Below are 57,671 nucleotides of genomic sequence, written 5' to 3'. Positions count from 1 at the left end.
CAACGTGCCGGATCTGGCATGGTCGGATGTGCTCGGTTTCGAAGTCACCCGGCTCGGCAACCGCCACCGGTCCGAGCCGTGCGTGCCGCAGCGCGATCCGCGCGGCCGCACCGTGTACTGGATCGGCCCGGCCGGTCCCGAGCAGGACGCTGGCGCCGGTACCGATTTCCACGCCGTGCGTACCGGGCATATCTCGATCACGCCGATCCACGTCGATCTCACCCGCTACCAGGCACTGGACACCGTTGCCGGCTGGGTGGGTGGGTTGACCGCAGCGCTGGACGGCCCGGCATGACGCCGAGGCTGCGCCTGCAACCGGAGTCGGTCGGGATCGGCATGACCTCGCAACGCGTGCGCGACCGCCTGGTCGAGCGCTTGCGCGAGGCGGGCATCCAGGACGAGGCCACGCTCAACGCGATGCGCACCGTGCCGCGGCATCTGTTCATCGATGAAGCGCTGGCCTCGCGCGCCTACGAAGACACTGCGCTGCCGATCGGCCATGGCCAGACCATCTCCCAGCCCTGGGTGGTGGCGCGCATGACCGAAGCGGTGCTGCAGGTGACCCCGGCCAAGGTACTCGAAGTGGGCACCGGCTCCGGCTACCAGGGCGCGATCCTGGCGGCGCTGGGGCTGGAGGTCTACACCGTCGAGCGCATCGGCGACCTGCTGCGGCAGGCGCGCAAGCGCTTCCGGCACCTGGGCATGAATGTGCGCAGCAAGCACGACGACGGCCGCATCGGCTGGCCCGAACACGGGCCGTACGACGCCATCGTGGTGACCGCTGCCGCACCGGCGTTGGTCGATGCATTGGTCGACCAGCTGGCGGTCGGCGGGCGCCTGGTCGCGCCGGTCGGAGGGCCTTCCTCGCAATCGTTGGTGCAACTCACCCGCGGGGCCGATGGCGCCATCGAACAACAGGTTCTGGCGCCGGTCACGTTCGTCCCGCTGTTGTCGGGCATGCTGGATTGAATCCATGAGAGTTCTTCGATGAAGATTTTTGGGCCGTTGTACGACGTGGCCATCCGTTGGTCGCGCCATCGCCGCGCACCCGCGCTGCTGACCGGTCTCAGCTTCGTTGAGGGCTTCATTTTCCCGGTGCCGCCGGAAGTGATGTTGGCACCGATGTCGCTGGCCGAGCCCAAGCGCTCGCTCTGGTTTGCGACCCTGAGCCTGATCGGCTCGATCTGCGGCGCCCTGGTCGGTTATCTGCTTGGCCATTTCGCCTTCGCCGCGCTGCAGCCGCTGATCGAATGGCTGGGCTGGAGCGCGAAGATCCAGCAGCAGATCGAAACCCTGCGCACGCTGGTGGCCGATTCGCCGTGGAAGGCGTTCTGGGCGCTGGTCCTGGTCGGGTTTACCCCGATCCCGCTGAAGATCTTTACCTGGGCCTCGGGCGTGGTCGGCGTGCCGATCCTGCCATTCATCGCCAGCATGTTGGTCGGGCGCGGCAAGCGCGTGTATCTGGTGGCCGGCGCGATCCGCCTGGGCGGTGCGCGGGCCGAAGCGGCGCTGCATCGCTGGATCGAGCCGCTGGGCTGGGTTGCAATGGCGGTGCTGGCGGTCGGTGCGGGCTGGTTGGTGTGGAAGACAACGAACGGATGAGCAAGACGCAGATGAATTCGGCACGCAAGACAGCAGTCATGCTCGCAATGGCCATCGGACTGACCGCCTGCAGCAGCGCAACGGTGGTGCGTTCGCCCGGAGCGAGCGGTGGCGGGTCGTCGTCGCGCCCCAGCGCCGCGCCGCGTCCTTCGGTGCCGCGTCCGGGTGCCACGGTCACCGTGCAGCGCGGCGACACCCTGTACGCGATCTCGCGCCGGACCAATATCACCGCTGCGGATCTGGCCGCCTGGAATGGCCTGTCTTCCCCAAACACCATCTATCCCGGCCAGACGCTCAAGTTGTATCCGCCCGGTACCAGCAAGCCGGGTGGCAGCGCGCCGGTGGCTGGCGGCACCGTGGCCCCGCCGCGCCCCGTCGCGCCGATCGCCGCACCGGTCAGTAGCGGATTTTCGTGGCGTTGGCCGGCCGATGGCGTCGTGGTGGGCACCTTCGTCACTGGCGAAACCACCAAGCAGGGCGTGGACATCGCCGGCACCAGCGGTCAGGCCGTGCGTGCCGCCGCCGATGGCGTGGTGGTGTATTCCGGCGCCGGCCTGGTCGGTTACGGCGAGCTGATCATCATCAAGCACAACGACCAGTGGCTATCCGCGTACGGCCACAACCGCAAGCGCCTGCTCAACGAGGGCCAGAGCGTCAAGGCGGGGCAGCAAATTGCCGAAATGGGCCGCAGCGGCGCCTCCCGCGACATGTTGCACTTCGAGATCCGCTACAACGGCAAGCCGGTCGATCCGCTGCTGTATTTGCCGAAGAAATGAGATTGGGGAGTTGGGATTCGGGATTCGCAACGGCCCTGGGCTGTTCGTATCCGGAAAGAGAGTGGGTTCTTCGGACTCACCACTTGGACCAATTGACGCTCTAGCCTGGTTTGGCTATTGAAGGCGCAGCTTGCGGAAGCCCGCTCTTACGAATCCCCAATCCCGATTCCCGAATCCCGTACCAAGCCAATCAGCCCGGCAACACCATCGCCAAGGCCACCCGCCGGCCTTCGCTGGCCAGCACGTTGTAGGTGCGTGCGGCGGCGGCATTGGTCATCGCCTCCAGGCCGATGCCGCGGGTCAGGCAGGCCGCCAGCACGTCGGTCCTGGGAAACAACTGGCGTTCGCCGGTGCCGAGCAGGATCACGGCCGGGTTGAGCGCCAGCACCGCCTCCATGTGACTGGCCTGGAGTTGCTCCAGCGTCTGGACCGGCCAGTGCTCTACCAGCTCATCCGGCATCAGGATGAAGCTCTGCTGCAGGATCTGCTCGTTCACCTTGGCATGGCGGCCGTCGGCCGCGCGCAGCGCGTAGGCGTAATCGGGGTGTTCCTGACTTAAAGGCATGACGAACTCGCTGGCTCAGCCGCGCGGCAGCACGATCTGGCGCTTTTCCTTGCTGGGGCGGTACAGAATGGCGACGTGGCCGATGCGCTGTACCAACGCACTGCCGGTTTGTTCGATCAGCTCGGCAATCAGCGCATCACGTGTCTCGCGATCCTCCGATGCCACCTTCACCTTGACCAGTTCGTGGCGCTCGAGCACTTCCTCGAGTTCAGCCAGAAATGCCGGCGTGACCCCTTTGCCGCCGGTCTGCAGCAAGGCTTTGAGGTCGTGGGCCTGGCCGCGCAGGAAACGGTTCTGGGCGGAGGTGAGAACAATGGACATGCAGGATCGAAGGGAAGCAAAGGGTGTTCAGGGTATCATGGCGACCCGTTCGGACCCCTTTGCCAATGCCTTCCCGCAGTAAAAGCAGCCAGCGCTGGCTCAAGGAACACTTCGCCGACCCTTACGTGAAGAAGGCCCAGGCCGAGGGCATGCGCTCGCGCGCGGCCTACAAGCTGGAAGAGTTGCTGCAGCGCGACCGCCTGCTCAAGCCGGGCATGGTGGTGGTCGATCTGGGCGCGGCCCCGGGCGGGTGGTCGCAACAGGTGCGCAAATCCATGGGCGACAGCGGCCGGGTGGTGGCGCTGGATATCCTGGACATGCCGGCCCTGGCGGGCGTGGAGTTCCTTCACGGCGACTTCAGGGAGCAGGCCGTCCTATCCCAATTCGAAGCGATGCTGGGCGATGTGCCGGTGGACCTTGTGCTGTCGGATATGGCCCCCAATAAGAGTGGCATGGATGCGGTCGACCAACCGCGGATGATGCACCTGGCGGAACTGGCCATGGAATTTGCCGACACCCACCTCAAGCCGGGCGGGGCATTTCTGATCAAGCTGTTCCAGGGTGTCGGGTCTGACGACTACATTCGCGAGCTTCGCCGCCGCTATGAGAAGGTGACGATTCGCAAGCCGGCGGCCTCGCGCAAGCGCTCCCCGGAAGTTTATGCGCTCGGTCAGGGCAAGCGTGTCCAGATCAAGTAAGCTGCCAATGACCATCGTATTTCAAGCATCGAAGAGTAGAGGGCACCGGAGCCAATGAGGATGAACGACTTGACCAAGAATCTGCTGCTGTGGGTGGTCGTCGCAGTTGTGCTGATGGTTGTCTTCCAGAGCTTCTCGCCGCGGATGGCGGGCGGCGTCGGTGCCGACTCGATCACCTACACCCAGTTCCTGAAGGAAGTGGACTCCGGGCGCGTCAAATCGGTGGATTACACCGATGAAACCAACCTGGCCGTCAACGCGATCCGCTTCAAGCGCACCGACGGCAGCGAAGCCACTGTCTACGGTCCGCGCGACGACAAGCTGGTCGACGTGCTGTACAGCAAGAACATCGAAATGACCCGCCAGAAGCCCTCGACCGGGCCTGGTTTCTGGTCGTTGGTACTCAATTTCCTCCCGGTCATCCTGATCATCGGCTTCTGGCTGTTCATCATGCGCCAGATGCAGGGCGGTGGCGGCGGTGCCAAAGGGGCGATGAGCTTCGGCAAGTCGCGCGCCAAACTGCAGGGCGAAGACCAGATCAAGATCACCTTTGCCGACGTTGCCGGTTGCGACGAGGCCAAGGAAGAAGTCGGCGAACTGGTGGACTTCCTGCGCGACCCGACCAAGTTCACCAAGCTGGGCGGCAAGATTCCGCGCGGCGTGCTGATGGTCGGCCCGCCGGGTACCGGTAAGACCCTGCTCGCCAAGGCGATCGCCGGCGAGGCCAAGGTGCCGTTCTTCAGCATCTCCGGTTCGGACTTCGTGGAAATGTTCGTCGGCGTGGGTGCCAGCCGCGTGCGCGACATGTTCGAGCAGGCCAAGAAGCACGCGCCGTGCATCATCTTCATCGACGAAATCGATGCGGTGGGCCGTCATCGCGGTGCCGGTCTCGGCGGCGGGCATGATGAGCGCGAGCAGACCCTGAACCAGTTGCTGGTCGAAATGGACGGTTTCGAAGGGGGCGAAGGCGTGATCGTGATCGCGGCGACCAACCGGCCGGACGTGCTGGATCCGGCGCTGCTGCGTCCTGGCCGTTTCGACCGCCAGGTCGTGGTCGGCCTGCCGGACGTCAAGGGCCGCGAACAGATCCTGCGCGTGCACATGCGCAAGCTGCCGCTGGCCGAGGATGTCGTGCCGATGGTCATCGCCCGCGGTACCCCGGGTTTCTCTGGCGCCGACTTGGCCAACCTGTGCAACGAAGCAGCGTTGTTCGCGGCGCGTGGCAGCGAGAAGGAAGTCCGCATGGACCACTTCGACCGTGCCCGCGACAAGATTCTGATGGGTGCCGAGCGCCGCTCGATGGCCATGAGCGAGGACGAGAAGACCCTCACCGCGTATCACGAGGCAGGCCACGCCATCGTCGGCCGCCTGGTGCCGGAGCACGACCCGGTCTACAAGGTAACCATCATTCCGCGCGGCCGCGCCCTCGGCGTGACGATGTATCTGCCGGAAGGCGACCGCTATTCGATGAACCGCGTGGCGATCGAATCGCAGCTGTGCTCGCTGTACGGTGGTCGCGTTGCCGAAGAGCTGATCTTCGGTGGCGACAAGGTCACCACCGGTGCGTCCAACGACATCGAGCGGGCCACCAAGATGGCGCGCAACATGGTGACCAAGTGGGGGCTGTCCGACGAGCTTGGCCCGGTGGCCTATGGCGAGGAAGAGGATGAGGTGTTCCTGGGCCGTTCGGTGACCCAGCACAAGAACGTCTCCGACGAAACCGCGCGCAAGATCGACGAAGTCGTGCGCTCGATCCTGGACAAGGCCTACAGCAAGACCAAGACCATCCTCACCGAGAATCTGGACAAGCTGCACGCGATGTCGCAGTTGTTGCTGCAGTACGAGACCATCGACGTGCCTCAGATCGACGCCATCATGGAAGGCCGCGAGCCGCCGCCGCCGGCGGGTTGGGGCAAGTCCGACAAGGACGGTGGCAACAACAACGACAAGGGTAGCCCGCGTCCATTGCCGCCCATCGCCGGACCCGCCGAGCAACTCTAAGCCGGCCATGCACTGATCTGCGAGGCATCCATCAAGGCCGGGGAGCAATTCCCGGCCTTGATGCGTTATCGGGCCGCATCGATGCCCACGTATGGGCGACCATCACCAACCCAGGAGACACTGCCGATGTTCGATACCACCCTCACACTGGATTGCGCCGGCCGCAGCCTGCGACTGGATGCACCGCAGGTGATGGGTATCGTCAATGTCACACCCGATTCGTTCTCCGACGGCGGCCAGCATGCGACCTGCGAAGCGGCGATCGCGCATGGGCTGGCGTTGGTGGAGCAGGGCGCCGCGGTGCTGGATGTCGGTGGTGAATCCACCCGCCCGGGCGCTGCGGCGGTCTCGGTTGAAGAAGAATTGCAGCGGGTCATTCCGGTGATCGAGGCGCTGGCCCAGCGCACGAGCGTGCCGATCAGCGTGGATACGTTCAAACCGGAGGTCATGCGCGCGGCGGTCGCGGCCGGCGCCGGCATGGTCAACGACGTCTATGCTCTGCGTTCGCCCGGTGCGCTGGAAGCGGCGTCGGACCTGTGCGTGCCTGTGGTCTTGATGCATGCGCGCAGCGCGCCACACGCCATGCAGGATGCGCCGCACTACGACGATATCGTGGGTGAAGTGCACCGGTTTCTGGCCGAACGCATCTTCGCTGCCGAGATGGCCGGCATCGACAAGCGCCGGCTGGTCCTGGACCCGGGCTTTGGCTTCGATAAGGCCACCCCGCACAACCTCACCCTGCTTGCGCAGCTGCAGCGGCTGCAGGAATTCGGTTTGCCGGTGCTGGCCGGGCTGTCGCGCAAACGCAGCATCGGCGAACTGACCGGGCGCCAGATCGCCGCCGAACGTGTGCACGGCTCGGTGGCCGCGCATCTGATCGCCGCACAACATGGCGCGCTGCTGCTGCGCGTGCACGATGTGGCGGCAACCGTGGATGCGTTGAAGGTATGGACGGCGATGGCGGCGATTCCGGTACCGCGTGTCAGCGCGCCCGCCGCGCCCACGATCCGTTGGCCGGATGAGGACTGATGCCTGTCGACCAACGCCCGCTGGCGATCGCTGTGATGGGCCCCACCGCCAGCGGCAAGACGGCGCTGGCGCTGGAAGCTGCAGAGCGCTGGAACGGGGAAATCGTCAGCGTCGATTCTGCGCTGGTGTATCGCGGCCTGGAGATCGGTGCGGCCAAGCCGGACGCGCCAATGCGCGCGGCGGTGCCGCATCATCTGCTCGACCTGCGCGATCCCTGGCAGGTGTATTCGGCAGCGGAGTTCGCCACCGATGCACGCCTGGCGATCGCGCAGATCGTGGCGCGCGGCAAATTGCCGATTCTGGCCGGCGGCACCGGGCTGTATTTTCGTGCACTGCTGGAAGGTTTGTCGCACCTGCCCGAGGCCGACCAAACGGTGCGCGCATCCATCGCGGCCGAAGCTCAGCAGATCGGTTGGGCCGGCTTGCACGCACAACTGGCACGTGTGGACCCGGTTGCGGCAGCGCGCATTCATGCGACCGACCCGCAGCGGATCCAGCGTGCGCTGGAGGTCTACCGCATCAGCGGGCGGCCGATCAGCGCGTGGCAGGCGCTACCGCCAGGGCCGCGCCTGCCGGTACGCGTGTTGAAGGTGGTCTTGGCCCCACGCGAGCGCGCGGTGCTGCATGCACGGATCGCACACCGGCTGGATGCGATGTTGGCCCAGGATTTTCTGGGGGAAGTGCAGCGTCTGCGGGCGCTGCCGCAGATGCAGGCGGTGGCAGCGCCGCTGGATTTGCCGGCCGTGCGCGCGGTCGGCTACCGCCAGGCCTGGCAGTACCTGGACGGGGCTGGCGGCCTGGCCGAGTTCCGCGACAAGGCGATCCAGGCGACCCGGCAACTGGCCAAGCGGCAGCTCACCTGGCTGCGCGGCGAGCTGGACGCGCGCTGGTTCGACCCGGAGCGTGACCGCCATCAATTGGAGGACGCAATTGTCGGCTTCCTCGCTGATCGTCCCGCTGTACGGCAGGCTTCAGGCGTGTAACATCCCGTTTCCGGGACCGGCTGGGGATAGCAGGTGTCGACCGGAACAATAAGAACAATAATGAAGAGGATTTTTCGATGGCTAAGGGGCAATCTTTACAGGACCCATTCCTCAATGCGCTGCGGCGCGAGCGGGTGCCCGTGTCGGTGTATCTGGTCAATGGCATCAAGCTGCAGGGCACGATCGAGTCGTTCGACCAATTCGTGGTCCTGCTGCGCAATACCGTGAGTCAGATGGTGTACAAGCACGCCATTTCCACGGTGGTGCCGGCGCGCAATGTGCGCGTGGGGCCTGGTGGTGGGTATGTGCAATCCAATGAAGGCAATCAGGCGGAAGATGACGACGTCGAGCAGTAACGGAGCAGTGCGTGTTTGATCGGTCCCGCAAGGGTGAACACGCGTTATTGATACAGACCCACTCCGGCGGGCCTGCCGAAGACGATGTGATGGAGGAGTTCGCCGACCTTGCAAAGTCGGCGGGCGCCACGGTGGCCGCCACGCTCACCGCGCGCATCGATAAGCCCAGCCCGTCGACCTTGATCGGTAGCGGCAAGCTGGAAGAGGTCAAGGCCGCAGCCGAGGCCACCGGTGCCGATCTGGTGTTGGTCAACCACACCTTGTCGCCCGGCCAGGAGCGCAACCTGGAGCGGTATCTGGAGCGGCGTGTGATCGACCGCACTGGGTTGATCCTGGACATCTTCGCGCAACGTGCGCGCAGCCACGAAGGCAAGCTGCAGGTGGAGCTGGCGCAGTTGCGTCACATGGCCACGCGGCTGGTGCGTGGCTGGACGCACTTGGAGCGTCAGCGCGGTGGCTCCATCGGCCTGCGCGGCCCCGGCGAAACCCAGCTGGAAACCGACCGCCGCCTGCTGCAAAAACGCGTCGAACAGTTGCAGCAGCGGCTGGAAAAGGTCGAGGTGCAGCGCACCCAGATGCGTCGTGCACGGATGCGCAGCGAATTGCCACGGATTGCACTGGTCGGCTACACCAATGCCGGCAAGTCGACATTGTTCAATGTGTTGACCGGTGCAGAGGCTTACGTGGCAGATCAATTGTTCGCCACGCTCGACCCCACCGTGCGACGCATTGCGTTGCCGGGTGGCAGCGCGATTCTTGCCGACACGGTCGGCTTCGTGCGCGATCTTCCGCACGAGCTGGTCGCCGCATTCCGCTCCACGCTGTCGGAGGCGCGCGATGCCGATCTGTTGCTGCACGTCGTCGATGCAGCAGACCCGTTGCGCGAAGAACGCATCCTGCAGGTCGATGAAGTGTTGCAGGCCGTCGGTGCGGGCGATCTGCCGCAGCTGCTGGTATTCAACAAGATCGACAAGATCGAGGGCGCCGAAGTGCGCCACGACGCGCAGGACGGCATTCCTGACCCGGCACGCCGCGAGCGTGTCTGGGTGTCGGCGCGCGACGGACGTGGGCTGGAAGAATTGCAGCACGCGCTCGGCCAGCGGCTGGATCTGCGTCACCTGACCGGCCAGCTACGGTTACCACCGTCTGCCGGTCGCCTGCGTTCCAGGCTGCATCAGCTGGAAGTGGTGCGCAATGAGCAATCCGACGAAGAGGGTTGGTTGCTCGAGGTCGATCTGCCGATGGTCGAGGCCGAGCGATTGGCCGCCGGGCAGGACGGTGCGCCGCTGCGCGCGATGCTGCCGGATCGTCGCGAAGACTGGGAAGCGTGATAGGCGCGGCACGGTCGGTCGCACACGACCGTGCTGCTGCTTCAAGGCGCATGGGGAAGGGTGGAGCGCGTCGCTGTGCGGCAGTTGCCAGGCCTCGTCCCGGCCAGCCGGAACTCACAGAAAATCAATATGAGCAGTGGGTGCTGCGCAAGAGTGCAGTGGTGCGCTCATGTGGCGCATCACACCTGTGATCAGGAATGACGCCCTGGGTGCGATGGTTCGGTGCTTGGAGGCGGCGCTGCACGTTGACCACGTGCGGCCGGCACCTCGGCGCACATGCAAGCCCGTCCAGACCCGCCGTACCGCATATTGGCCGCACATCGCCACTGAACCTTGGCCACCTCGCGCCCAGCCGGAATCGGCGCCAGCGGCAGACAGGCGCGACGAATTGGGCTAAAACGTCCGCTGCCCCCTCCTTGCCGTGCCCATGTCTTTTTCCGCCGATTCCGAACTGCAGCAGCTGGCCGAAGCCCTCGGGCAGCAATTGCTTGCCGCGCGCGAGCGCCTGGTCACTGCCGAGAGTTGTACGGGTGGCTGGATCGCCAAGGCGGTGACCGATGTCGCCGGCTCCTCGCACTGGTTCGATTGCGGCATGGCCGCCTATAGCTACGAGGCCAAGCAGGCGCTACTCGGTGTCCGCCCACAGACCTTGGAAGTGCACGGGGCGGTCAGTCGCGAAACGGTGATCGAAATGGTCTCTGGCGCCCTGGTGAATTCCGGCGCAAGCATCGCGGTGGCGGTGACCGGCATCGCCGGGCCCGGCGGCGGCAGTGAGGACAAGCCGGTCGGCACGGTCTGGATCGGCTGGAAACGCCGTGGCGGTTATGCCACCGCACAACTGTTCCAGTTCAATGGCGACCGCGATGCGGTGCGTCGTCAGACCGTCGTTGCAGCATTGCGCGGGTTGAGCGCGCTGCTTTAGCGGTCGTCGGGTCCGCTGATGGCGTTCGGCAGCAGATCCGCGGCGCCCCATTTCCGGCGCAATCTCGCACAGCCTGGAAACCCAAGGCCGTAACCGAGCGCCGTCCCAAGAACTGGCTTGGCCTCGTTGTCGACACGCCGCTGCAGCACGCTGAGCGGACGCGTTACTTGGCACATGCGGCAACGAGGCTGCGAAGCGACAATGGCGCAACCCGGGTGCAGGCAGCTCATCAGCGAACGCTGCCTGTTGCGCATGTACCGCGCGCCTTGCAACCTGCGCTGAGCTTGGACGAGGCGAGAGCGCGACAGCGGAGGGCAGATCGGCTACAAACAAGGTCTGCTCACCGCCCAGCGTGCCAATGCATTCGTTTCTTGCTTCTGTCCCATCGATCGCCGCGTTGCAGGCTGCTATCTACTGCAGTGTCACGCAGCGCCTGAGCGCAACGCGCTCGCAGGCGGTGCGCTGATGTGGGAAGCACTCGGCACGGTACGTGATCTTGGGCGTCTGCAGGAAATCGCCTCGGTCCTGATCCGCTACGGCTTCGGCGATGTGGTGCGTCGTATCGGCATGGCCGATGTGCTTGAGCGCGCCGGCAGGCTGTTGCATTGGCAGAACGCCGAGGGCCGGTTGCGCATGTCCGCAGCGATGCGCGTGCGGCGTGCACTGGAAGAGCTCGGACCCACCTTCGTCAAACTGGGCCAGGTGCTGGCCACGCGTGTGGATCTGCTGCCACCGGAGTGGATCGAAGAATTGAGCGAGCTGCAGAACGCGGTGCCGGCGCTGCCGTTCGAGCAGATTCGCCCACAGCTGGTCGCTGCGTTGGGCATGGAGCCGGAAACCGTCTTCGCGCGCCTGGACGAACAGCCGCTGGCAGCCGCCTCGCTGGCACAGACCCATCGCGCGTGGTTGGTCGATGGCACGCCGGTGGTATTGAAGATTCGTCGTCCCGATATCGGTGACACCATCGACGCGGATCTGCGCCTGCTCGCCCGGCTTGCTGAAATCGTCGAAACCCGCGCACCGGATCTCAAGCGCTACCGTCCTTCCGAGGTGGTGCAGCAATTTACCGTTTCGCTGCGACGCGAGCTGGACTTCGCTGCGGAGGGGCGCAACGCCGAACGCATCGCCGCCAACTTCGCGCACGATACGCAGGTGGTGGTGCCGGCGGTGTACTGGGAGTGGACCTGCGAGTCGCTCAACGTGCAGGAATTCATCGATGGAATTCCGGGGCGCGATCTGCTCGCCGTCGATGCGGCCGGCCTGGATCGCAGGGCGCTCGCACGTGCCGGTGCCGGCATCGTGCTCAAGATGGTGTTGCAGGATGGCTGCTTCCACGCCGACCCGCATCCGGGGAACATTTTTTACCTGCGCGATGGGCGCATCGCGGTCATCGATTTCGGCATGGTCGGGCGCGTCTCCGAGCAGCGTCGGTTTCAGGTCGCACAGCTGCTGCACGGCATGGTCAGCTACGACGCCGAAGCAGTGATCGACGTCTTGCTGGAATGGGCGGGCACCAGCCTGGAGATCGACGAGGCGCGTTTGCAGCAAGACATCGGCGCATTCGTCGACGAGTATCGCGGCGTGCCGCTGAAAGAATTGCGTATTGGCGCAATACTTGGCGACGTCACCTCCATCCTGCGCGATCACGGGCTGACGCTGCCATCGGATCTGGCGCTGATGATCAAGGCCTTTCTCACCCTGGAAGGCATGGGGCGCCAGCTCGATCCGGATTTCGACATGGCAACCGAGGCACGCCCATATCTGGAACGCGTGGTGTTGCAGCGCTATGCGCCGCGCGCCATCGTGCGGCGCGGCCGGCGGACCGTGACTGGCGCGATCGACCTGATCGGCGATCTGCCGCGCGACCTCAAGCGCCTGTTGCAAGCCGCACGCCGCGGCAAGCTGCAGCTTCAGATCGAAACACGCGCATTGCGCGAGTTCGGCGAGCAGGTCGACCGCGCGGCCAATCGCCTCACGATGGGGATCGTGACTGCCGCGTTGGTGATCGGCTCCTCGATCGTCATGAACAGCGTCGGGGGGAGCGCCAGCCGCTGGTTGCTCGCGCTGGGTGTGGGCGGTTTCATCGGCGCGGCGCTGTGCGGTATCTGGATCCTGTTTTCGATCTGGCGAAGCCGGCGCTAGCGCGACGCGTGGGCATCGTGGTGGCGTACAGGCAGGGCGCGGCGAACACTTGCGCGGGCGCTCGTTAGTAGTAATACTACTAACCATGGACCTGACCGATACCCAGCAAGCAATCCTGGCCTTGATCGCCGAGCGCATCGATGCCGATGGTGTTCCGCCGTCGCAGACCGAGATCTCGCGCGCGTTCGGCTTCAAGGGCGTCCGCGCGGCGCAATATCACCTGGAAGCGCTGGAGCATGCGGGGGCGATCCGCCGCGTTCCAGGCCAGGCGCGCGGGATACGGCTGGCCGGGCAGGGTGCGCAGACACGCACGGCTCCGGTGAGCGAGGCGGCCCGCGACGATGTGCTGCGCCTGCCGGTGCTGGGCCGCGTTGCGGCGGGTTTGCCGATCGGTGCCGATATCGGCTCGGACGACTTCGTTGTACTGGATCGTGTGTTTTTCTCGCCCTCGCCGGATTATCTGCTCAAGGTGCAAGGCGATTCGATGCGCGACGAAGGCATCTTCAATGGCGATCTGATCGGCGTGCACCGTACCCGCGACGCGCGCTCGGGGCAGATCGTGGTGGCGCGGATCGATGAGGAAATCACGGTAAAGCTGCTGAAGATCGGCAAGGATCGCATCCGGCTGTTGCCGCGCAATCCGGACTACGCGCCCATTGAGGTGCTACCGGATCAGGATTTCGCGATTGAAGGACTGTATTGCGGACTGTTGAGGCCTAACCGCTGAGGTCTGCGCCGATGGCCGTGCCGGCGTTTCTCCGAGCTGGCACCGCAGGATTTCCCGCTGCCGCGGGACCTTCCGCCTCCCTAATCTGAGTGTGTCGCCTGCAGTCTCAGCCTGTGCGATACACCGCCGCTACATTAGCCCCATACCGAAATCACTGACGAGGATCACCCAGATGGACGAGAACAAGAAGCGCGCCCTTTCCGCCGCACTGAGCCAGATCGAAAAGCAATTCGGCAAGGGCTCGGTCATGCGCATGGGCGACCGCGTCATCGAGGCAGTCGAAGTCATCCCGACCGGCTCGTTGATGCTGGATATCGCCCTGGGGATCGGCGGCCTGCCGAAGGGCCGCGTGGTCGAAATCTACGGCCCGGAATCCTCCGGCAAGACCACCTTGACCCTGCAAGCCATCGCCCAGTGCCAGAAGAACGGCGGCACCGCTGCCTTCATCGACGCCGAGCACGCGCTGGACCCGATTTATGCGGCCAAGCTGGGCGTCAACGTCGACGACCTGCTGCTGTCGCAGCCCGATACCGGTGAGCAGGCACTGGAAATTGCCGACATGCTGGTGCGCTCGGGTTCGGTTGATATCGTGGTGGTCGACTCGGTTGCCGCACTGACGCCAAAGGCGGAAATCGAAGGCGAGATGGGCGACCAGTTGCCTGGTTTGCAGGCTCGCCTGATGAGCCAGGCGCTGCGCAAGCTCACCGGCAATATCAAGCGCTCCAACACGCTGGTGGTCTTCATCAATCAGCTGCGCATGAAGATCGGCGTCATGATGCCGGGCCAGAGCCCGGAAGTGACCACCGGCGGCAACGCGCTGAAGTTCTACGCCTCGGTGCGTCTGGATATCCGCCGTATCGGTGCGATCAAGAAGGGCGACGAGATCATCGGCAACCAGACCAAGATCAAGGTGGTCAAGAACAAGCTGGCGCCTCCGTTCAAGCAGGTCGTGACCGAAATCCTGTATGGCGAAGGCATCAGCCGCGAGGGCGAATTGATCGACATGGGCGTGGAAGCCAAGCTGGTCGACAAGGCCGGCGCCTGGTACAGCTACGGCGATGAGCGCATCGGGCAGGGCAAGGACAACGCGCGGACCTACCTGCGCGACAACCCGCAGGTTGCGACCCGGCTGGAAGCCGAGTTGCGTGAGAAGTTCCAGCCTGCCGAAGCACCGCGCGAGGCCGGCGACGACGAAGACAAGGAATAAGTTGCAGCCGCACAACATCACCAGTCGCCGGAGTCGGTTTGCCGGGAGTCGGTGAAGGTGATGCTGTTGGTGAGCGGTGGGCGGAACCTCGCACGGTACGCCACCGCTCCATTGCCGCCCACGTCCGCCTGGCGCTGGGGCAGCAGGTTCGAGCGTGTTGAAGTTTTTCTATCGCGGGGACGGCGGAGTCAGTGCCGTCGCTTCTCGCGGTAGATCTATCGAAGGCCAGGAGGGCAGGCGCCATGGACGGCGCATTGATGTCGTAACTGATCTTGGCCATTCGGGACACCTCAACGATGGACGAGCAAGAGCCCGCACCAAAGCGGGGGCGCCGGTTCAAGGAACAGACGCCGGTCCAGCGCGCACTCGGCCTATTGGTGCGGCGCGAACATTCGCGCAAGGAATTGAACCGCAAGCTGCTGGCCCGCGGGATCGAGCCAGATGCGGCGCAGGCGACCGTCGATCGGCTCACGGACGAGGGGTGGCAGGACGACACCCGCTTCGCTGCTGCAGTGGTGCGCAATCGCGCCGGTTCTGGTTATGGACCGCTGCATATTCGTGCCGAGCTCGGAACCCATGGCCTGGATAGCGAGGCCATCAGTGCCGCTTTGGCGACCTTCGAAGGGGATTGGACCGAAAACGCGCGCGACCTGATCCGCCGTCGGTTCGGCGAACAAGGCCCAACCGACCTTCCGCAGCGGCGCAAGGCCGCCGATCTGCTGGCCCGGCGGGGTTTCGACGGCAACAGCATTCGCGCCGCCACGCGCTTCGACCTTGAGGACTGAGGGCGTCAGGCCTGCTACCCTTCGTGGTTTCAGGTTGTTCCGCTCATCTGCGCCCACATGTCATTGGGTGACCGGGACTGCCGCCCGCCCAATGCCAGCACATGAACGCACCCGCCAAATTCAGCACTTCCCAGATTCGTAGTGACTTCCTCGCGTTCTTCGAGGGGAAGGGCCACACCATCGTGCCATCCGCGCCGCTGGTGCCGGGCAACGACCCCACCTTGCTGTTTACCAACTCCGGCATGGTCCAGTTCAAGGACGTCTTCCTTGGCGCGGAGAAGCGCAGCTACGTCCGTGCTGCAGACGTGCAGCGCTGCCTGCGTGCCGGTGGCAAGCACAACGATCTGGACTCGGTGGGCTACACTGCACGCCACCACACCTTCTTCGAAATGCTCGGCAACTGGTCGTTCGGCGACTATTTCAAGAAGGACGCCATCGCCTGGGCATGGGAACTGTTGACCCAGGTCTGGAAGCTGCCGGCCGACCGCCTGCTGGTCACCGTCTATCACACCGACGAAGAAGCCTTTGCGTTGTGGCGCGACATGATCGGCATCCCGGAAAGCCGCATCGTACGCATTGGCGACAATAAGGGTGCGCCCTACGCGTCGGACAATTTCTGGCAGATGGCCGATACCGGCCCCTGCGGCCCGTGTACCGAAATCTTCTTCGACCACGGCGATCACATCGCCGGTGGTCCACCGGGGTCCCCGGATGAAGACGGCGACCGCTTCATCGAGATCTGGAACCTGGTCTTCATGCAGTTCGATCGCCAGCCCGACGGCACCCTGGTGCCGCTGCCGGCGCCGTGCGTGGACACGGGCATGGGCTTGGAGCGTCTGGCTGCGATCCTGCAGCACGTCCATACCAACTATGAAATCGACCTGTTCCAGGCGTTGATCGGCAAGGCCAGTGCGCTGACCGGCATCACCGATCTGGAGAATAAGTCGCTGCGGGTGATCGCCGATCACATCCGCGCCTGTTCTTTCCTCATCGTCGATGGCGTGTTGCCCTCCAACGAAGGCCGCGGCTATGTGCTGCGCCGGATCATCCGGCGTGCGCTGCGCCATGGTTGGATGTTGGGCGTGCGCCAGCCGTTCTTCAGCAAGATGGTGCCCACGCTGGTGGAGCTGATGGGCGAAGCATATCCCGAGCTGGTGGTGGCGCAGGACACTGTGGCGCGCGCGCTGTTGGCAGAAGAAGAGCGCTTTGCCGAGACGCTGGACGCCGGCATGAAGATCTTCGACGAGGTCGCATCGCGCTCGCAGGACATCATCCCGGGCGCCGACGCGTTTCGGCTGTACGACACTTACGGCTTCCCGGTCGACCTGACTGCCGACATCGCGCGCGAGCGCGGCATGCGCGTGGACATGGAGGGCTTCGAGTTCGCGATGGAGCGCCAGCGCGAGACGGCGCGCGCGGCTGGCAAGTTCGGCGGTGGCGTCGCATTGCCGGCGGACCTGGTCGCCAGCATGTCGCCGACCGTGTTCCTGGGCTACGAAGCGTACGATGCCGATGCCCTCAAGGTCGTGGCATTGCTCAAGCAGGGCCGCCCGGTCGAACGTGCGGAAGCGGGCGATGAGGTGATCGTGTTCACCGACCGCACGCCGTTCTATGCCGAGTCGGGCGGCCAGGTCGGCGACAGCGGCCAGCTGAGCGGCCCCGGCGTGTCGATCAACGTTACCGATACGCAGAAGTTCGCAGGCCAGTTCCACGGGCATGTGGGGCGCATCAGCGAAGGCGCGCTCGCGCTTGGCGATGTGCTTGCCGGCGGGATCGACACGCAACGTCGCGGCAAGACCATCCTCAACCACTCGGCCACCCATCTGCTGCACGCCGCCCTGCGCGAAGTCCTGGGAACGCATGTGCAACAGAAGGGTTCGCTGGTCGCGCCTGATCGTCTGCGCTTTGACTTCTCGCACTTCCAGCCGTTCACTGCCGACGAGCTCGCTGTGATCGAGCGCAAGGTCAACGCCGAAGTGCGCGCCAACCATGGCGTGGAAGTGCACAACATGGCCATGCAGGAGGCGCTGGATTTCGGCGCGATGGCGCTGTTCGGCGAGAAGTACGGAGAAAACGTCCGCGTGCTCAAGATGGGCGGCTATTCCACTGAGCTGTGTGGCGGTACCCACGTCACCCGCACCGGCGACATCGGCTTGTTCAAGATCACCTCCGAAGGCGGCGTGTCGTCGGGCGTGCGTCGTATCGAAGCGGTGACCGGGCAGGGCGCGCTGGACTATGTGGCTGACGAGGAACGTCGCCTGCTGGAAGCGGCCAATCTGCTCGGCGGCAACACCAGCGAGGTGGTGGACAAGGTGCGCGCACTGACCGAGCGCCAGAAGCGGCTGGAGCGCGAGCTGGAATCGCTCAAGGCCAAGTTGGCGTCGGGTGCGACTGCCGATTTGGGCGCTAGCGCGATCGATGTTGTCGGAGTCAAGGTTGTCGCGGTGCGTCTGGAGGGCTTCGATGCCAAGGCGCTGCGCGATGCGATGGATCGCCTGAAGCAGCAGCTCGGCGATTCGGTCATCGTGCTGGCTGGCGCTTCGGGCGGCAAGGTGGCGCTCGTCGCCGGTGTGAACGGCAGCCCAACTGGCAAGGTGAAGGCAGGGGAACTCCTCGGTCACATCGCCAGTCAGATCGGCGGCAAGGGCGGCGGCCGTCCGGATCTCGCCCAGGGTGGTGGCGAGGACGGGCCCGCCCTTGCGACCGCACTCGACGGTGTGCCCCTCTGGGTCAAGCAACACTTGGGCTGAACACTTGTCCTGCTATGCCTTGCTGGCTAGCAGGATGTCCCGCTACCATTTCTGGTCTATTCCCTTTACGTAGGGCGCGTCTCAGTCAGGAGGCCGTCGATGCTGGTGGGAAATCCACCGGTTCCAGGAGATTTGCAAAATGTTGATCCTCACTCGCCGGGTAGGCGAAACCTTGATGATCGGCGACTCGGTCACCGTGACCGTTCTCGGCGTCAAGGGCAATCAGGTGCGTATCGGTATCACCGCACCTAAGGATGTGGCTGTGCATCGCGAAGAAATCTATCAGCGCATCCAGCGTGGGGATGAGCCGGTCGCTTCCGGCGCACATCACGGTGACGATTCTTCGAATTGATCGTTGTCAAGGGTTTACGTTAGCCCCTCTTACCCGGTATTCTTCGCGGCCTGCCACGGACATCGCGGCAGGCAGCAAAAACTGGAGCGATGCCCGAGCGGCTGAAGGGGCTCCCCTGCTAAGGGAGTATAGGGTCAAAAGCTCTATCGAGGGTTCGAATCCCTCTCGCTCCGCCAGTGTTCTAACGCCCGCAAATCACTGATTTGTGGGCGTTTTTATTTGTGCTGCGGGTTCGTCGAGAAGGCGATGCTGCTTGAGAGCGTCGCCTGCGGCAATGCGTGTCGTCGAATTCTGCGATATCCGTGGGTGCTCGCTGGCGTTGGTTCAACGCTGCAGACGCCCTGGAGCACACTCCTGCCAACAGTACCCAGGCCATCAGTGAGGACGGCGAAAGGGTCACGCTGTGCGCGCGTCGCCAGCGGCCACAGTGCTTCAGGGAGTATCGCCTCCGAGCTCGGTTGCTAGCCGGAGGCTGGTAACGATTCTTTGCGTCTCTCACCGGCTGCATCTCAAGCATGAGAGTTGCCAGCTAGCGAAGGCCCTGGTCTTGCTCGCATCGCTCGACAGTCGATAGTGACGCCTTAGGCGCCTGCAGCGCGAGCGTGAGATTCCTTGTCGCGTTGCGAAGAGGTCGCGTCCTGCTTGCTCGCTGCCCCTCCGCCGGATTTCGGCGCATCTCTGACATGTCATTCCATTGGCATGGTGGTGGCATGCGCTTGCGGAGAGGGCGCGACACCTGGCGAAGCAGCACTCTCCAGTGTCGTGTACGCCAACGCGCCGTGCAGCGCATCGAGCCAGGCGCATCGACGTCAGTAATGAGCCTCGTATCGATGGCGTCTTGGGCACTTCGGTTTTTTGCCGCCTTGCGCATGCAGGCGGGTGGTGTACGAAGGCGCTGATTCTGCGCGCGAGAGTACAGCGTTGGATTTGTCGCTGCTGCAACTGGAGCGATGCGCCACTGCACTCCAGCGAACCATCCAAGGAATAAGGATCAAAACCAAAACCAACCAAAGCCAGAACCGGGGCCGAAGACCCGGCGTGAAAGGCCTATCGATATTCGGCAGTCGAGGCTGGCAGCGCAGCTATTGAGGTCTTGCACCCCGTTGGATCGCCTGCCCGGGATGCCATAAAGGCAACTCAGGGCCAGTGCCATTGCCGCTTCGCGCCGGAGCGCGTCGCCGCTGCCTTACGCATCTGAACCGCCTTGTAGATGCGGTACGTGGTGGGGGTCAAGTAACCGGCGCATGGGTCGCTAAGGACGTGAACCATATCTCGGATGTTGACGTGATGCGCCTATCGCACCTGCTTGGACGTGTGTTCTCCTTCTGGGGTCGCGGGCTGCAACACAAGGTCGCAGCGGTGGACCGGGTGATGGCGGTGATCGAGTTCGATCTGGACGGTCGCATTCTGGATGCAAACTCGAACTTCCTGGCCCTGATGGGGTATCGGCTGGACGAGGTGGTCGGCCAGCACCACCGCATGTTCGTGACGGCCGCAGATCGCGACAGCGAAAGCTATCGGCACTTCTGGGAAGGGCTGCGGCGCGGCGACTTCAATGCCGGGCGCTTCTGCCGGCTGGACAAGCGCGGGCACGAGGTGTGGATCAATGCCTCCTACAACCCGTTGCTGGATCGATCCGGCAAGGCATATCGCGTGGTGAAGTACGCCACCGACATCACTGCGCAGGTACGCCAGACAGCCGACTTCGAGGGGCGCATCGACGCCATCGACAAGGTGATGGCGGTCATCGAGTTTTCGCTGGACGGCACCGTGCTCGCGGCCAACCAGAATTTCCTGCACGTGATGGGCTACCGGCTCGAGGAGATTCGCGGCAAGCACCATGGCATGTTTGTCGATGCCGGCACGCGCCAGTCGGCTGCGTATCGCGCGTTCTGGGATTCGCTCGGGCGCGGTGCCTTCGATGCGGGCCGCTATCGGCGCATCGGCAAGGACGGCAGGGAGGTGTGGATCCAGGCGTCCTACAACCCGGTGCTCGATGAGCACGGGCGACCGTACAAGGTGGTCAAGTACGCCACCGACGTGACCCGCCAGGTGATCGATTCGGCCGATGCGGACGGGCGTATCCGGGCGATCGACAAGGTCATGGGGGTGATCGAGTTCGACCTGCAAGGGAACGTGCTCGGTGCGAACGAAAACTTCCTGACCATCATGGGGTATCCGGCGGCCGAGGCGATCGGCCAACACCACAGCGTGTTCGTCGATGCGGCCTACTGCGCGTCCGAGGAGTACCGGCAGTTCTGGGCAAAACTGGCGAGCGGCCAGTTCGATGCGGGACGTTATCGCCGACTGCGCAAGGATGGCAGCACGGTATGGATCCAGGCTTCCTACAACCCGATCCTGGACGTCTCCGGGCGACCCTACAAGGTGGTCAAATACGCAACCGACGTCACCGACCAGGTGCGTTCGGCCGAACGGATGCGCGATTTGATGCTGCAGACCATGAGCATTGCGCAGAACGTGCAGCGCGAGGCGCACCATATTTCCGTGAGCAACCAGGAGCTGGTCAGTCGCGTGTCTACGCAGTCTGCTGCGGTGGCGCAGACCTCGAGCACGATCGATCAGCTGGCCGCAACGGTGCGGGCCAATTCCGAGAATGCCGGTTCGGCGCGGCGCATGGCCGAAGACTCGGCCACGGTGGCGCGGCGCGGTGCCGAGGTCATTGCCGATGTGGTCAAGACCACCGCCGGCATCCGCTCGGCGACCGACCGCATCGGTCAGATCATCGAGGTGATCGACGGCATCGCGTTTCAGACCAACATCCTGGCCCTGAACGCTGCGGTCGAGGCGGCGCGTGCGGGCGAACAGGGGCGCGGTTTTGCGGTGGTGGCGACCGAAGTGCGTAGCCTTGCGCAGCGCTGCAGCGTGTCGGCCAGGGAGATCCGGTCCCTGATCGACAACGCGACCGATCAGGTCGGCGATGGCTCGCGCCTGGCCGAACAGGCCGGTGTGGTGATGCAGGACATGGTGACGTCGGTCCTGCGCGTCACTGCGACCGTGGAGCAGATCGCCGCTGCCAGCCATGATCAGGCGCTGGACATTTCCAGCGCCAATACCGCGTTGCAGTCGATCGGCGTGCAGGCGCGCGACCAGGCGCAGATGGTGGGCGACTTGGCGCGTTCAGCGCGCGTGCTGGAAGGCGATGCGGATGCGCTGTTCGCCTTGGTCAATGGCGATGCAGATGGCGGGGCGGATCGCGCGCCAGTGCAGGTCGATGCGCAGGCTGCGCGGCGCGCGACAGCGAAAGTGGCGTGATGATGGTTCACTGCGTTTCGCAAGCGACGTCGTGATGTGCCCTCACATATTGCAACTTCCTTTAGTAGTGGATCTGGGCGCAAGTGCCCGAACCTGCGGTGCTGAGGCAGTCGCTGCCATCAGCGCCGCTGCGACGACCTATCGACCGCAGTAAAGATGCGAGCGGCGATTTGCAACGCATCGATCGCAGCGCGCAACCGGCAGTCGCAAATCGCATGTCCGTCTCGCGGATCTTGGGCATCAAGGCACAGGGCGTAAGCCACGTGCCATCAGCTGCCGCGTCAGGGTTGGTCAGCTCCCAAGAAGCTGCGCACAAGACAAAGCCCGCGTGAGCGGGCTTTGTTTGTTTCGGCACTGGCCAGCGCATCGCACACCAATCCTGCGCAGGTGCGCCATCCATCCAGCCTTGCTTACTTGGGCAGGTCGAACACCAGGACCTCGGCATCGCGTGCGTCGGCCAGTACGATTTCCGGCTCGCCGACGATCTGCACCGCGTCGCCAGCCGATAGCGCTTGCCCATTGACGCTCAGGCTGCCGCGGGCCACCTGCACGTAGCCGATGCGGCCTTCGGCCAGCGGCTGCTGCAAACGCGCCTGGCCATCCAGGATCGAGGCATACAGGCGTGCGTCCTGGTGCAGGCGCAGGGAGCCATGGTCACCGCCTGGCGAGGCGATCAAGCGCAACTGGTTACGCTTGCTCTCGGCATCGAAGTGCTTTTCTTCGTAGCTTGGCTCGATGCCGGCACGCTCGGGCATTACCCAGATCTGCAGGAAGTGCACGGGCTCGCTGGCTGAGTGATTGAACTCGCTGTGCGTCACGCCGCTGCCGGCGCTCATCCGCTGCACGTCGCCATAATGCAGGACCGAGCCGGTGCCCATGCTGTCCTTGTGTTCCAGCGCGCCGCCCAGGACATAGGAAATGATCTCCATGTCGCGGTGAGCGTGGGTGCCGAAGCCTTCGCCCGGTTGCACCTTGTCCTCGTTGATCACCCGTAGCGGGCCAATGCCCATATGGCGCGGATCGTGATAGCTGGCAAAGGAGAAGGTATGGCGTGAGGACAGCCAGCCATGTTCGGCGCGGCCACGGGTTTCGCTCTTGCGGACATTCAACATGCTGCTTCTCCTGGAAGGTTTGAAATTGGCGCTGGGCGATCGGTGTCCAGCGGCTTGATGCGTAGTCTCCACCTCTGCGTCCGGCACAAAAAGCGAGTAGATTTGGCCGCTATCATCGAAAATTTCGAACAATGAAAATCAGCCTGGAAGCACTGCAGATCCTGGATGCCATCGACCGGCGTGGCTCGTTCGCGGCCGCAGCCAAGGTGCTGTTCAAGGTGCCTTCGACGATTTCCTACACGGTGTCCAAACTGGAAGAGGATCTGGGCGTGCAGCTGTTCGAGCGGGTGGGACCCAAGGCCACGCCGACCCAGGCGGGCCGCGAGCTGTTGCGCGAGGGGCGCCACTTGCTGCGTGCCGCGCAAGAGCTGGAGGTGCGGGTGCGGCGCGTGGCCTCCGGCTGGGAGTCGGATTTTGCGATCGGGCTGGATGGGGTGCTGCCTGCGGCCTTGCTGCAGCCGCAGATCCTGGACTTCTACACCGTGGCCGACAGCACGCGGCTGCGCGTGCTGAGCGAGTCGTTGTCGGGCAGTTGGGAGGCGCTGCTGGACAGGCGCGTGGACCTGATCGTGGCGGCGGGCGAGGGGCCCAGTGGCGGCGGCTATGTGGCCGAGCCGATCGGCACGTTGCGGTTCGTGTTTGCCGTGGCATCCACGTCTCCGCTGGCGGATGCCGGCCTGCTGGGCGCGGCGGAGCTGGCCGAACACCGTGCGATTGCCGTGGCGGACTCGGCGCGGCGCCTGCTGCCGCGCACGGTCGGGCTGCTCTCCGGGCGCGATGTGCTCACCGTGCCCGACATGCAGACCAAGCTGCTGCTGCAACTGGCCGGCGCCGGCTACGGCTTTCTGCCCGAACCGTATGCGCGCGGGGCGCTGCAGGAGGGCCGGCTGCGCGAGGTGCAGGTGGAAACCCGCAAGCCCGACGAAACCTTTTATCTGGCATGGCTGCCGGGCGAAGAGGGGGAGGCATTGAGCTGGTGGCGGCGCGCCTTGCGTAGCGAAGGCCTGTTCGAGCGCTGGTTGCACGCCTTGGCCGCAACGTATCGTTCCGTCGCTGCCGGGCAGTCGCCGCCATGAGGGAGGGCGGATAATGGTGCCCCGCCGTCGCGCAGGGTCGTCGCATGCAAGGCTTGATCGAACAGTACGGATTGGCGCTGGTGTTCGCCAACGTGCTGGCGTTGTCGCTGGGGCTGCCGGTGCCAGCGCTGCCGACCCTGGTGCTGGTCGGTGCCAGCTATGCGTTGCAAGGGGGCGGCGATGCCTGGCTGGCCGGGCTTGCGGCGTTGGCGGTGTCTGTCGCGGCAAGTCTCTTGGGCGATCTGGTCTGGTATCTGGCCGGTCGCCGCTTCGGTAACCGCACCTTGCAGTCGCTGTGTCGGCTGTCGCTCTCGCGCGACAGCTGCATGAAGCAGACCGAGCGCTTTTTTTCGCGCTGGGGCGTGCGCGTGCTGGCGGTCGCCAAGTTCGTGCCGGGCTTGTCGATGGTCTCGGTGCCGATGGCCGGAGCAATGCGGGTACGTCCTGCGGCGTTCCTGCGATACGACGCCTTCGGTGCATCGTTGTGGGCGTTGGTCGGCCTGGGTGTGGGTGCTGTGTTCGCGCGTCAGGTGCAGGACGTGCTCGCCTTGCTGTCCGAACTCGGCTCGGGCGCGATCGTGGTCTTGGCGGCCTTTCTGGCCGGCTATGTCGGTTGGCGCTGGTGGCGACGGCAGAGCCTGTTGCGATCGCTGGAGCATGCGCGCATCGCGGTAGAGGAGCTGGTGCCGTTATTGGATGGCGAAGAAAGCCTGCGACCGACCGTGCTGGATATTCGCGCCCCGGGCTATCGCCAGTTGCAGCCATACACGATTCCTGGCGCCGTGTTCGCTGATGAGCGTCAGCTGGCGCAGATCCTTGCCAGCGTGCCGCGCGATCGTAGCGTGGTGATCTACTGCGCGTGTCCGGACGAGGTGTCTGCAGCATGGCTGGCCGCGCGGATGCGCGAGCGCGGGTACCGCGATGTGCGGCCACTGTTGGGCGGTCTGGATGCATGGCGCGATGCCGGGCATCCGGTGACATCGCTGGTGCCGGTGACGGTGGTTGCCGACGCGAACGCGGCTACTGCCACGGCCTGATTGCCCTGGAGGCGGTGCCTGTGGTGAGGTCGGCGAGCGCGTTGCTCAGAGATCGGCATCGCGCGATGGAACAGCACACTCAATGCAACGCAATGCGCGCCATCGTCTGCTTCGGCAAAAACGACGGGCAAAAAAAAGACCAGCAAGCTGGTCGTTTTCTTCAAGATTGGTGCGCCCGGAGAGATTCGAACTCCCGACCGCCTGGTTCGTAGCCAGGTACTCTATCCAACTGAGCTACGGGCGCATATCTTGTTTTGACTTGCAGATCTGACGCAGGGCGATCGGATCTTTTTAACTGAAAATCAGCGCGTGCGTGCTGTCTTCTTATTCTTCTTGTTCTGAGGATGGTGCGCCCGGAGAGATTCGAACTCCCGACCGCCTGGTTCGTAGCCAGGTACTCTATCCAACTGAGCTACGGGCGCCTCGTCAGGAGCGGAATTATGCGGATGACCGACGGGGCCGTCAATCCCTTTGTGAAATTCCAGCGCCGTCGAGGTCGTGGTCAGGCGCGTCACGCAGCGCAGCGACCACGGCCGCAGGCGTTTTCATCCACGCGAAATGATCGCTGCGTGCGCCGAGGTGCCCATCGTCCAATCGCACATGGCGTGGGTGTGCCTGCGGCATCTTGTCCAGTAATGCGCGCAGCGCACCTGCCGGACCCAACGTGTCGCGCGCAAGGGTCACTGCGCGGATCGGCACGCGCAGTTGGCCCAGTGCCCGTTCCAGGTCCCATGGCGCGCCTGCCGCGCGATAGCGATTGCTGCGGCCGACCTGCGCCCAGTCGGCAATCAGGCTGCGTGCTTCGGTGCCGCCAAAACCGAGCTTGCGCCCGTGCAGCACGCCCTGCCTGCGCGCCAGCCAAGGCAACAACCGAAACGCCAGGGGCAGGCCGTAACGCATCGGCACGGGAAAATTGCGCCAGTACGGCGAGCCGCTGGCCACCAGCCAGAGCTGGGCGAATTGCACCGGATGCAGCGCGGCGTAGCAGCACGCGAGCTGACCGCCGAGGCTGTGTCCACCGACCATGCGCGGCAGCTGCGGGTCGTGGATATCGAGCAGGGCGTGGCTGGCGGGAAGGTCGTCTGCAAGCAGCGTGCGATAGCCCCAATCGTGCTCACGCGACGGGCGCAGCGTGCTGCTGCCATTGCCGCGCCATTCGTGCAGATACACCGCAACGCCGGTGGACGCGAGCGCCTGTGCGAAGGGTTGGTAATGCCGCGCTGCCACGCCCAATGCCGGCAGCCACAGCAGCGTTGCAGCTGGCTGCGTTGGTGCGCAACGGATGACCTGCCAGCGATGCCCATCTGCAGCGCTGGCGAGCAGGGTGTTGGTCTGCACGCTCATGCGCCGGGCGCGGCGCCGAAGTGGTCGAGCACCAGCACATCGCTGTGGCCGGGGCGTTGGCCAATGCGGATGGCGCGTGCAACGTAATCGATCGCTGCCTCGCAGGCATTGAGCAGCGACAGGCCCTGGCACAGCTGCGCGGCGATGGCTGCCGACAGGCTGCAGCCGGTGCCGTGCGCATCGACCTGCAGGCGCGGGTGCATGAACACATCCTGGGTCACGCCGTCATCGAAGCGGTCGAGCACGCGTGCGCCTTCGTGCAGATGTCCGCCCTTGAGCAGCACGGCGTTGGCGCCTAGGTCGAGCAAGGCGGCGGTGGCATGTTCGGCGGCGTCGGCGCTGTCGATGCGGCGGCCGGTCAGCAACTCGGCCTCGGGCGTGTTGGGGGTGACCAGGGTGGCCAGCGGCAGCAAGCGCGTGCGCAGCGCATCCAGTGCCGCATCTTCGAGCAGGCGCGCGCCGCTGGTGGACACCATCACCGGGTCGAGCACCACGAACGGTGGGCGATATCGCTCAAGCAGGTCGGCCACGCAATGAATGACGTCGGCATTGGCCAGCATGCCGAGCTTGACCGCCTGGATCTCGAAATCGGCAAAGCAGGCGTCCACCTGCGCCTGCAAAAACGACAACGGTGGAAGATGCACGGCGGTGACGGCGCGGGTGTGTTGCGCGGTCAATGCGGTAATCGCCGACAAGCCGTGCACGCGGTGCGCGGCGAAGGTCTTGAGGTCGGCCTGGATGCCGGCGCCGCCCCCGGAGTCGGAGCCGGCGATGCTCAATGCGGACAGCGTACTGGGCGTAGTCATGTGGCGATTCTGCACTGCTGGCCGGAGGATGTGCGCATCATCCTGTGCGCCAGCGGCGCCACTGCAGGTAGGCGACATAACCGGCGCCGGTCAATCCGGTGAGGCTGGCGGGCAGGTAGAGCGCGTCGTACTGCCAGCGCTGGAACAGCAAGGTTCCGAGGATGCTGCCGCCGAGAAAACCGCTGATGATCAGCGCGCTCAGCGTGAGGCGCCGCACCTGCAGCGGACGCCCGCGCAGCAGGTGCCCCAGGCCGATTCCCAGGTCGGTGAACATGCCGCTCAAATGCGTGGTGCGGACCGCTGCACCGCTGAGGGTGGTCGCCATCGCATTTTGCAGGCCGCAGGCGCCAGCGGCGCACAGGACGCCGCCGACATGATGCAACTTGAACAGTGCAATCGCGCCCAGCAACAGCAGCGCCTCGAGCAGCAACGCGGCGCCGTAGCGCTGTCCAAGCCGTACGACATCGTCCTGGATGATCAGTCCGCTGAGCATGGCGCCTGCGCAGAAGGCGATGAGGATGCCGCAAAGAAAGCCGGTGTCTGGGGCAGCGTCTTGCGCCAGGGCAACGCCGAGCAGGCTGGTCGTGCCGGTGAGATGGCTGACCACCTGGTGCTCGGATCCCAGGTAGCCCACCACATTGACCATGCCGGCCACGGCCGACAATGCCACCGCGCCAATCCAGACCCAGCGCGGCAGCAGGATTCCCATCTTAGGTCAGGGGCTACCGTTGATCGCAATCTGCGAGAACGCGCCGGTTTGCGGGTCGTACAGCGCACCCCAGAACATGCTGCCGCCGTCGCAGACCTGGATCGCTTCCCGCGCCGGTTTCACCGGCGGGTCGTTGGGAAGCTTGAACGCGTTGACGTAGATCAACTGCTGGCCCTGGATCACCACACCCACGTATTGACGGTCGAACTCGCGTGGCTCGGCAATGGTGGGTGTCAACGCATCCTGCCGCGCTTCGAGCTGTTCGATCTGCTGATGGCTCGGCGCCCAATAGCCGCTGATCTGGCCTGGATGCCGTGCCGGGCTGTCGCGCGAGCAGGTCTGCAACACCTGTTCGGCCACGCTCTGCCGGGTGATGATCCAGGACTGGCCGTTCTTGAGATTGGTCGGCACGCTGGCTGGCCCCTGCGTGCTGGCGCAGCCGGCCAGCGCGATCACGGCGAGCGCCACCGCGCCGCAATAGGTGCGCATCACAACACCTCCGAAGCGAAGTCGGCCAGACGCGAGCGCTCGCCGCGACGCAGCGTGATGTGCGCGCTATGCGGCCATGCCTTGAAGCGATCCACCGCGTAGGTCAGCCCCGAAGTGGTTTCGGTGAGGTACGGGGTGTCGATCTGTTCGACGTTGCCCAGGCACACGATCTTGGTGCCGGGGCCGGCGCGGGTGATCAGCGTCTTCATCTGCTTGGGCGTGAGGTTTTGCGCCTCGTCCAGGATCAGATAGCGCGACAGGAAGGTGCGACCGCGCATGAAGTTCATCGAGCGGATCTTGATGCGACTGGCGAGCAGGTCGTTGGTGGCCGCACGGCCCCACGAGCCGCCTTCCTGATTGTGCGTGAGCACTTCCAGATTGTCGGTCAGTGCGCCCATCCACGGGGTCATCTTTTCTTCTTCGGTCCCCGGCAGGAAGCCGATGTCTTCGCCCACGCTGACAGTGGCACGGGTCATGATGATTTCCCGGTAGCGCTGCTGGTCCATGGTCTGCGCCAGGCCTGCAGCCAGTGCGAGCAAGGTCTTGCCGGTGCCGGCGGTGCCGAGCAGGGTGACGAAGTCGATCTCCGGGTCCATCAGCGCATTGAGCGCGAAATTCTGCTCGCGGTTGCGTGCCACGATGCCCCAGACCGCATGCTGGCCGCTGCGGAAATCGTCGACCAGGCACAAGGTGGCCTTGCCGCCGCCAACCTTGGCCACGCGCAGCTCCACTTCATCTTCGCCGGGCAGGTACAGGTACTGGTTCGGATACCAGTCTTCGTCCTCGGCCAGCACGATTTCGTAATGGGTGCGGCCGCGTTCGTTCCAGCTGCGCAGATCTTCGTTGTGCTTCTGCCAAAAATCTTCCGGCAGCTCGATGGCGCCGGTGAACAGCAGGCTGAAATCGTCCAACGCACGGTCGTTTTGATAGTCCTCGGCGACCAGGCCGCTGATGTAGGCCTTGATGCGCAGGTTGATGTCCTTGGACACCAGGATGACCGGCACATCCGGATTTTCTTCGCGCAGCGCCAGCACCGAGGCCAGGATCTTGTTGTCCGGCAGCATTTCGCCGAAGGTGCGGCCCGGGTCGATCGGCTTGATCTGGAAAAACAGCCGTCCGATCGCGGCCTGGCCCTTGAGCTGGATGCCCTGCGGATGGCTGAGCAGGATGCCGGCCTGGATCTGCTCGGCGTTGGTGTTTTCCAGCAATTCGTCCAGGAAACGGCTGACCTGGCGTGCATTGCGGCTGACTTCGGAGGTGCCCTTCTTGGCGTTGTCGAGCTCCTCGATCACCTGCATCGGCAGGAACACATCGTGTTCCTCGAACTTGAACAGCGCGGTGGGATCGTGCATCAGCACGTTTGTGTCCAGCACGTAGATGCGCTTGCCTCGGGTCATTGGGTCTTCCAAGTGATGGAGCAGGGGCGAGCCATCACGCCTGCAGCTGCAGGGTGATGGAGGACGCGGGAAGCGAGGGGTGTCACTGTTTGGCGTGCGCCTTTACTGCGGCCAGCACGGCCTCGGCATGGCCGGCGACCTTGACCTTGCGCCATTCCTGCACGACATGCCCCTCGGGCGACAGCAAGAAGGTGCTGCGCTCGATGCCGAGCACCTGTTTGCCGTACATGTTCTTTTCCTTGATCACGTCGAAGGCGCGGCACAGCGCTTCATCGCTGTCGCTGATCAACGGGAAGGCGAAGCCTTGCTTGGCGCAGAAGTTGTCGTGCGACTTCACCGAATCGCGCGAAACGCCCAACACCATCGCGCCCGCTTTTTTGAACTGCGGCAGCAAGGCATTGAAGTCCAGGCCTTCGGTGGTGCAGCCGGGCGTGCTGTCCTTCGGGTAGAAGTACAGCACCAGCCATGTGCCGGCATGGTCGCGCAGGGTGGTGTGGGTGCCGCCGGACAGCGCCAGCGGCAGGTCGAAGGTTGCGGCGGGTAATTCCAGCACAGCGTCGGTCATCGTTGCTCAGCCCAAAGTGGAGGGGCGACGGCGCGGTCAGGCCGGGCCGACGTCCATCCCATCATAAGCAGCCACATGGAAGCGTTTGGCAAGTGCGTCGAACTGCGCATTGCGCTGATTCAGCGACTCGATGGTGTGATGTTCTTTCTTGTCCACATGCAGGAAGTACGACTCTTCGTCATCGCCGTCGTCTTCGTCGCGTTCGCCGAGGAAAATGTCGATGACGCGATAGCCGTCCTGGGTCAGTTGCTCGGCGAGCTTCTGCAGCGGCTCCTGCGCAGGATCGGCGAAGAAGTATTCCCAGCGCAGCGGGCCGTCGAGATTCCAATCGGTCTCGGAGCGGATGTGGTCGAACATCTGTTTTAGCGCAGAGATCGCGATGGCCATTGATGGGTGCCTCAGAACTTCATCGGGTCCATGATCGCGTCGAGATTGAGGTGATCACAGAATTCCAGGAAATCATCGCGCAATGCGGCGATGTGCATGTTGGCCGGCACGCCGATCGTCACCTGCGCCGAAAACATCTCCGCGCCGGTCTGCATGGCGCGGTAGCGCGTGCTCTGCAGGTTTTCGATGGTGATGCCCTGGCGGTCGAAGAAATCAGCCAGCTGGAACAGGATGCCCGGCTTGTCGGCGGCGATCACTTCGACGATGTAAGGCAGCAGGTTGGACTGGGTCTGCTTGGGGCCGGTGCGATACCACACCAGTTTCAATCCTTCTTCGCGTTCGAGCCGGGTCAGCATGGCTTCGAGCTTGGCGACCGAATCCCAGGAGCCGGTTGCCAGTGCGGTGACCGAGACGTCGCGCCCCACCGTGGCCAGACGGGCGTCCACGAGATTGCAGCCGCTGTCGGCGATGCGGCGAGTGACGGGCAACAGGGGGGACTCCGGATGCGTCGTGTAGGCGTTGATCAGGAGGTGATTTTCGGTCGGCGAAGGCCGGGGTGTAGAGTCGGTCAAAGGGGCTTCCGGCATTGCATCAGGCTGAATGGCCGCCCGGGCAGGCGCCCTGGCGGTGACCAGCATACTTGCCCGTGGTTTCGCGCCGCAAGTAACATGCAGGCGGTCGCAACCCGCGTGCGCGCGGGCCTTTTCCTGTCACGTAAGAGCAGCAGAATCTTGTCCCTTTCCGGCATCATCACCGCGCTGGCGACCCCCTTCGGTCCCGATGGCGCACTCGACCTGGATGCCTGGCGGCGGCTGCTGGAGCAGCAGTTGCACGGCGGCGTGCAGGGAATCGTGGTTGCCGGCTCCACCGGTGAAGCGGCCGCACTGAGCGACGACGAATACGACACGCTGCTGCGCGCGGCTGTGGCACAGGTCGCCGGCCGGGTGCCGGTGCTTGCCGGCACCGGCTTGTCCGGCACGGCAAAGACCATTGCGCAGACACGTCGCGCTGCGGCGCTGGGCGCGCAGTACGCGCTGGTGGTGACGCCGCCGTATGTGCGTCCGACCCAAGCCGGGTTGAAGGCCCACTTTCTGGCGGTGGCCAACGAAGGTGGCCTGCCGGTGGTGCTGTACAACGTGCCGGGCCGTACCGGCTGCGACCTGCTGCCGGAGACGGTGGCCGAGCTGGTGGGTCATCCGAACATCGTCGGCATCAAGGAAGCACGTAGCGAGCCCGAGCGCATCGCTGCACTGGTGGCGCTGCGCAGCGACAGTTTTGTGGTGCTCAGCGGCGACGATGGCAGCGCGGCGCACGCGATGTTGTCCGGCGCTGCCGGGCTGATCTCGGTCGCTTCTAACGCCTTGCCGGCGGCGTACCGGCGCCTGTGCGATCTGGCCCGCGACGGCCAGCGCGATGCTGCCACCGCCTGGGACGCGCGGTTGAGCGAATACCACAGCTTCTGCGGAATCGAATCCAATCCCATCCCGGTCAAGGCGCTGCTGCAGCGCGCCGGGATCGGCCACGGCCTGCGCTTGCCGCTGCTGCCTCTTTCTGCGGCGCACCAGCCTGCTGCCGACCGCCTTGCCGCCGACGCCATTGCGTTGGAAGCGCTTTCCAGCCGCGAAATGCTCGCGGCCTGACCCAGGAGATCTATCGATGCGTCATTCCGTTTCCCCCGTCCGCGTGCTGTCGCTCGCGTTGCTGGCGACCGCCACTGTCGCCGCCACGAGCGGTTGCAGCTGGTTCCATAAGGGCGCGCGCGGCGACTATGCGCTGGCGCCGGAAGCTCGTCCGCTGGAAGTGCCGCCGGACCTGAACCTGCCCGACACCTCCGGTGCGATGAAGGTGCCGACGCTGGCCTCCACCACGCAGCAGAACAGCAACACGCCGCCGTCGGCGAGCGCCAACAGCGGTTTTACCGTGCCGGGCGAGCGCGACGAGGTGTTTGCCAAGGTGGGCGCGGCGTTGGCCGATATCCCGGGCCTGACCATTGCCAGCAAGGCCCAGATGCTCGGTTCCTACGATGTGAGCTACGAAGGTTCCAGCTTCCTGGTGCGCGTGGTCAAGGTCGATGCGGGCAGCTATGTGTCGGCCGTGGACCCGCGCGGCATGCCGGCCACGGCGGCTGCGCCGGTGGCGGTGATCTCCTCGCTGAAGAGCAAACTGGGCGGCTGAAGCCGGTTCGGTTTGCTGGATGGCAAAACGGGCGCCTTGGGCGCCCGTTTTGCGTTAGTGCCGAGTGCACTGCGGGGTGCGTGCAGCGGTGTGGCTCCGGGCCGCGCCCGGTCGTGCAGCTCAGCGCTGCAGCAGCGGCAACTTGTTGGGCTTGCCATCCCATTCGGCGGCATCCGGCGCCGGCTCCTGGCGCACGGTCAGCACCGGCCAGGCCTTGGCGAGTTCGGCGTTGAGTGCCACGAAGGCTTCCTGGCCCGCCGGCACGTCGTCTTCGGGATAGATCGCGTTTGCCGGGCATTCCGGCTCGCACAGGGTGCAGTCGATGCACTCGTCCGGGTCGATGACCAGGAAGTTCGGGCCGACGTGGAAGCAATCCACCGGACAAACCTCGACGCAGTCGGTGTATTTGCACTTGATGCAGTTTTCGGTGACAACAAAAGGCATGGCGGAATCCGGCGTTTAGCCTTCCAATTCTAAAGCAGTCGCGTGATGGGTGTGGAGTTGTTGGCGCTTTTCGTGCCGGGCTGTCAGGCCAGTCCGCGCTGCCTGGCCAGCGCGAACAACCCTGCCGCAGCCAGATCTTCCGGATGCAGTCGGCTTTCGACGCCCAGGTGCTGCAGTGCCAATGCGTAGCGTTGCGCCAGAGCAGGGCTGCCGACCAGATGCACGATGGCGTGAGCGCCGCGGTGCGCGCGCAGTTCGTGGCCGATCAGCACGCCCGAGAGGTAGGACGGCAGCGCCGCGGAGGACAGGCGTTCGAACAGGCCGAGCGTGCGGGTGCCGAACAGGTGGTGGCTGAGGCCGCCGGGGTCGTTGCTGCGGTCGACACCTTGGAGGAATGCGTCAGCGTCCAGCGCGGCATGATCGTCGTCCATCAGCTTGCCCAGGATGCTGTGCTGACGCAGCACGGCGTACAACTCGCCGGTCATGACGGTGGCAAAACCCGTCAGCTGGCCGTTGGCGATCTGCGCCCATTTGCTGTGCGTGCCGGGCAGGCAGGCGACATGCGCGCCGTCGCCGAGCGCGGCGATCAGCCCGACCAGTTGGGTTTCTTCGCCACGCATCACATCGGGCACGCCGGCCTGTTCGCCGGTGCTGACGCCGGGCACGAACCACAGTGCGCGGCCGGGCAACAGGGCGTCGTAGCAGCGCATCGCCTGGGCGAGCGCGGCGGTGTCGGCCGGGCAGGGCAGGTAAGGTTGCTCGACCCAGCCATTGCGGCTGCCGATCATGCCCGAGAGCAGCAGTGGGCCGTCCCAGCCGTCGACCAGGCCAGCCAGCACTGCGTCGAAGCGGCCCTGGCAGGCCAGGATGCCGTCGCTACCGCGGCGCTGCGCAACGACCTTGCCGTCGGCATCGAGCAGATAGCCACGCAGGCTACTGGTGCCCCAATCGATGGCGATCATGCGCTCGCCACCCGGCTTTCGGGCAGGCCCGCGATGGCGAGGTCGCAGACAAACAGGCTGCCGGCTTCGGGCATGCGCGCGAGTTCGTCGGCGCTATGGTCCAGGCGCGAGCTGATCACATGCAGGCGGTCCAGTGCCGCGCCGCCGAAGGCGCTGCAGGTGGGATGCTTGATCGGCAGCTGCACGATGCGCTCCACGCTGCCGTCGGGGCGATAACGCACTACGCGCGACGCACGCCATTGCGCGTTCCACAGGTGGCCTTCGCTGTCGATGATCGAGCCGTCCGGCTCGGCGTCATCGCGATCGAGGGTGGTGAACACACGCGTGTTGGTGGTTTGCGCCGTCTGCGGGTCGTAATCGCAGCACAGGATCTGCGGGCGCACCGAATCGCAGTAATACATGGTGCGGCCGTCGAGGCCGAAGCAGATCGAATTGGGGATCGAAACGCCCGGCAGCGGCAGGGCGCGCAAGCCGTGCTTCAGCGAAAATTGGTAGAACGCACCGCGTGCGGCCTTGCTGTCGTGCTCGTCCATGGTGCCGAACACCAGGTTGCCATGCCGGTCGACGCGGCCATCGTTGCTGCGCGTGAGCGGGTTGTCCGCTTCCACGTCGGCCAGTTTTTCGAAGGGCAGCGCGTCTTCTTCGACGGTGTCCGGATCGACAATGCCGATCGCCTTGGCCAGCGCGACTAGCACGCGGCCGTCGTGCATCAGGCCGATGCAGCCGGGGCGGTCGGGCAGCGTCCAGTAGCGCGACTGCGCGCTGGCCGGGTGGTGTCGCCACAGGCGTTTTTCGCTGATGTCGACCCAGTACAGCGCCTGGCGCTGCTCGCACCACAGCACGCCTTCGCCATGCGTGCAGCGACTGTCGACCGCCAGCACGGCGGTGTGTTCGGGCGTGCTTACCATTCGGCGATGCTGCCATCACTGTGGCGCCACACCGGGTTGCGCCAGTCCGGCGGATTTTCGTTTGTGCGCTTGAGCATCTCTTCGTCGATCTCCACACCGAGCCCGGGTTTGGGCAGGGCCGCAATGCTGCCATCCACGCAGTGAAAATCGTCTTTGTTGATGACGTAATCGAGCAGGTCGGCGCCTTCGTTGTAGTGGATGCCGATGCTCTGTTCCTGCAGCACGGCGTTGTGCGAAACGAAGTCCACGTGCAGGCACGCGGCCAGTGCGATCGGGCCGAGCGGGCAGTGCGGGGCAAAGCCCACATCGTAGGCTTCGGCCATTGCGGCGATCTTGACGCATTCGGTGATGCCGCCGGCATGCGACAGGTCCGGTTGCACCATGCCGATGCCGCCGGCGCACAGCACGTTCTTGAATTCGAAGCGCGAGAACATGCGCTCGCCGGCGGCAAGCGGAATGGAAGTGCTGGCGGCCAGGCGTGGGTAATACTCGGCCTGTTCGGCCAGCACCGGTTCCTCGACGAACAGTGGCTTGAACGGTTCGAGCTCGCGCAGCAAGGCCTTGGCCATCGGCGCGCCGACGCGGCCGTGGAAGTCGATGCCGAAGTCGATGCTGTTGCCGAAGGCCTCGCGAATTTCCGCCACCTTGACCACCGCCGCATCGACCGCGCGCGCGCTGTCGATCAGCTTCATTTCTTCGGTGCCGTTGAACTTGAAGGTGTCAAAGCCCAGCGCGCGATAGTCGGTGATCTGCTGGATGATGGCGCCGGGGCGGTCGCCGCCCACCCAGCGGTAGGTCTTCATGCGGTCGCGCACCAGCCCGCCCAGCAACTCGTACACCGGCACGCCCAGCGTCTTGCCCTTGATGTCCCACAACGCCTGGTCGATACCGGCGATGGCGCTCATCAGGATGGCGCCGCCACGATAAAAGCCGGCGCGGTAGAGGGTCTGCCACAGGTCGTTGATGCGCGCCGGATCCTTGCCCACGACATAGCCGGCCAGTTCGTGCACGGCGGCCTCCACCGAACGCGCGCGGCCTTCGATGACCGGCTCTCCCCATCCGGTGATGCCCTCGTCGGTCTCGACCTTGAGGAACAGCCAGCGCGGCGCAGCGTGGTAGGTGGTGAGGCGGGTGATCTTCATCCTTGCAGTTCCTGGTAGGCCTGCACGAAGGCGCGTGCATGCGTCTGGGTTGTCTGGAGCGATTGGCCGGGCTTGTACAGTTCGCCACCGATGCCGGCGCCGGCGGCGCCCTGGGCGATGAAGCCGGCCAGGGTCTGCGGGCTGACGCCGCCCACCACGTAGACCGGGATGTGCGTGGGCAGCACCGAGCGCAGCGCGCGCACATGCGCGGCGCCATAGGTCGCGGCCGGGAACAGCTTGAGAATGGTTGCGCCGGCGTCGATGGCGTCGAACGCCTCGCTGGCGGTGGCGAAACCAGCCACCACGGTCAGGCCGCGCGACACCGCGTGACGGATCAGGCTGGGACGCGTATTCGGGGTGACGATGAAGCGCGCGCCGATCTCGACCAGGGTGTCGACATCGTCGTTGCGCAACACGGTGCCGGCACCGATCCAGGCGCGCTTGCCATAGGCCTGTTGCGCCAGCGCGATGCTCTGCTCCCAGCGCGGCGAGTTGAGCGGGATTTCGATCGCATCGAAGCCGGCGTCGATCAGTGCGCCGACATGGTCGAGCGTCTCTTCCGGCGTGATGCCGCGCAGGATGGCGACCAGGGGCAGGACGAACGGGCTAGCGGTGGTGTCTGAAGTCATGCGGTTACTCGCGGTAGAGCGGAAAGCGGCGGTTGGCGACCGGGTGGCCGGCAACGTCGGGGGAGGCTGCGCGACTGCGGGTCGTGGCATGGCGGCCGATGCGCAATATGGCAAGAGAGCGTGTAACGACGAAGGCGATGGATTCCGACCTTGAGGGAGCGCCGCCTGGACACGCGTGCGCCGTCCTACGGCCTGCAATCGGCGGGCATGATGCCGTCATCGTTCTCCACCTCCGCATATTGGGCCGCGTGTTGCTGCCCGCGGACGGGCAGGTCACGTCTGTTCTGACCGCGCCCGGGAGGTAGGGGCTCCTGCTGCGGCGTCCGATAGCCTCGCGCGGGGAGATATGTGCTGCAAATGAAATTTTCGGCATATTCTATTCCTTCGACGAATACACGGCCGCAACCGCACGCTATGGCAAATTCCGGTACTCCCTGGTTCAACGCAGCCCGGCTCAAGACGCGCCAGCTCCTGCTACTGCTGCATTTGCACGAACAGCGCTCGGTGTTGCGCGCGGCTGAGGCCGCTAGCATGACGCAACCGGCCGCGTCCAAGCTGCTGGCAGAAATGGAAGACATGCTGGGGGTGAAGTTATTCGAGCGGCATGCCCGTGGCGTTGAGCCCACCTGGTATGGCCACGTGCTGATCCGGCGCGCGCGCGCGGCCATGTCGGAGATTGGGCGGGCGCAGGAAGAAATCGCCGCGCTACGCGCCGGGCGCATGGGCCAGGCTTCGATCGGCACGGTGGTCAATCCGGGCACCAACCTGGTGCCGCAGGCCATCGCCGAGGTCAAGCGCGAGTTTCCGGACATCCTGGTGCGTGTGGAAATGGACTACAGCCGTCCGCTGGTGGCCAAGTTGCTGGACGGGCAGCTGGACATCGTGATCGGGCGCATCCTCGGCCCGGAAGGGGTGGGCGAACTGGAGTTCGAACCGCTGGCCGACGAGCCGCATTCGGTGATCGCGCGTGCCGGGCACCCGCTGGCCAGCCGCGCCGGCCTGCAGCATGCCGATCTGGTACGGCATGGCTGGATCTTGCCGCCCGCCGACAGCGTGTTGCGCGCGCGCCTGGATTCGATGTTCATGGAGCACGGCGTGCAGACGCCGACCAATGCCATCGAAACCTCGTCCCTGCCGGTTACCTCGACCCTGCTGCGCGGCACCGACATGCTGACCGCCCTGCCGGTGGAATCGGTGGCGCCCTTGATCCAGGCGAAATTGCTCACCGTGCTGCCGATCGAACTGGGCGTGCGGATGGAATCGTTCGGCATCATCCGACGACGCGACTACATCCTGCCGCCCGGTGCCGAGCGCATCTTGCAGGCGTTGCGCACCACGGCCCGACGTCTGTATCCCGCGCTACGCGTGCCGGACTCCCTTGCCTGACCAGTGCGTCCCGCGCTATTCCGCAGCGGAATAGCAGCCTGTGAAATTTTCATTGGCTGGCGCTGCGTGGTGCGCCTATACGTGTGAGCCAGATCGCATGCTGAAGCGCACGTAACGTCGGGCACGCGATCGGCGGCCAAGCCGCCTGCTGGAGGGAATTGACGGGCGACATCGCCCGTTTTTTGCGTGATCACGCCGCGCGTCTGCGCGGCGACAACCCGTTTCAATCGTCTTGCGTCCTGGGAGGGATTCAGATGTACCAGTGTTCCAGCCATGCCTCGGCAGGTACGGGCGTGTTCGCCCGTCGTTTGCCTTCGTTGCGCCGTTCCGCCATGGCCATCAGCATCGGGCTCTTGCTCGCTGCGCCGGTCTATGCGCAGCAGGCGCAGTCGTCCCAGAATGCTTCCTCGAGCACCGCGAGCAAGGCCACCGACCTGGATGCGGTCGAAGTGCGCGGCGTGCGCGCCAGCCTGATCAAGTCGCAGTCGATCAAGCACGATGCCGAACAGATCGTCGATTCGGTCAGTGCCGAGGACATCGGTGCGCTGCCCGACCGCAGCGTCACCGAAACCCTGCAACGGGTGAGCGGCGTGACCATCGATCACTTCATGGCGCGTAACGATCCAGACCACTTCTCTGCCGAAGGCAGCGGCGTGATGATTCGCGGCATGACCCAGGTGCGCGGCGAGCTCAATGGCCGCGACAGTTTCAGCGCCGCTAGCGGCCGCGGTCTGAGCTTCGAGGATGTGCCGGCCGAACTGATGGCAGGCGTGGACGTCTACAAGAACCCGTCGGCCGAGATCATCGAAGGCGGTCTGGGCGGCACGGTCAACCTGCGCACGCGCATGCCGTTCGACCAGCCGGGCCGGGTGATCGGTGCGACCGCCGACGTGAACTACGGCGATTTCAGCAAGACCTACAAGCCATCGGGCTCGTTTCTCTTCAGCGATCGCTGGAACACCGGCGTCGGCGAGATGGGCTTGATGGTGGATGTGGCGCATTCGGAACTGGCCACGCGCAGCGATGGCATCCAGGTTGAGCCGTTCGTGCGTCGCACCGATGCGGCGCTGCTGGAAGGCACCAGCTTCGACAAGGTCTACGTGCCTGGCGGCGTCAACTGGCGGCAGCTCGATTTCGAGCGCAAGCGCAATGGCGTGGCCGGCGCGTTCCAGTGGCGGCCTAGCGACGACACCGAGATCTACGTGCAGTACATGCGCTCCAGTTACGACATGAACTGGCAGGAGCGCGCGGCGTTCTTCAACGACGACACCAACGCGATTGGCCCGGCCCCCGGAACGCAATTTACCTACGATGCCGACGGCCGCTTCGTCAGTGGCTCGCCGGCATCCAGTTCCTGGCGCGGCAACGTCACCGGCAACGATGGCGTGCGCTTCTACACCAACAACCGCTACGCGCACTGAGCGGCAAATATCCATCGGTCGGGATTGCCGACAGCACCTACACCAGCAACCCCTCCAATTATTTCTGGAGTGCGGCCATGGACCATCTGGCGAAGAATCGCGGCCGCGAACTGGCCACGCGCTTCGACCTGGAATACGCATTCGACGACAGTGCCTGGCTGCGCACCTTCCGTGCCGGCATCCGCGCCACCGACCGCACCCAGATCAACAAGAACTCCGGCTACAACTGGGGTGTGATCAGCGATAACTGGGCGCAGATTCCCGACACCGCCAATGGGACCGGACTGGCCGATCTGGCCACCTACATGACCGGCACCTCGCAGCTGTATTCGTATTCCAATCTGTTCCGCGGCAAGATCGATGTGCCCAACAGTCTGTATTTTCCGAGCAACGCCGCAGTCAAGGACTACGCCGGTACCTCGAAGATGATCGAGCAGATCGTGGCGCTGCGCGGGTCGGGCTGGGCGCCGGACAAGTACCAGCTGCAGGACATCAACCGCCAGTTCGAACGCACCCAGGCCGCCTACGCGGTGATGTACTTCGGCAACGACGAAGCGCTGGGCGTGCCGGTGGACGGCAATATCGGCGTGCGCATCGTGCAGACCAAGACCGAGGCAAATGGCTACGGCCAGTTCCCCGACCTGTCGGGAAGCGCGGGTTCGGAAGCGCTGCGCGAGCAGTACACCGGGCAGTACTTCGCCAACAACGCCAAGGGCAGCTACACCAACGTGCTGCCGAGCTTCAACATGCGCTTCAAGTTCTCCGACGCGCTGCAGTGGCGTATCGCCGCATCCAAGGCGATGGCGCGCCCGGACTACACGCAGTTGCAGCCGTACCTGCTGCTTGCGGCAAACACCGAGTCCAACGGCACCGTTTCCAGGTGGACCGGTACTGCCGGCAATCCGAATCTGCAGCCGATGAAGGCCAATCAGTACGACACCGCGCTGGAGTGGTACTTCGACACCAGCGACATGATGTACCTGACGTTGTTCTACAAGAGCGTCAAGGATTACTTCTCCAACCAGACCGTCACCGAAAATTACGGTGGGCAGGACTGGCTGGTGACGCGTCCGTACAACATGGACAAGGGGCGCATCCGCAGCTTCGAATACGGCTACACGCAGTTCTTCGATTCTTGGCCGGGTTGGCTGAGCGGGTTCGGCGTCAATGCCAACTTCACCTTCGTCGACAGCAGCGGCGGCGCGAACACCGCCACCGACCCATACACCCAGACCACCGTCACCGGTGTGAGCCTGCCGCTGGAAGGCTTGTCGCGGCGCAGTTACAACCTGGCCGGCATCTACGAGAAAGGGCCGCTTTCGTTGCGCCTGGCCTACAACTGGCGTTCGCGCTATCTGCTCACCGCCAGCGACGTGTCGACCAAGTTGCCGACCTGGTCGGACGATTACGGCCAGCTCGACGCCTCGGCGTTCTATCGCTTCAACCCGCATGTACAGCTCGGCGTGCAGGCCAACAATCTGACCAATACGGTGACCAAGGTGTTGATGGGGCCGACGTCCTACACGGGGGGCGAGGTCGATAACCATCTGTATACGCGCAGCTGGTTCGTCAACGACCGGCGCTACTCGCTGGTGCTGCGCATGAACTGGTAAGTGCGGGCGATCACGCAGGCGACGTGCGCGGGCTCTCAGAGTTGAGCCCGCCACGTTCAATCTTGCGCCGTCACCCTGCGATGCCAGAGTTGCCGGGTTTTCTGGGGTTGTTATAGGTTTAGCGAATACCTTTCCAGGAATATTTCATTGGTCTGGCATGACGGCCGCGCCCTATGCTCCGGCCGCAGCTACCAGGTAAGCCCGCTCGGGTTTACACCGCATCTACGCAGCCACGGTCTTGCCGTCGGCAGATGCCAAGCCAGCACCAACGACGGGTCGGGCGCTCGCGCACCGGCCCGCTAAAAACTAGAAGTACATGCGTCCTGGGAGGGAGCACCATGTCAGTGCAACATCGCCACATTCCGGCAGGCCGGACTGTGGGTCAGCGTTCGATCCGTGATTTTCGCCGCTCCGTGATGGCCATCAGCGTGGCCACGCTGCTGAGCGCGCAGGCCTATGCGCAGGATGCGACCACCACCGCTACGCCGGCCTCGGATGCGACCACGCAACAGCTGGACACCGTGCAGGTCACCGGTACCCGCAGCAGCGTGACCAAGGCGCAGTTGGTCAAGCAGAACGCAGAGCAGATCGTCGATTCCATCGTTGCCGAAGACATCGGCAAGCTGCCCGACAACAATGTGGCCGAAGCGCTGCAACGCATCTCCGGTATCCAGATTTCGCGCAACTATGGCGAAGGCAGCGCGATCGCCATCCGCGGCCTGACCCAGGTACGCACCGAACTCAATGGTCGCGACATCTTTACCGCCAACGACGGCCGGGGCCTGAGCTTCGAAGACGTGTCTGCCGAATTGCTCGGCGGCGTCAACGTCTACAAGAATCCGTCTGCCGACATGATCGAAGGTGGTCTGGGCGGCACCGTGGACCTGCGCACGCGCCTGCCGTTCGACTACGACGGCCGCAAGATCGCCGGCAGCGTGCAATACAACTATTACGACCTCGCCGACGACGGCAAGCCGGCGTTCTCGGGCCTGTTCAGCGATCGCTGGCAGACCGGCATCGGCGAGATCGGCATCCTGGTGAACTACTCGCAGCAGAAGAGCCCGTTCTGCCAGGACACCATTTCGATCGAGCCGTGGTACACCCAGACCGATCTGCCGGGCTACGAAGGGCAGGGCGTGTCGGTGCCGCACGGCGCCGGCATCAACACCACCGTCGGCGAGCGCGAGCGCAAGACCGGCGCCTTTGCGATGCAGTGGCGTCCGAACGATGCAGTGGAGGTCTATACGCAGGTGCTGCGTTCGGACTACGACTTCAGCTGGCACGATTATTCGTTCTTCGCGCTGACCGGCGCCAACCCGATGCAGGGCTTGCCTGGCATCCAGGTCAATAACCGCAACGAGTTCGTCAACGGCTCGTTCCAGAATGTGCCGACCGAATCCAATACCAGCCTGACCGAGCGCCACTCGGTGACCACCGATTACTCGCTGGGTGCCAAGTGGACGGTCAACGAAAAGCTGACCCTGAGCACCGACTTCCAGTATGTCGATGCCACCACCACCGGCACGCGCTACATCCTGTCCACCGGTCAGGTCACCAGCCCGCAGTTCAACGTCGATTTCCGGGGCGATCTGCCGCGCTTGTCGGTGACCGATGCCAGCGGTGCGGAAGGCTACCTGGCCGACGTCAACAACTACAACGGCTGGCGCTATCACCTGGACAACAAGGACGACAACAAGGGCACCGAATTCGCCTGGCGTTCGGATATGGATCTGGCCTTCGACAGCGACTTCGTGCGCAGCTTCAAGGCCGGCGTGCGTTACACCGACCGTGATGCCGAGACCAAGGGCAACATCTATCGCTTCATGTGCATCAACAACTGCGACGGCGCACCGTTTTCGCAGTACCCCGGCATCGGTGTGATGACCAATCCGATCACCGACTTCTTCCGCGGCCAGAGTCATGCCTTCGGGCCGACCCTGACGGCATCCGATGCGGCAGTGGCGAACTATCAGCAGACCCTGGCTGCCTTCGGTGCCAGCCCGCTGGAATTTGCCCCCAACAACATCAACACGCAGAACGAGAAGACCTACGCGGCGTATGGCGTGCTGCGCTTTGGCGTGGATGGCGACATTCCGTTCGATGGCAACATCGGCGTGCGCGTGGTGCGTACCGAAGTGGGCTCGCAGGGCGTGCGCACCGGTACCGATGCCGAAGGCGGTGGCCTGATTCCGGTGGATGCGCAGCAGACCTATACCGACGTGCTGCCCAGCTTGAACCTGCGTTGGATGCTAAGCGATCAGCTGCAGTGGCGGTTTGCCGCCTCGCGCGGTATTTCGCGTCCGACCTTCGACAAGCTCAACCCGAACCTGAGCCTGAGCACCGGCACCTCGAACGGCGCTTCCACTTTCACCGGCACCGCGGGTAACCCGAGTCTGGAAGCGGTCAAGGCCGACCAGTTCGACACCGCGCTGGAGTGGTACTTCGGCCAGGGCTCGATGATGTACGGCACCCTGTTCTACAAGAAGGTGGAAGGCTTTATCGCCAACGCCGTCTTCAACGAGGTGTACGACGGCCAGGTGTGGCAGATCACCCGTCCGGTCAATGGCGATTCGGGCAAGATCCGCGGCGCCGAACTGGGTTACACGCAGTTCTTCGACTTCCTGCCGGGCTGGTTGAGCGGTTTCGGCCTGCAGACCAACTACACCTACGTCGACAGCGAGGCGCCGAGCCCCACCGCCACCGACACCAACGGCCAGTCGCTGACGGTGCCGCTGGAGGGCCTGTCCAAGAACAGCTACAACGCGATCCTCAGCTACGAAACGGCGCGCTTCCAGGGCCGTGTGGCCTACAACTGGCGCAGCGACTGGCTGGTGACCACGGCGGGCAACGGCACCGGCAACCTGCCGGTCTACAACAAGGGCTTCGGCCAGCTGGATGCCTCGCTGCGTTTCAACATCAATGATGTGTGGTCGATTTCGCTCGATGGCGTGAATCTGCTCGATACCCGTCGCGAAAGCTATCTGGGCACCGAGTCGCGCTACCGCGATTTCGTGATCAACGATCGTCGGTATGGCCTGACGTTGCGGGCCAGCCTGTAGAACGCGCCGTAGGAAGTGCGTCGCCGGTCCGGCGAGCTGTGCAGGCAGCTCGTTGGGCCGGTGTTTTTCCTATCGATGGCCAGGCCATCGATCGCGAGGGGAGCCGGAGGAATGATCGCCGTGATCGATCCGCCTACTAAGCGCCGTTTTTCCGCAGCACATGCGTGGCTGACTGCTGTCTGCCTGACGCTGGTGGTGCTCTTCATGCCGTCCGAGGGATCTGCGGACGAGCCCGGCACGCCGGCACCGTATCAGTGGCACAGCGTGGCCATCGGGGGAGGCGGTTTTGTCACCGGCGTGCTGTTTCATCCCGCCGAACGCGATCTTGCCTATGCACGCACCGATGTCGGTGGTGCTTATCGCTGGGACGCGCAGGCGCAGCAGTGGGTCGCGCTGACCGATTGGTTGGGGGCCGACGACTGGAATCTGATGGGAATCGACGCCTTTGCGGTCGATCCTGCCGACCCGAACGCGCTGTACCTGGCTGCTGGCACCTACATGCACGAACGCGCCGGCAATGCGGCCGTGTTGCGTTCGTTCGATCGCGGGAAGCATTTCGAACGCGCCGATTTGCCGTTCAAGCTCGGTGGCAATCAATTGGGCCGCGCCAATGGCGAGCGGCTGGCGGTGGACCCGCACGACGGCCGTGTGCTGTTGCTTGGCTCGCGTGATGCAGGCCTGTGGCGCAGCGACGATCGCGGCGCGCACTGGACGCGGGTGGAGACCTTTCCAGCCGATGCAGTGGCAGGGGCCACGGCACGCAACCATGTCGGAAGCGAACAGGCCGTGGGCATCGCCTTCGTCGTCTTCGACGCCGCCAGCGGCCGTGCTGGCAATCCGACACCACGCATCTATGTGGGCGTTTCCACTGCGCAAACCAGCCTGTACGTCTCCGAAGATGCGGGGCGCACCTGGGCGGCCGTGGCCGGGCAACCCAAGGGGCTGCGCCCCAACCACATGGCCGGTAACAACGCTGGGCAGTGGTACCTGAGCTATGGCGATCACCCTGGCCCGGATCTGATGGCCGGTGGCGCGCTGTGGAATTACGACGCGACGCAGGGCCGCTGGCGCGAGATCAGCCCGATCCCACAACCGGCGAGCGGCGATGGCTTCGGCTGGGGGGCGGTGGCAGTGGATCCGCAACATCCGCAGGTGCTGCTGACCAGCACCTTCCGCCGCCGCGCGCCGCGCGATGAGGTGTTCCGCAGCGATGACGGCGGGCGCAGCTGGGTTCCGCTGTTGGCGGGTGCGCAGTTCGATCACAGCGCCGCGCCGTGGACCGCGCACGCAACGCCGCACTGGATAGGCGCGCTGGCGATCGATCCGTTCGACGGCAACCACGCCCTGTTCGTCACCGGCTACGGCATCTGGGCGTCGCGCAACCTGCAGACGTTTTCAACGCAGCCGCCGCTGCAGTGGTGGTTCCAGGACCGTGGGCTGGAAGAAACCGTGCCGCTGGATCTGCTCAGCCCGATGGCCGGTGCGCACCTGCTCAGCGCGCTGGGCGATATCGACGGCTTCCGGCATGACGCGTTGGACACCGCACAGTTGCAGTATCTGGGCCCGCGCCTGACCAATGGCGAAAGCATCGACGCCGCCGGCCAGGCACCGCAGTGGGTGGTGCGCAGCGGCACCGTGCGCGATCGCCGCAACAACGAGATCCGCGCGCTGTATTCGCAGGACGGTGGCACGCACTGGGCTGCATTCGCCAGCGAACCGCCGCGCGGGCAGGGGGCAGGCACCATTGCCATTGCCGCCGATGCATCGCAAGTGGTGTGGGTGCCGGACCAAGGCGGGGTGTGGCGCACTGGCAATTTCGGCAAGCACTGGCAGCGCGTGCAGGGCTTGCCCGATACCGCGGTGGTGGTGGCCGACCGCGTCGATGCGCGGCGCTGGTATGCGGCCGATCGGGTGAGTGGGCGCCTGTACGAAAGCAGCGATGGTGCGGCCAGCTTTCGCGATACCGGGCAGCGGGTCGGCACCCCAGCGCGCGATGAACGTGCGCGCCCGCAACTGCGGCCCGACCCATGGCGTGCGGGCGTGGTGTATCTGGCCAGCCCGACGCTGGGCGTGATGCGTTGGCAGAACGGCCAGTTGCGCACGCTTTCCAAACCCGATGAAGCGCGCTCGTTGGGCATCGGCAAGGCGCTGCGTGCCGGCGCGCCGGCGGCGCTGTATTTGGCCGGGCGCGTGGCCGGCGTGGATGGCATCTTCCGCTCCGACGACGAAGGCGCCCATTGGCGACGCATCAACGACGATGCCCATCGCTTCGGCAAACCGTATAGCGTGACCGGCGACCCGCGGATTGCCGGCCGCGTGTACTTTGCCACCGGTGGCCGTGGCATCTTCTATGGCGATCCACGATGAGCGCCGCGTCGCTGCGCGCGTCATCGCGCTGTCTTACCGTGTACGGCGCTGCGCGCCGCCTGGCTGCGCCGACTTTGGAGATCACTGCATGACCGCTTCTTTCGTTCGTCGTGGCTGCCTGCTGGGCCTGGTGCTGGTCAGTCCGGCTGCCTGGGCGGTGCCAACGCTGCCGCTGCTGTTCGCCGATGGCGCCGTGCTGCAGCGCGATCAGCCGATGCCGGTGTGGGGCTGGTCTTCGCCCAACGCCGCGATCACGGTCAGCTTCGACGGCAAGCGCGCCACCGCCAAGGCCGACGCAACAGGGCAATGGAAGGTCAGGCTGCCTGCGCACGCTGCCGGTGGCCCCTACGTGCTGCGTGTGCAGGGCGACGGGGGCGAGCTGCAGGTGCGCGAAGTGCTGGTCGGCGATGTGTGGCTGGCCAGCGGGCAATCGAACATGGAATGGCCGTTGGCCCAGGCCAGCGACGGCCCGCAAGCGGTGGCCGCTGCCAACGATGCGCAGCTACGGCATTTCAAGGTGCCCAAATCGTGGTCGGTGCAGCCGCAGGCGCGCCTGACCGGCGGCGAGTGGAAGGCCGCAACGCCTGCCAACGCCGGTGAATTCACTGCGGTTGGCTATTTCTTCGCCAAGGAGCTGCGCGCCAGCACCGGCGTGCCGATCGGCATCGTCAACAGTACCTGGGGCGGCAGCGCGATCGAAGCGTGGATGGACGCTACGTCGTTGGGCCTGAGCGCCGATCAGAACAAGGGCGCGATCGAGGCGATCAAGCAACGCGACGCCGCAGCGCAGGCCGCCACCGGCAAGCGCATCGCGCGTTGGCCCAAGGTGGAAGGCGAGATGCCGCAATGGCGCGAAGCGGCGTTCGACGACAGCGACTGGGACAGCATCCCGGTCACCAAGCAATGGGAATCCAGCGGCTACGACGGCATGGACGGCATCGCCTGGTATCGCACGACCATGACGCTCAGCGCTGCCGAGGCCAAGGCCGGCATCACCTTGGGCGTGGGCCAGATCGACGATTCGGATACCACCTACGTCAACGGCCAGCAGGTCGGCAGCACCGAAAAGCAATGGAACCTGCCACGCGTATATCAGGTGCCGGCTGCAGCGCTCAAGGCCGGCGTCAACCACATTGCGGTCCGCGTGGAAGACCTCAGCGGCGGTGGCGGCATGCATGGCCCGGATGAACAACGCTTCGTGCAGACCAGTGCCGGTGCCAAGCGTGCGCTGGGCGGCTGGAAATTCCGCCCGGCCGCGGTACGGGTGTCGTTGACCGACAACAAGAATCAGCTGCCCACGTTGCTGTACAACCAGATGATCCATCCGCTGCAGCCGTTCCCGGTCAAGGGCGTGATCTGGTACCAGGGCGAAACCAATGCCACCGACACCGGCGCGGTGAAATACCGCGAGCAGTTCGCAGCGATGATCCGACAATGGCGTGCCGAGCGCGGCGACAAAACGCTGCCGTTCCTGTGGGTGCAGCTGGCCAACTTCAAGGCCGGTGGCGACACGGGTGAGCTGAGCCCGTGGGCACTGTTGCGCGAGTCGCAGTCCAAGACGCTGGCGCTGCCGGCAACCGGGCAGGCGGTGATCATCGACATCGGCAACCCCACCGACATCCATCCCACCAACAAGCGCGATGTCGGTCATCGCCTTGCGCTTGCTGCACGCCATGTGGCGTACGGCCAAACGCTGGTGTACAGCGCGCCGGTATTCAAGCGCGCGCGCTTTGACGGCGGCAAGGCGGTGCTGAGCTTCGACTTGCAGGGCAGTGCGCTGCAGGTGCGTGGCGGCGGTGCCGTGCAGGGATTTCGTATTGCCGGCGCCGATCAACGCTTTCACCCCGCCAGCGCGCAGATCGAGGGCGACCGCGTGATCGTGCGCAGCGATGCCGTCGCCACACCGGTCGCGGTGCGCTACGGCTGGAGCGAAAACCCGGACGACGCCAACCTGATCAATCGCGACGCCCTTCCTGTTTCCCCCTTCCGCACCGATACCTGGTGACACGGAGTCTTATGTCCATGCATTCCCCCGTTGCACGTGCCATGTCCCATTCCAGCGCACGGCGTTGCCTGCGCCCGCTGCTGCTGTCCGCGCTGACGCTGGCCCTGGCTGGCTGCCAATCTGGCGACAAGGGCGATGCCGGCAAACCTGCTGCAACCAACGCTGCTGCAAGCACCGCTGCGGCAACGCCGGACAACGCGCAGGCGCCGGCTGCACAGACGCCCATGCCGCAGTTCGTCAGCAAGGACGGCAAGCATGCGTTGATGGTCGACGGTGCGCCGTTCCTGATCCTGGGCGCGCAGGTCAACAACTCCAGCAACTACCCCGGCATCATGGACAAGGTGTGGCCGGCCATGCAGGTGCTCGGCCCCAACACCGTGCAGGTGCCGATCGCCTGGGAACAGGTGGAGCCGGAAGAAGGCAGGTTCGATTTCTCCTTCGTCGATACGCTGCTGGGCCAGGCACGCGAGCACAAGGTACGCCTGGTGCTGCTGTGGTTCGCAACCTGGAAGAACAACGGCCCGCAGTACGCGCCGCATTGGGTCAAGACCGATAACCAGCGCTTCCCGCGCGTGGTCACCCGCGAAGGCAAGTCGATCGGTTCGTTGTCGCCGCATGCGCAGGCCACGCTGGATGCCGACCGCAAGGCGTTCGTCGCCTTCATGCAGCACCTGAAGAAGGTGGACCCGCAGCACACCGTGATCATGATCCAGCCGGAGAACGAGGCGGGTACCTACGGCAGCGTGCGCGACTTCTCGCCGATGGCGCAGAAGCTGTTCGACGGCGCAGTGCCGGACGAGTTGATCAAGCGCATGCACAAGCAGCCGGGCACCTGGGCGCAGGTGTTCGGTGCCGATGCCGACGAAATCTTCCACGCGTGGTCGATCGGCCGTTACATCGACCAGGTAGCCGAAGCGGGCAAGGCCGAGTATCCGTTGCCGATGTACGTCAATGCCGCGCTGCGCGGCCCGTTCAATCCAGGCCAGCCCGGCCAGTATGCCAGCGGTGGCCCCACCGACAACGTGCTGGATGTCTGGAAGGCGGCCGGCCCGCATATCGACCTGCTGGCGCCGGACATCTACATGCCCGAATACCGCATGTACACCACGGTGCTGGAACGTTACGCACGCCCGGACAACGCGTTGTTCGTGGCCGAAACCGGCAACCGCCCGGAATACGCGCGCTATCTGTACCCCACGCTGGGCCATGACGGCATCGGCTGGTCGGCCTTCGGCATCGACTACACCCGCTATTCCAACTATCCGCTCGGTGCCAAGCACGTCAACGAAGAGACGCTGGCGCCGTTCGCGCTCGGGTTTCAGGCGGTCAGCATGGGCATGCGACCGTTCGCCAAGGCCGCTTCCGAAGGCAAGCTGCATGGCACTGCCGAAGAACCCGGCCAGGCCGTGCAGGAGCTCAAGCTCAACGACCGTTGGAGCGCCACCATCACCTATGGCGTGCCGCAATTCTGGTTCAAGGGTGACCCACCGGGTAATCCCGAACCGATCGGCGCCGCGCTGATCGCCGAGCTGAGCCCGGACGAATTCCTGGTCACCGGTTACCACGCGCGCGTGACCCTGCATCCGGCCAGCGATGCCACCGCCAACATGATCTACGACCGTGTCGAGGAAGGTGTGTACGAAGGCAACGATTGGAAATTCCAGCGCAACTGGAATGGCGACCAGACCGATTACGGCGTCAACTTTTCCAGCGTGCCGCAGCTGCTCAAGATCAAGCTGGCAACCTACAAATAAGCGCGCCTGCCACAACGCCGCGATGCCGCGACGGCATCGCCTCGCCTTACCCATGCGCTGCCGCCCCCGCGGCACCGTTTCGTCATTCAAAGGGAGTGATCATGCAAACCACCATCCGTTCCGCCGGTGCAGTGCCTGCCAACCGACGTACGCCACTGGCCCAGTGCCTGGCCTTGTCGCTGGCCCTGTTGGCAAACGCCGCGCATGCGCAGGAAGTACGCAAGGCCGCCGATGGCGTCACCGTGGTGCCGAGCGCCAAGGGCGCCGCGCCGGTGCGCCTGCAAGTGGTCGACAGCGGCATCATCCGCGTCAGCGCAGACCCGGACGGCGATTTCGCGCGCAGCCCCAGCCTGATGCGCGTGCCGGTGCAGGGCGACACCGCATTCCAGATGGCCGAGCAGGGCGACAGCGTGCAGCTGAAGACCGGCAAGGTCACTGCCAGCATCTCCACCGTCGATGGCCATGTCAGTTTTGCCGATGCCAACGGCAAGCCGGTGCTGTCGGAAGTGGCCGGCGGCCGCAGCTTTGCGCCGTTGAAGGCCGAGGGCAAGCAGTACCTGAGCGTGCGCCAGCGCTTCCAGTCGCCCGCTGACGAAGCGCTGTACGGCTTCGGCCAGCATCAGCAGGGCTGGATGAACCAGAAGGGGCGCAACGTCGAGTTGCAGCAGAACAACATCGACATGGCGGTGCCGTACCTGGTGTCCAGCCGCAATTACGGCCTGCTGTGGGACAACAACTCGATCACCCGCCTGGGCGACCCGCGCGGCCTGCAGCCGCTGCCGAAGACGCTGAAGTTGTACGACGCCAAGGGCAAGGCCGGCGCGCTGACCGCGCGCTATGCGATCAACGGCAAGCAAATCCTCGAACGCCGCGAGAGCGAGGTGAACTACCAATACCTCAGCGATCTGCCCAAGTACCCGAAGAAGGCGATCACCAAGGACAAGAACAGCCGCATGCAAGTGACCTGGGAGGGCGAGATCGAAGCGCTCACCGGTGGCGAACACACCTTCTCGCTGTATTCGAGCGAATACGCCAAGTTGTATGTGGACGGCAAGCTGGTGATCGATCGCTGGCGCCAGAACTGGAACCCGTGGAACCACGAATTCAAGCTCGATCTCGAGCCGGGCCAGCGCCACACCGTCAAGATCGAATGGGACCTGATCGACCCCAGCTACATCGCGCTGCTGCATCGCGACCCGCTGCCGGCCGCCGAAGCGAAGGATCTGTCGTTGTGGTCCGAAGCCGGCCAGATGATCGACTACTACTTCGTCTCCGCCGATTCGTACGACCAGGCAGTGGCCGGCTACCGCGAACTCACCGGCAAGTCGACGATGCTGCCCAAATGGGCCTACGGCTTCTGGCAGAGCCGTGAGCGCTACAAGAGCCAGGACGAGCTGGTGGGCGCGGTGGCCGAATACCGCAAGCGCAAACTGTCGTTGGACAACATCGTGCTCGACTGGTCGTACTGGCCGGAAGACGCCTGGGGCTCGCACGATTTCGACAAGCAGCACTTCCCGGACCCGGACGGCATGGTCAAGGCCGTGCACGACATGCATGCGCAGATCATGATTTCGATCTGGCCCAAGTTCTATCCCACCACCGCCAACTACAAGGAACTGGACGCCGCCGGTTTCATGTTCAGGCGCAACGTGGAAGTGGGCGAACTGGACTGGATCGGCAAGGGCTACAAGAACTCGTTCTACGACCCGTATTCGGAAAAGGCGCAGGCGATCTATTGGCGCCAGATCAACGAAAAGCTCAACAGCAAGGGCTTCGATGCCTGGTGGATGGACGCCGACGAGCCGGACGTGCATTCCAACCTGGACATCGCCGAGCGCAAGGCCCGCACCACGCCCAACGCGCTGGGCTCGTCCACCGAATACTTCAACTCCTACCCGTTGCCGCACACGCATGGCGTGTACGTGGGCGACCGTGCGGCCGACGACAAGCGCGTGTTCATCCTCTCGCGCAAGGGCTATGCCGGCACCCAGCGCAATGCGGTGGCAGTGTGGAGCGGCGACATCGTGTCGCGCTGGGACGACATGCGCGACCAGATCTCCGGTGGCGTGAACATGGCCCTGTCGGGCCTGCCCAACTGGACCTTCGACATCGGCGGCTTTGCGGTGGAGAAGCGTTATGAAGACCAGGATCCGGCCCACCTGCCGGAATGGCGCGAGCTCAACACGCGCTGGTTCCAGTTCGGTGCGTTCGTGCCGATCTTCCGGTCGCACGGCCAGTTCCCGTACCGCGAAATCTGGAACATCGCACCGGAAGGTACGCCGTTCTACGAGAGCATGGCCTACTACAACCGTTTGCGTTATGCGTTGCTGCCGTACATCTACAGCCTGGCCGGCGACACCTACCAGCGCGATGGCGTGATCATGCGCGGCATGATGATGGACTTTCCGAACGACCCCAAGGTGCGCGACATCAACGACCAGTACCTGTTCGGGCCGGCGTTCCTGGTCGCACCGGTGACCCGCTTCGGCGCCACCTCGCGGCAGGTGTATCTGCCGGCCGGCAGCAGCTGGCTGGATTTCGCAACCGGCAAGCGTTACGAGGGCGGCCAGAGCATTGAAGCTGCCGCGCCGATCGAGCGCATGCCGTTGCTCGTGCGTGCCGGTTCCATCGTGCCCACCGGCCCGGTGCAGGAATACGTCGACCAGGTGCCGGATGCACCGCTCACCGTGGTGGTCTACACCGGCGCCGATGGCCAGTTCTCGCTGTATGAAGACGATGGCAAAGGCTACGGTTACGAGAAGGGCGAGTTCAGCCGCATCCCGCTGGTCTGGAACCAGGCCAAGGGCGAGTTGAGCATCGGCAAGCGCGAAGGCAGCTGGACCGGCATGCAGGCCAAACGCACCATCAACGTGCGCTTCGTCGACGGCCCGCGCGAGGATGCCGGCGCGCTCGCGCCCAAGACCGACGCCAGCATCCAGTACGACGGCAAGCCGGTCAGCGTGTTGCAGCGCAAGATTGCGTCGGGCAAAGCGCGTCGTCGATGATCGCAGGCTGTCTTCAGTCGATGAGCACCCAGATGCCGGAACGCCGCAAGGCAGGCGCGCGCGGTTCCGGTCATTCAGCACGGCGGTTGCCGTGCTGAGCCGTCGTGAGCTGTGCAAGGCAACCGGGGCCGCCATTGCGGCCCTTGGCGCCGTGCCGGCGGCTGCACAGGCCGCGCAGGCTTCGAAAAAAACCGCGCTCCCGCCCGTCGCGGCAGCGCAGGCCCTGCAGCTGTGGTATCGCGAGCCGGCCAATCAATGGGTGGAAGCCCTGCCGGTCGGTAACGGGCGATTGGGCGCGATGGTGTGGGGCGGTATCGCCCACGAGCGCCTGCAGCTCAACGAAGACACGCTGTATGCAGGCGGGCCCTACGATTCCAACAGCCCTGACGCACTGGCCGCGTTGCCGCAGGTGCGTGCGCTGATCTTCGCCGGGCGCTACGCAGAGGCCGAACAACTGGCCGATGCCAAGCTGCTCTCGCGCCCGCTCAAGCAGATGCCGTACCAACCGTTGGGCGATCTGCTGCTGGATTTCGATCGCGCCGACGGCATCAGCGACTATCGCCGTCAGCTCGATCTGGACACGGCGGTGGCCACCACCACGTTCCGCTCCGGCGGCGCGGTGCATCGGCGCGAGGTGTTCGTTTCTGCGCAGGCGCAATGCATCGTGGTGCGGCTGTCGTGCGACCGCCCCGGCGGTATTTCGGTGCGTGTGGGCATCGATAGCCCGCAAACCGGCGAGGTCACCGCCGAGCAGGGCGGTTTGCTGTTCAGTGGTCGCAACGGCAGCTTCGCCGGCATCGAGGGCAAGCTGCGGTTTGCATTGCGGGTGCTGCCGCAGGTGCGCGGCGGCAAACTCAGCCAAGTGCGCGACCGTCTACGCATCGACGCGGCCGACGAAGTGGTGTTGCTGCTCAGCGCCGCGACCAGTTACCAACGTTTCGATGCGGTCGATGGCGATCCGCTCGCATCGACCGCTGCATGCCTGCGCAAGGCTGCCAAGCTGGATTTTCCCGCGTTGTTGCGCGCGCACCTGGCCGATCATCAACGCCTGTTCCGGCGCGTGGCGATCGACCTCGGCAGCAGCGCGGCCACGCAGCTGCCTACCGACGAACGCGTGCAGCGGTTCGCCGAAGGCAATGATCCGGCACTGGCTGCGCTGTATCACCAATACGGACGTTACCTGCTGATCTGCAGCTCGCGGCCCGGCACTCAGCCAGCCAACCTGCAGGGCATCTGGAACGACCTGATGCAGCCGCCGTGGGAAAGCAAGTACACCATCAACATCAACACCGAGATGAACTACTGGCCCAGCGAGGCCAACGCATTGCACGAATGCGTTGAACCGCTGGAAGCCATGCTGTTCGATCTGGCCCAGGCCGGCGCGCACACCGCCAGGGCGATCTACGACGCGCCGGGTTGGGTGGTCCACAACAATACCGATCTGTGGCGCCAGGCCGGCCCGATCGACGGCGCGCAATGGAGCCTGTGGCCGCTGGGCGGCGTATGGCTGCTGCAGCAACTGTGGGACCGCTGGGATTACGGCCGCGACCGCGCGTACCTGAGCAAGGTCTACCCGTTGTTCAAGGGCGCCGCCGAATTCTTCGTCGCCACGTTGATGCGCGATCCGCAGACCGGCGCGATGGTCACCAATCCGTCGATGTCGCCGGAAAACCAGCATCCCTTCGGTGCGGCCGTGTGCGCCGGGCCCAGCATGGACGCACAGCTGCTGCGCGATTTGTTCGCGCAATGCATCGCCATGAGCAAGTTGCTCGGCATCGATGCGGAGTTCGCCCAGCAATTGGCCGCCTTGCGCGAGCAGTTGCCGCCCAACCGCATCGGCAAGGCAGGGCAGTTGCAGGAATGGCAGCAGGACTGGGACATGCAGGCGCCGGAGATCCACCACCGCCACGTCTCGCATCTGTACGCCCTGCATCCTTCCAGTCAGATCAATCTGCGCGATACCCCGGACCTGGCTGCGGCCGCACGCCGCTCGCTGGAAATTCGCGGCGACAACGCCACCGGCTGGGGTATCGGCTGGCGGCTGAACCTGTGGGCGCGGCTGGCCGACGGCGAGCATGCCTACCGCATCCTGCAACTGCTGATTTCGCCCGAACGCACCTATCCGAACCTGTTTGACGCGCATCCGCCGTTCCAGATCGATGGCAACTTCGGCGGCACCGCCGGCATCACCGAGATGCTGCTGCAAAGCTGGGGCGGTAGCGTGTTCCTGCTGCCGGCCTTGCCCAAGGCCTGGCCACGCGGCAGCGTGCGCGGTCTGCGCGTGCGTGGCGGCGCCAGCGTGGATCTGGAATGGGAGGGCGGTCGCTTGCAGCAGGCACGCTTGCACAGCGATCGTGGCGGGCGCTATCAACTGTCCTACGCAGGGCAGACCCTGGACCTGGAACTGGGCGCAGGCCGCACCCAGCAGGTGGGACTCAACAACAACCGATTGGTGACGCAATGAGCTTGTATGTAGGACTGGATGTGGGCACGCAGAGCGTCAAGCTGGTGGCCTACGATCCGCAGGATCGCGCCGTGGTCGCCACGATCGCCGCGCCCATGGAGCTGATCAGCCGCGACGACGGCACCCGCGAACAACAGGCGCAGTGGTGGATCGACGGCATCGTGCATTGCTTTGCGCAGCTCGATGGCGAACAGCGTGCACGCGTGCGCGGCATTTCCGTCTCCGGCCAGCAGCATGGCTTCGTGCCGGTGGCCACCGACGGCAGCGTCACCGCGCCGGTCAAGCTGTGGTGCGATACCAGCACTGCGCTGGAATGCGATGAAATCATGGACGCCGTCGGCGGCGCCGCAGGCAGCGTGGCCGCAGCAGGCAACCCCATCATGGCCGGCTATACCGCCTCCAAATTGCCGTGGACGCGCAAGCATCGCCCCGAGGCGTATGCCGCGATGACTACGGTGATGCTGCCGCACGACTACATCAACTTCTGGCTCACCGGCGAGCGCTTTGCCGAAGTGGGCGATGCCTCCGGTACCGGCTGGCTGGACGTGCGTACGCGGCAGTGGTCCGAGCGCATGCTGAGCGCAGTGGATGCCCAACGCGACCTGCGCGATGCGTTGCCACCGCTGGTGGACACGGGCGCGGTCTACGCGTTGTCCGATGCCGCCGCCCAGGCATTGAATCTGCCCGCTGGCGTACGCGTCACCACCGGCGGCGGCGACAACATGATGGCCGCCATCGGCACCGGCAACGTGGTGCCCGGACGTCTGACCATGAGCCTGGGCACCTCCGGCACCTTGTTCGCCTATGCCGATCACCCGGTAGTGGACGATGAGGCGCGCTGGGCCGCGTTCTGCTCCTCCAGTGGCGGCTGGCTGCCGTTGATCTGCACGATGAACTGCACCGTCGCCACCGAGGCGGTGATGCGCATGTTCTCCATCACCCGCGACCAGACCGAAGCGATGATCGCCGACACCGCGCCGGGCGCCGACGGTCTGGTGTTGCTGCCGTTCTTCAACGGTGAGCGCACCCCGGATCTGCCGGCCGCGCGCGGCTGCCTGTTCGGAATGGATATGCACAACACCACCGCCGCGCATTTCTATCGCGCCGCGATGGAAGGTGCGACCTACAGCCTGCGCAACGGCTTCGATGCCTTCGTTGCTGCGGGGTTGCAGTTCGATACCATCCTGCTCACCGGCGGCGGCAGCAAGAGCGCGCAGTGGCGGCAGATGGTGGCCGACATCTTCAACCTGCAGGTCGTCGTGCCGACCCAGCCCGAAGGCGCTGCGTTCGGTGCCGCGCTACAGGCATTGTGGGCCTGCGAGCGCGCCGATGGCGGCGATGCCGCGTTGGCCGACGTGGTGCTGGAGCACCTGCAGGTGGACGATGGGCTTGCCGCACAGCCCAACCCGCAGCGCGTGGCCCAGTATCAGCAGCACTACCAGACCTTCCTCAAGCACCTGCATGTCGTCAGCCCGCTCTATGCCGGTTGATCGATAGTTTTCTACAACTCCCCCAGCAGCAAGGACTTCACACCCCATGAGCAACACCGTGTACATCGGCGCGAAAGAATATTTCCCCGGCATCGGCAAGATCGG

At 64.8% G+C, this 57,671-nt stretch carries 46 protein-coding genes, 3 tRNA genes and 1 pseudogene (1 of these 50 running past the window's edge); 32 read left to right on the top strand and 18 right to left on the bottom strand.

The genetic code is table 11. The features are described from left to right. The 4 genes in view from surE to LN450_RS05605 are tightly spaced (at most 18 nt apart) and all read left to right on the top strand, a layout consistent with a single transcriptional unit that may run on beyond the window. Window positions 1-295: the end of a 5'/3'-nucleotidase SurE gene (surE, locus tag LN450_RS05620; RefSeq protein WP_011347104.1), read on the top strand. It extends 485 nt beyond the left edge of the window; only the last 295 of its 780 coding nucleotides appear in the window; the start codon falls outside the window, past its left edge; the stop codon is at window positions 293-295. Then, complete coding sequence (locus LN450_RS05615) at window positions 292-969, top strand: protein-L-isoaspartate(D-aspartate) O-methyltransferase (protein WP_008577326.1); 678 nt, start codon at window positions 292-294, stop codon at window positions 967-969. Before surE ends, LN450_RS05615 begins: the two co-directional genes overlap by 4 nt. A gap of 18 nt (window positions 970-987) precedes the next feature. Further along, complete coding sequence (locus LN450_RS05610) at window positions 988-1,602, top strand: YqaA family protein (RefSeq protein WP_003481846.1); 615 nt, start codon at window positions 988-990, stop codon at window positions 1,600-1,602. Further along, the gene (locus LN450_RS05605) at window positions 1,599-2,378 is read left to right on the top strand and encodes a peptidoglycan DD-metalloendopeptidase family protein (RefSeq protein ID WP_011347105.1); all 780 of its coding nucleotides are present in this window, start codon (window positions 1,599-1,601) and stop codon (window positions 2,376-2,378) included. The genes LN450_RS05610 and LN450_RS05605 overlap by 4 nt, the downstream gene beginning before the upstream one ends. A gap of 190 nt (window positions 2,379-2,568) precedes the next feature. Here LN450_RS05605 and LN450_RS05600 read toward each other — a convergent pair whose 3' ends face one another. Beyond that, window positions 2,569-2,943: an Mth938-like domain-containing protein gene (locus LN450_RS05600; protein ID WP_008577332.1), complete on the bottom strand. Its 375-nt coding sequence runs from the start codon at window positions 2,941-2,943 to the stop codon at window positions 2,569-2,571. 15 nt (window positions 2,944-2,958) lie between these two features. Further along, window positions 2,959-3,264, bottom strand: a complete 306-nt coding sequence (gene yhbY, locus LN450_RS05595; RefSeq protein WP_005915020.1) for a ribosome assembly RNA-binding protein YhbY — start codon at window positions 3,262-3,264, stop codon at window positions 2,959-2,961. A gap of 65 nt (window positions 3,265-3,329) precedes the next feature. Between yhbY and rlmE the strand changes: the two genes are divergently transcribed. The 15 genes from rlmE to LN450_RS05520 all read left to right on the top strand — a co-directional run bounded on the left by rlmE (window position 3,330) and on the right by LN450_RS05520 (window position 21,820). After that, window positions 3,330-3,962 carry a 23S rRNA (uridine(2552)-2'-O)-methyltransferase RlmE gene (gene rlmE, locus LN450_RS05590; RefSeq protein ID WP_005915021.1) on the top strand — a complete coding sequence of 211 codons (633 nt, stop codon included), beginning with the start codon at window positions 3,330-3,332 and terminating at the stop codon, window positions 3,960-3,962. 60 nt (window positions 3,963-4,022) lie between these two features. Continuing rightward, window positions 4,023-5,963, top strand: a complete 1,941-nt coding sequence (gene ftsH, locus LN450_RS05585; protein WP_014089977.1) for an ATP-dependent zinc metalloprotease FtsH — start codon at window positions 4,023-4,025, stop codon at window positions 5,961-5,963. Between the two features lie 126 nt (window positions 5,964-6,089). After that, window positions 6,090-6,992 (top strand): dihydropteroate synthase, encoded by a 903-nt coding sequence (gene folP, locus LN450_RS05580; RefSeq protein ID WP_011347106.1) that lies wholly within the window; start codon window positions 6,090-6,092, stop codon window positions 6,990-6,992. Continuing rightward, window positions 6,992-7,975: a tRNA (adenosine(37)-N6)-dimethylallyltransferase MiaA gene (gene miaA, locus LN450_RS05575; protein ID WP_011347107.1), complete on the top strand. Its 984-nt coding sequence runs from the start codon at window positions 6,992-6,994 to the stop codon at window positions 7,973-7,975. The genes folP and miaA overlap by 1 nt, the downstream gene beginning before the upstream one ends. A gap of 77 nt (window positions 7,976-8,052) precedes the next feature. Further along, complete coding sequence (gene hfq / locus LN450_RS05570) at window positions 8,053-8,331, top strand: RNA chaperone Hfq (RefSeq protein WP_005915027.1); 279 nt, start codon at window positions 8,053-8,055, stop codon at window positions 8,329-8,331. Window positions 8,332-8,342: 11 nt separating this feature from the next. Further along, on the top strand, window positions 8,343-9,662 hold the full coding sequence (gene hflX / locus LN450_RS05565; RefSeq protein WP_007972061.1) for a ribosome rescue GTPase HflX: 1,320 nt from the start codon (window positions 8,343-8,345) through the stop codon (window positions 9,660-9,662). A 427-nt stretch (window positions 9,663-10,089) separates the two neighbouring features. Next, window positions 10,090-10,584 carry a CinA family protein gene (locus LN450_RS05560; RefSeq protein ID WP_008574640.1) on the top strand — a complete coding sequence of 165 codons (495 nt, stop codon included), beginning with the start codon at window positions 10,090-10,092 and terminating at the stop codon, window positions 10,582-10,584. A 465-nt stretch (window positions 10,585-11,049) separates the two neighbouring features. Further along, window positions 11,050-12,726: a 2-polyprenylphenol 6-hydroxylase gene (gene ubiB / locus LN450_RS05555; protein WP_011347109.1), complete on the top strand. Its 1,677-nt coding sequence runs from the start codon at window positions 11,050-11,052 to the stop codon at window positions 12,724-12,726. Between the two features lie 85 nt (window positions 12,727-12,811). Beyond that, window positions 12,812-13,453, top strand: a complete 642-nt coding sequence (gene lexA / locus LN450_RS05550; RefSeq protein WP_011347110.1) for a transcriptional repressor LexA — start codon at window positions 12,812-12,814, stop codon at window positions 13,451-13,453. 172 nt (window positions 13,454-13,625) lie between these two features. Then, window positions 13,626-14,660: a recombinase RecA gene (gene recA, locus LN450_RS05545; RefSeq protein ID WP_008574635.1), complete on the top strand. Its 1,035-nt coding sequence runs from the start codon at window positions 13,626-13,628 to the stop codon at window positions 14,658-14,660. A gap of 296 nt (window positions 14,661-14,956) precedes the next feature. After that, window positions 14,957-15,445, top strand: a complete 489-nt coding sequence (gene recX, locus LN450_RS05540; RefSeq protein WP_011347111.1) for a recombination regulator RecX — start codon at window positions 14,957-14,959, stop codon at window positions 15,443-15,445. Between the two features lie 101 nt (window positions 15,446-15,546). Further along, entirely contained in the window at window positions 15,547-18,195 is a 2,649-nt protein-coding gene (gene alaS, locus LN450_RS05535) for an alanine--tRNA ligase (protein ID WP_011347112.1), read from the top strand. Window positions 18,196-18,334: 139 nt separating this feature from the next. Further along, window positions 18,335-18,547, top strand: a complete 213-nt coding sequence (csrA, locus tag LN450_RS05530; protein WP_003481884.1) for a carbon storage regulator CsrA — start codon at window positions 18,335-18,337, stop codon at window positions 18,545-18,547. 83 nt (window positions 18,548-18,630) lie between these two features. After that, window positions 18,631-18,723, top strand: a tRNA-Ser gene (locus tag LN450_RS05525). 1,138 nt (window positions 18,724-19,861) lie between these two features. Beyond that, window positions 19,862-21,820, top strand: a complete 1,959-nt coding sequence (locus tag LN450_RS05520; protein WP_029819220.1) for a methyl-accepting chemotaxis protein — start codon at window positions 19,862-19,864, stop codon at window positions 21,818-21,820. A 410-nt stretch (window positions 21,821-22,230) separates the two neighbouring features. Here LN450_RS05520 and LN450_RS05515 read toward each other — a convergent pair whose 3' ends face one another. Further along, window positions 22,231-22,932 (bottom strand): pirin family protein, encoded by a 702-nt coding sequence (locus LN450_RS05515; RefSeq protein ID WP_011347116.1) that lies wholly within the window; start codon window positions 22,930-22,932, stop codon window positions 22,231-22,233. A gap of 131 nt (window positions 22,933-23,063) precedes the next feature. Here LN450_RS05515 and LN450_RS05510 point away from each other — a divergent pair, with 131 nt between their 5' ends. Both LN450_RS05510 and LN450_RS05505 read left to right on the top strand, forming a co-directional pair. Next, complete coding sequence (locus LN450_RS05510) at window positions 23,064-24,008, top strand: LysR substrate-binding domain-containing protein (RefSeq protein ID WP_011347117.1); 945 nt, start codon at window positions 23,064-23,066, stop codon at window positions 24,006-24,008. Between the two features lie 44 nt (window positions 24,009-24,052). Beyond that, entirely contained in the window at window positions 24,053-25,045 is a 993-nt protein-coding gene (locus tag LN450_RS05505; protein ID WP_011347118.1) for a DedA family protein/thiosulfate sulfurtransferase GlpE, read from the top strand. A gap of 167 nt (window positions 25,046-25,212) precedes the next feature. Here the strand turns inward: LN450_RS05505 and LN450_RS05500 are convergent. The 10 genes from LN450_RS05500 to LN450_RS05455 all read right to left on the bottom strand — a co-directional run bounded on the left by LN450_RS05500 (window position 25,213) and on the right by LN450_RS05455 (window position 31,380). Then, a tRNA-Arg gene (locus tag LN450_RS05500) sits at window positions 25,213-25,289 on the bottom strand. A 101-nt stretch (window positions 25,290-25,390) separates the two neighbouring features. Continuing rightward, window positions 25,391-25,467: transfer RNA gene (locus tag LN450_RS05495), tRNA-Arg, on the bottom strand. Window positions 25,468-25,507: 40 nt separating this feature from the next. After that, complete coding sequence (locus LN450_RS05490; protein WP_011347119.1) at window positions 25,508-26,389, bottom strand: alpha/beta hydrolase family protein; 882 nt, start codon at window positions 26,387-26,389, stop codon at window positions 25,508-25,510. Continuing rightward, window positions 26,386-27,195, bottom strand: a complete 810-nt coding sequence (gene thiD / locus LN450_RS05485; RefSeq protein WP_014089990.1) for a bifunctional hydroxymethylpyrimidine kinase/phosphomethylpyrimidine kinase — start codon at window positions 27,193-27,195, stop codon at window positions 26,386-26,388. The genes LN450_RS05490 and thiD overlap by 4 nt, the downstream gene beginning before the upstream one ends. 37 nt (window positions 27,196-27,232) lie before the next feature. Further along, complete coding sequence (locus tag LN450_RS05480; RefSeq protein WP_011347121.1) at window positions 27,233-27,904, bottom strand: YoaK family protein; 672 nt, start codon at window positions 27,902-27,904, stop codon at window positions 27,233-27,235. 6 nt (window positions 27,905-27,910) lie between these two features. Further along, window positions 27,911-28,393: a hypothetical protein gene (locus LN450_RS05475; RefSeq protein WP_011347122.1), complete on the bottom strand. Its 483-nt coding sequence runs from the start codon at window positions 28,391-28,393 to the stop codon at window positions 27,911-27,913. Beyond that, window positions 28,393-29,790, bottom strand: coding sequence for a PhoH family protein (locus tag LN450_RS05470; RefSeq protein WP_003481904.1), 1,398 nt, complete (start codon window positions 29,788-29,790; stop codon window positions 28,393-28,395). The genes LN450_RS05475 and LN450_RS05470 overlap by 1 nt, the downstream gene beginning before the upstream one ends. Window positions 29,791-29,872: 82 nt before the next feature. After that, window positions 29,873-30,355, bottom strand: a complete 483-nt coding sequence (locus LN450_RS05465; protein ID WP_008574748.1) for a peroxiredoxin — start codon at window positions 30,353-30,355, stop codon at window positions 29,873-29,875. 36 nt (window positions 30,356-30,391) lie between these two features. Continuing rightward, entirely contained in the window at window positions 30,392-30,742 is a 351-nt protein-coding gene (locus tag LN450_RS05460) for a ribonuclease E inhibitor RraB (protein ID WP_003481909.1), read from the bottom strand. Between the two features lie 11 nt (window positions 30,743-30,753). Then, the gene (locus LN450_RS05455) at window positions 30,754-31,380 is read right to left on the bottom strand and encodes a glycine cleavage system transcriptional repressor (protein ID WP_002813792.1); all 627 of its coding nucleotides are present in this window, start codon (window positions 31,378-31,380) and stop codon (window positions 30,754-30,756) included. A gap of 93 nt (window positions 31,381-31,473) precedes the next feature. Between LN450_RS05455 and dapA the strand changes: the two genes are divergently transcribed. Continuing rightward, window positions 31,474-32,382, top strand: a complete 909-nt coding sequence (gene dapA / locus LN450_RS05450) for a 4-hydroxy-tetrahydrodipicolinate synthase (protein WP_011347123.1) — start codon at window positions 31,474-31,476, stop codon at window positions 32,380-32,382. A gap of 16 nt (window positions 32,383-32,398) precedes the next feature. Then, a complete protein-coding gene (locus tag LN450_RS05445; RefSeq protein ID WP_008574742.1) occupies window positions 32,399-32,917 on the top strand; it encodes a hypothetical protein in 519 nt (172 codons plus the stop codon). A 120-nt stretch (window positions 32,918-33,037) separates the two neighbouring features. Here the strand turns inward: LN450_RS05445 and fdxA are convergent, their stop codons facing one another. The 5 genes from fdxA to LN450_RS05420 all read right to left on the bottom strand — a co-directional run bounded on the left by fdxA (window position 33,038) and on the right by LN450_RS05420 (window position 37,002). Next, a complete protein-coding gene (gene fdxA / locus LN450_RS05440) occupies window positions 33,038-33,361 on the bottom strand; it encodes a ferredoxin FdxA (RefSeq protein WP_003481917.1) in 324 nt (107 codons plus the stop codon). Between the two features lie 83 nt (window positions 33,362-33,444). Beyond that, window positions 33,445-34,323, bottom strand: coding sequence for a 2-dehydro-3-deoxygalactonokinase (locus tag LN450_RS05435; protein ID WP_008574741.1), 879 nt, complete (start codon window positions 34,321-34,323; stop codon window positions 33,445-33,447). Further along, window positions 34,320-35,231: an SMP-30/gluconolactonase/LRE family protein gene (locus tag LN450_RS05430; protein ID WP_011347124.1), complete on the bottom strand. Its 912-nt coding sequence runs from the start codon at window positions 35,229-35,231 to the stop codon at window positions 34,320-34,322. The genes LN450_RS05435 and LN450_RS05430 overlap by 4 nt, the downstream gene beginning before the upstream one ends. After that, window positions 35,225-36,373 (bottom strand): galactonate dehydratase, encoded by a 1,149-nt coding sequence (dgoD, locus tag LN450_RS05425; protein ID WP_011347125.1) that lies wholly within the window; start codon window positions 36,371-36,373, stop codon window positions 35,225-35,227. Before dgoD ends, LN450_RS05430 begins: the two co-directional genes overlap by 7 nt. Beyond that, a complete protein-coding gene (locus LN450_RS05420) occupies window positions 36,370-37,002 on the bottom strand; it encodes a 2-dehydro-3-deoxy-6-phosphogalactonate aldolase (protein WP_011347126.1) in 633 nt (210 codons plus the stop codon). The genes dgoD and LN450_RS05420 overlap by 4 nt, the downstream gene beginning before the upstream one ends. Before the next feature lie 414 nt (window positions 37,003-37,416). Here LN450_RS05420 and LN450_RS05415 point away from each other — a divergent pair, with 414 nt between their 5' ends. The 9 genes and pseudogenes from LN450_RS05415 (at window position 37,417) to xylB (ending at window position 57,566) form a co-directional block, all read left to right on the top strand. After that, window positions 37,417-38,388, top strand: a complete 972-nt coding sequence (locus LN450_RS05415) for a LysR family transcriptional regulator (RefSeq protein ID WP_007966740.1) — start codon at window positions 37,417-37,419, stop codon at window positions 38,386-38,388. 254 nt (window positions 38,389-38,642) lie between these two features. Beyond that, window positions 38,643-41,422 (top strand): annotated as a pseudogene (locus LN450_RS05410) (TonB-dependent receptor). A gap of 338 nt (window positions 41,423-41,760) precedes the next feature. Beyond that, a complete protein-coding gene (locus tag LN450_RS05405; protein WP_011347129.1) occupies window positions 41,761-44,481 on the top strand; it encodes a TonB-dependent receptor in 2,721 nt (906 codons plus the stop codon). Window positions 44,482-44,592: 111 nt separating this feature from the next. Then, window positions 44,593-46,848: a WD40/YVTN/BNR-like repeat-containing protein gene (locus tag LN450_RS05400; protein ID WP_011347130.1), complete on the top strand. Its 2,256-nt coding sequence runs from the start codon at window positions 44,593-44,595 to the stop codon at window positions 46,846-46,848. A gap of 88 nt (window positions 46,849-46,936) precedes the next feature. Further along, complete coding sequence (locus tag LN450_RS05395) at window positions 46,937-48,853, top strand: sialate O-acetylesterase (RefSeq protein WP_011347131.1); 1,917 nt, start codon at window positions 46,937-46,939, stop codon at window positions 48,851-48,853. Between the two features lie 11 nt (window positions 48,854-48,864). Continuing rightward, window positions 48,865-50,607 (top strand): GH35 family beta-galactosidase GalD, encoded by a 1,743-nt coding sequence (gene galD / locus LN450_RS05390; RefSeq protein ID WP_011347132.1) that lies wholly within the window; start codon window positions 48,865-48,867, stop codon window positions 50,605-50,607. A 101-nt stretch (window positions 50,608-50,708) separates the two neighbouring features. Next, window positions 50,709-53,612, top strand: a complete 2,904-nt coding sequence (locus LN450_RS05385) for a TIM-barrel domain-containing protein (protein ID WP_011347133.1) — start codon at window positions 50,709-50,711, stop codon at window positions 53,610-53,612. A 91-nt stretch (window positions 53,613-53,703) separates the two neighbouring features. Then, window positions 53,704-56,076, top strand: a complete 2,373-nt coding sequence (locus tag LN450_RS05380) for a glycoside hydrolase family 95 protein (RefSeq protein ID WP_039417657.1) — start codon at window positions 53,704-53,706, stop codon at window positions 56,074-56,076. Next, window positions 56,073-57,566, top strand: a complete 1,494-nt coding sequence (xylB, locus tag LN450_RS05375) for a xylulokinase (RefSeq protein WP_011347135.1) — start codon at window positions 56,073-56,075, stop codon at window positions 57,564-57,566. Before LN450_RS05380 ends, xylB begins: the two co-directional genes overlap by 4 nt. Window positions 57,567-57,671: the final 105 nt, after the last annotated feature.

The organism is Xanthomonas euvesicatoria pv. euvesicatoria, assembly GCF_020880415.1.
GTDB classification, from domain to species: Bacteria; Pseudomonadota; Gammaproteobacteria; order Xanthomonadales; family Xanthomonadaceae; genus Xanthomonas; species Xanthomonas euvesicatoria.
Note: the sequence above shows the minus strand (reverse complement) of the source record. Positions and strands in the feature narration are given on the sequence as shown.

Coding starts and splice junctions, on each gene's coding strand:
- folP (WP_011347106.1), top strand. CDS start 6,090: ATGTTCGATACCACCCTCACACTGGATTGCGCCGGCCGCAGCCTGCGA.
- LN450_RS05420 (WP_011347126.1), bottom strand. CDS start 37,002: ATGACTTCAGACACCACCGCTAGCCCGTTCGTCCTGCCCCTGGTCGCC.
- LN450_RS05505 (WP_011347118.1), top strand. CDS start 24,053: ATGCAAGGCTTGATCGAACAGTACGGATTGGCGCTGGTGTTCGCCAAC.
- LN450_RS05435 (WP_008574741.1), bottom strand. CDS start 34,323: ATGATCGCCATCGATTGGGGCACCAGTAGCCTGCGTGGCTATCTGCTC.
- csrA (WP_003481884.1), top strand. CDS start 18,335: ATGTTGATCCTCACTCGCCGGGTAGGCGAAACCTTGATGATCGGCGAC.
- yhbY (WP_005915020.1), bottom strand. CDS start 3,264: ATGTCCATTGTTCTCACCTCCGCCCAGAACCGTTTCCTGCGCGGCCAG.
- hfq (WP_005915027.1), top strand. CDS start 8,053: ATGGCTAAGGGGCAATCTTTACAGGACCCATTCCTCAATGCGCTGCGG.
- LN450_RS05470 (WP_003481904.1), bottom strand. CDS start 29,790: ATGACCCGAGGCAAGCGCATCTACGTGCTGGACACAAACGTGCTGATG.
- LN450_RS05405 (WP_011347129.1), top strand. CDS start 41,761: ATGTCAGTGCAACATCGCCACATTCCGGCAGGCCGGACTGTGGGTCAG.
- LN450_RS05400 (WP_011347130.1), top strand. CDS start 44,593: ATGATCGCCGTGATCGATCCGCCTACTAAGCGCCGTTTTTCCGCAGCA.
- LN450_RS05385 (WP_011347133.1), top strand. CDS start 50,709: ATGCAAACCACCATCCGTTCCGCCGGTGCAGTGCCTGCCAACCGACGT.
- LN450_RS05515 (WP_011347116.1), bottom strand. CDS start 22,932: ATGTTGAATGTCCGCAAGAGCGAAACCCGTGGCCGCGCCGAACATGGC.
- LN450_RS05455 (WP_002813792.1), bottom strand. CDS start 31,380: ATGCTGGTCACCGCCAGGGCGCCTGCCCGGGCGGCCATTCAGCCTGAT.
- LN450_RS05430 (WP_011347124.1), bottom strand. CDS start 35,231: ATGGTAAGCACGCCCGAACACACCGCCGTGCTGGCGGTCGACAGTCGC.
- LN450_RS05600 (WP_008577332.1), bottom strand. CDS start 2,943: ATGCCTTTAAGTCAGGAACACCCCGATTACGCCTACGCGCTGCGCGCG.
- LN450_RS05490 (WP_011347119.1), bottom strand. CDS start 26,389: ATGAGCGTGCAGACCAACACCCTGCTCGCCAGCGCTGCAGATGGGCAT.
- LN450_RS05610 (WP_003481846.1), top strand. CDS start 988: ATGAAGATTTTTGGGCCGTTGTACGACGTGGCCATCCGTTGGTCGCGC.
- fdxA (WP_003481917.1), bottom strand. CDS start 33,361: ATGCCTTTTGTTGTCACCGAAAACTGCATCAAGTGCAAATACACCGAC.
- LN450_RS05460 (WP_003481909.1), bottom strand. CDS start 30,742: ATGGCCATCGCGATCTCTGCGCTAAAACAGATGTTCGACCACATCCGC.
- recX (WP_011347111.1), top strand. CDS start 14,957: ATGGACGAGCAAGAGCCCGCACCAAAGCGGGGGCGCCGGTTCAAGGAA.
- LN450_RS05395 (WP_011347131.1), top strand. CDS start 46,937: ATGACCGCTTCTTTCGTTCGTCGTGGCTGCCTGCTGGGCCTGGTGCTG.
- LN450_RS05615 (WP_008577326.1), top strand. CDS start 292: ATGACGCCGAGGCTGCGCCTGCAACCGGAGTCGGTCGGGATCGGCATG.
- ubiB (WP_011347109.1), top strand. CDS start 11,050: ATGTGGGAAGCACTCGGCACGGTACGTGATCTTGGGCGTCTGCAGGAA.
- LN450_RS05510 (WP_011347117.1), top strand. CDS start 23,064: ATGAAAATCAGCCTGGAAGCACTGCAGATCCTGGATGCCATCGACCGG.
- LN450_RS05605 (WP_011347105.1), top strand. CDS start 1,599: ATGAGCAAGACGCAGATGAATTCGGCACGCAAGACAGCAGTCATGCTC.
- rlmE (WP_005915021.1), top strand. CDS start 3,330: ATGCCTTCCCGCAGTAAAAGCAGCCAGCGCTGGCTCAAGGAACACTTC.
- thiD (WP_014089990.1), bottom strand. CDS start 27,195: ATGACTACGCCCAGTACGCTGTCCGCATTGAGCATCGCCGGCTCCGAC.
- LN450_RS05445 (WP_008574742.1), top strand. CDS start 32,399: ATGCGTCATTCCGTTTCCCCCGTCCGCGTGCTGTCGCTCGCGTTGCTG.
- recA (WP_008574635.1), top strand. CDS start 13,626: ATGGACGAGAACAAGAAGCGCGCCCTTTCCGCCGCACTGAGCCAGATC.
- LN450_RS05475 (WP_011347122.1), bottom strand. CDS start 28,393: ATGCGCACCTATTGCGGCGCGGTGGCGCTCGCCGTGATCGCGCTGGCC.
- xylB (WP_011347135.1), top strand. CDS start 56,073: ATGAGCTTGTATGTAGGACTGGATGTGGGCACGCAGAGCGTCAAGCTG.
- ftsH (WP_014089977.1), top strand. CDS start 4,023: ATGAACGACTTGACCAAGAATCTGCTGCTGTGGGTGGTCGTCGCAGTT.
- LN450_RS05415 (WP_007966740.1), top strand. CDS start 37,417: ATGGCAAATTCCGGTACTCCCTGGTTCAACGCAGCCCGGCTCAAGACG.
- miaA (WP_011347107.1), top strand. CDS start 6,992: ATGCCTGTCGACCAACGCCCGCTGGCGATCGCTGTGATGGGCCCCACC.
- galD (WP_011347132.1), top strand. CDS start 48,865: ATGTCCATGCATTCCCCCGTTGCACGTGCCATGTCCCATTCCAGCGCA.
- dgoD (WP_011347125.1), bottom strand. CDS start 36,373: ATGAAGATCACCCGCCTCACCACCTACCACGCTGCGCCGCGCTGGCTG.
- LN450_RS05465 (WP_008574748.1), bottom strand. CDS start 30,355: ATGACCGACGCTGTGCTGGAATTACCCGCCGCAACCTTCGACCTGCCG.
- LN450_RS05480 (WP_011347121.1), bottom strand. CDS start 27,904: ATGGGAATCCTGCTGCCGCGCTGGGTCTGGATTGGCGCGGTGGCATTG.
- alaS (WP_011347112.1), top strand. CDS start 15,547: ATGAACGCACCCGCCAAATTCAGCACTTCCCAGATTCGTAGTGACTTC.
- lexA (WP_011347110.1), top strand. CDS start 12,812: ATGGACCTGACCGATACCCAGCAAGCAATCCTGGCCTTGATCGCCGAG.
- LN450_RS05560 (WP_008574640.1), top strand. CDS start 10,090: ATGTCTTTTTCCGCCGATTCCGAACTGCAGCAGCTGGCCGAAGCCCTC.